The organism is Xanthomonas sp. NCPPB 4467, assembly GCF_041475665.2.
Lineage (GTDB): Bacteria > Pseudomonadota > Gammaproteobacteria > Xanthomonadales > Xanthomonadaceae > Xanthomonas > Xanthomonas dyei.
Genome location: NZ_CM191260.1, coordinates 3,840,043 through 3,897,713, shown reverse-complemented (window position 1 = coordinate 3,897,713; position 57,671 = coordinate 3,840,043). Strand labels below are relative to the sequence as shown.

The window sequence follows — 57,671 nt, the reverse complement described above, 5'->3', positions numbered from 1 at the left end:
GTTCTTCACGTTGTCCGGGGTGATCTGCGCGCCGGGGGTGTAGTGATTGGACAGGTTGGAACCGGCATACGCGGTCCAGTTGCTGGCGTCGTGATTGGCAGCGACATTGCCGTCCGGGCTGGGTACGTTGCCGCGGCTGAAGGCGGTGGCAGTGTCGGCCGGTTGCTTCGATGCATCCGCCAGTTCCACATCACGCGGCACAAACAGCGGCCACAGGATCAGGGCGGCGCCAAGGATCGGCAGCACGCCGGTCACCACGGCATAGCCAGCACCGGACAACGGCTGCATGCGCCGACGCGCCACGCCCCAGAACGGCAGCAGTACCAGGCCCAGCACCGACATCCAGGCCAGACGCGGGACCAGGCCCCAGCCATCCAGACCCACTTCCCACAGCGCCCACGCGATGGTGGCGGCCAGCGTGGCGCCAAACAGCCATAGGCCGGCACGTTTGCCCAGCGCCAGCAACACGCCGGCCAGCAGCAGCGCGATGCCCGCGAGCAGGTAGTACCAGGAACCGCCGACAGCGACCAGGCGGCCGCCTTCGTAGGCGAGCACCGCACCGAGTACGGCGATCACCACCGCATAGGCCACCAGCAACCAGGTGCCTAGCCCACGTTTTGAGGATTGATCAGTCATTTTGAGATATCAGGAAGGACTTGGGCGGCATGCACCGGCGACAAGTCGTGGAGGGAGAGAGGTCACCCGTTGGCAAAGGCTGCCGGCGACCTTGGATATGAACGCGCAGCCCCTCCCAGGGTCCTCAGCGCTACTCATGTGAATATTTTAGACCTCTGAGCGCCGCCTGTCCGTGACGGAATAGGAACCACCGTTCCAACCTGCAGTTCGGATGCACTGAATTTGCGTGGAGTTGAGCAGTGCAGCGAAGGACGCTGACATTTCGGCGGATGCGCGGTGACACCTGACGAGCGATCCACGCAAGACTCGCTGTCGCTGTGCCTTTCTGCTTTGCTATTGCTTTGGCTTCGCTTGTCTTTTTGCGTTGGCCTCACCCAGTCGCCTTAAAGCAAGCCGAGCATCGCAGTCATGCGTGGCCGAAGAGGCGCCCTTGTCTGAGCGAATCGAGTTTGAGCGCCGTGCCGCGCATGGGGAGGAGTACAGCGCACCGGTGCGGCCGTATCGCAGCGGAGTGCGTCGGGCGACAGCGGTTGAGGCCGGGCTTTGGGAATCGACAATCGGGATTTGCAAACCACTGCGGTCACTCCAGCACCACGGTGAATCCAGAGCACAGAGCCGAATCAAGAGCACAGTGCTCAATCCAGAGTACGTCGCTCGCTCCAAAGCACAGCGCTCAAGCCGGGGCTGCGACAGTCCATCGAGCACAATGTCGGATTGCTCGCGTGACTGCCGTACCCTCATCCGCCCTTCGGGCACCTTCTCCCGGAGGGAGAAGGGAATGTATCCAGCCTCTCGCAAGAAGAATGTCTCCAGCCTCTGGCGGGAAGAAGGCAATGCACGCAGCGAGTCTGCGTACATTGCCCCGCACCGAGGAAAGCTTAGGCGTCTGCGAGCGCCTGCAGATACCGTTGGCGCCAGTGGTTGATGTTGTTCTTGCGCAGATGATCCATCATCGCTCGCCACCGCTCGATACGTGTTGCCAACGGCATGCTTGCTGCCGTCGCAATGGCATCTGCCACACCGTCCAGATCGTGCGGATTGACCAGCAGCGCTTCCTTCATTTCGTCTGCCGCGCCGGCCAGCAACGACAGCACCAGGACACCGGGATTCTCAGGGTCCTGCGCGGCCACAAATTCTTTGGCGACCAGATTCATGCCATCGCGCAATGGCGTTACCAGGCCCACCGATGCGGCCCGATAGAAACCAGTCAACGTCGCATGGCTGAAGTTCTGGTTGACGTAGCGCAGCGGCGTCCAGTCCGGCCCTGCATGTCCACCATTGATGTGGCCGGCGATCTGTTCCAGCTGCCCGCGCAATTGACGGTATTCGGTGACATCGCCGCGCGATACCGGTGCGATCTGCAGATAGGTCAGGCTGCCGGATTGATCCGGATAGCGTTCCAGATAGCGCTCGAAGCCCTGGAAGCGTTCCGGCAGGCCTTTGGAATAATCCAGCCGGTCCACGCCGATCGCCAACTGCCGCCCGCGCAGACTCTCGCGCAGATCGCGCACGGCTTGCTTGCTGACGGACGCCTTTGCCTGATTGGCAATCAGATCGGTGTCGATGCCGATGGGGAACGACGAGGCCGTGAAACGTCGCCCACCCGGGCCTTCGACCAGATCGCCGTCAAGAACGCGGCCGCCGCCGAACAGGCGCACATACGCCTTGAAACGTTCGGCATCGCGCTGGGTCTGGAAGCCCACCAGATCGTAGGCATAAAAGGTGCTGAACAAGCGTGCGTGATCAGGCATCGCCTGCATCAAATCGGCCGATGGCATCGGCACATGCAGGAAGAAGCCCATCTTGCAGCCCACCCCCAGCTCGCGCAGCATCGCGCCCAGCGGGATCATGTGGTAATCGTGAATCCACAAGGTGTCGCTGTCTTTCAGTAGCGGCGCGAGTTTTTCCGCGAACAGGCGATTGACGCGCAGATAGCCTTCGCGCTTGGCGCGGTCGTAATCGACCAGGTCCAGCCGGAAGTGCAGCAACGGCCACAACGTGCGATTGGCAAAGCCGTTGTAGTACGAATCGATGTCGCGCTTGTTGAGGTCCATGGTGACGAAGGTGATGTCGCCTTCGGTCTGCTCGTGCATGCCGCCGCTATCGCCACGCACGGTCTTGCCGCTCCAGCCGAACCACATGCCGCCGCGCTCCTTGAGCGCGGCCAACAACCCGACTGCAAGGCCGCCCGCGCGGTTTTCGCCGGGCACTGCAACACGATTGGATACCACCACCAAACGACTCATGACGCCTCCTGCCAGCTCCGCGACAAGCGCATCGCTGCGATGATCAAACCGACATGCGAATAGGTCTGAGGGAAGTTGCCCCAGGCTTCGCCGCCTTCGAACGATAGGTCTTCCGAGAGCAAGCCCAGGTGATTGCGGCGCGCGAGAATGCGCTCGAACAATTCACGTGCCTCGTCCTTGCGGCCGATGGCGGCCAGCGCATCGATGTACCAGAACGTGCAGATGGTGAAGCTGGTTTCCGGCTCGCCGAAGTCGTCGGGCGCGATGTAGCGATACAGCGCATCGCCATGCTTGAGCACGCGGCCGACCGCTTCGACCGTGCGCACGAAGCGGCTGTCGTCGGCATCCACGATGCCGATGTCGGCCAGCAGCAACAGCGACGCATCCAGGCGGTGGCCGCCGAGCGTGTCGGTGAAATGGCCGCTTTCTTCGCTCCAGGCTTCGTCCAGCACGCGCGTACGGATGATGTCGGCGCGCTCGTTCCAATAGGCGCTGCGCTCGGGCAGTGCCAGCCGCTCGGCGATCTTGGCCAGCCGGTCGCAGGCGGCCCAGCACATCGCGGCGGTGTAGGTGTGCACTTCGGTGCGGCCGCGGAATTCCCACAGGCCGGCGTCGGGCACGTTGTGCAGCGCGAATGCGCGCTCGCCCAGTGGTTCCAACCGGCGGAAGGTGTCGGCGTCGCCCTGATCCTTCAGCCGCAGGTCGAAGAACAATTGCGTCGAGGCCAGCACCACGCTGCCATAGACATCGTGCTGTTGCTGGATCCACGCCAGGTTGCCGCGCCGCACCGGGCCCATGCCACGGTAGCCGTCCATCGTGTCGACTTCGTGTTCTTCCAGCTGCGATTCGAAGCCGATGCCGTACAGCGGCTGTAGCGTCCCGTCGCTGGTGGCGATGTTGAAGATGTAGCCGATGAACTGCTCCATCGTGCGCGTGGCGCCCAGCCGATTGAGCGCGCGCACCACGAACGCGGCGTCGCGCAGCCAGCAGTACCGGTAATCCCAGTTGCGCGGCGTATTCGGCGCTTCCGGAATCGAGGTGGTCATCGCGGCAATGATCGCGCCGCTGTCTTCGTACTGGCACAGCTTGAGCGTGATCGCGCTGCGGATCACCGCCTCCTGCCAGTCCAGCGGAATGGACAGATAGCGCACCCATTCGCGCCAATATTCTTCGGTGCGTTCCTGCGCTTCCTGCACGTAACCGGTGAGCGAGCGGGTCAGCGATTCGTCCACGCCCAGCACCAGACTCACCGGGTGGCTGAGCACGAACGGCAAGCCGTCGCGCACGAAGCGTACCGGCACGTCGGTGGTCAGGCGTAGGGTGAATTCCGGCAACACCCAGCGGATATGATTGCTGCCCCAGGTGGTATCGGGCGTGCGGCCACCCCAGTCGGCGAGCGGACGTGCGCGCACGACGATGCGCGGGTTGCCAGCGAGCGGGCGAATCTGCCGGATGATGCTCACCGGCCGATAAAAACGGCCGTTATTGCGCCAGCGCGGTGCGAAGTCGATGACTTCCACTTCGCCGCCGTGGCTGTCGCGCAAGACGGTGCGCAGCACGGCTGTGTTGGGCAGGTAATGCTGCTCGCTGCTGACGAAGTCTTCCAGCTCCACGGCAAAGTCGCCGCCTTCGGTCTTGGGCGAGAGCAGGCTGCAAAAGGCCGGGTCGCCATCGAAGGCGGGCAGGCAGCTCCACACCACGCGTGCCTGTCGATCGACCAATGCGCCAAAACTGCAATTGCCGATGACGCCCAGATCCAGGTTTGGCTCGGTCATGAGGTGCAAACGATCCTGTAAGTAACGAGAGGAGGTGCGCCTACGGTGACGCGTTGCGCGCGTTGTGTTGTAGCCACGCATGCACAGCGGCAGTGCCGTCGACGCGAAAACGCGCACTGGTCTGCGCGCGATCGCCGACCAGAATGCTCCAGCCGCCTAAGCGATTGGCCGCATCGAAGCCGAATTCGTCGGTGAGGTCGTCGCCGACAAACACCGGCGTGCGGCCTGCAAATGCGGCGGTCTGCATCAGTTGTTCGACGGCCAGGCCCTTGTTGCTGCCTTCGGGGACGAATTCGACCACGTGGTCGCCCGGTTGCAGGCGATAACCGGAGAGCTGGGCGATTTCGTCCTGTGCGAAGGCCAACACATCCGGGCCGGCGTCCGGTTGCGCGCGCCAATGCAGCGCAACGCTGACGCCTTTGTCTTCGACCAGCACGCCTGCGTGTTTGTGCGTCAGCGCCGCAGCGCGTTGATGCAGGTCATGCAGGAATGCAGAAGTGTCCTGCGGCATGGCGGCACGTGCGGCAACATCGCTACGCAGCTCATGCCCATGCAGGCCGGCGGCCGGCAGCAGCAATGGTGCGAACAAGGCATCGAGCTGTGCGAGCGGACGCCCGCTGACCAGGGCGATGGCACCGTTGAGGCGCTCGCTCAGCTGGACGACTGCTTCGCGTACCTCGGGCAATAGCCGTACGGCCTCGGGGCTGTCGGCAAAGTCGATCAGGGTGCCGTCCACGTCCAGAAACAATGCGCAGGCATCGTCCAGCAATGGCGGCGACGGAAGGGGGGAATGCGCGTCTGCCATTACGCTAGTGTGCGCAAACCGGTGTGAGATTCAGGTTATGGAACGGCAGTGGGTGTTGGTAGACACGTGCAACTGCCTATCCTTCTCCCCTCGGGAGAAGGTGGCGCGTAGCGCCGGCTGCGGCGACGTGCGAAGCCTCGTGCAGTTGGAAGGACACGGAGGCTTCGCTCCGTACCCTCATCCCAACCCCTCTCCCGCAGGAGAGGGGCTAGAACACGCTCCCAGGGGGAAAGTGGGTTTGCAGCCTGCGCTGTTGATCAGGTTGATCAGAAGGTATATCGCACCCGCCCATACCAGTACGCGCCATTGCTGCCGATCGGCGAAAGCACGTCGTAGGGCAGGTTGCCGAAGTAGGCGATATCGTCGATGGAGCGGTCCGAGTAGTTGTCCAGGATGTTCTGCCCGCCGATGGCCAGCGTCCACTGCGTGCCCAGGTGGTATTCGGCTTCCAGATCCAGCTGCCATTCGGCGCCATAGGTCTGACGTGGCACCAAGCCGCCGCCGAAGTCGAACACCCGGGTGGCGCTGCCATAGCGGTTCACGCGCGTCTGCAGGTTCCAGTGTTGGTTGCTCCAGTTGGCGGCCAGTGCGGCACGCGTGCGCGGTGCCGCATCGGTGAGCGTGTTGCTTTCTTCCACGCCGAACAGCACATAGTCCGGGTTCAAGGCCAGCAATTGCCCGGGTGTTGCGATGATGTTTTCCAGCTCGGTCTTGGCATAGCTGTAGGTGCCGGTCAGCAACAGATCGCCGCCGAACGCGTACTGGCGCCAGTTGGCGACCAGCTCGGCGCCGCGGGTACGGGTGTCGGCGGCGTTGAGGAAATAGCTGGCGCTCTGCACGCCGGTGACACCGAAGTTCTGCTGCACGAAGCTGGTCAAGGCGTCGCCGGTGATGTCTTCGGACAAGGCGATGCGGTCGTCGATATCGATCTGGAAAAAATCCAGCGACAGGTCGAAGTGGTCGCCCAACTTGCTGGTGAAGCCCAGGCTGTAGTTGACCGACTTTTCCGGCTTCAGATCGGTGGCGCCGAGTGCGCGGGCGATCGGGTTGTTGACCGACAGCAGGCGGCCCTGGGTCAGCCGGCCGGCGGCGTCGTAACCGGTGGAGGTGGCTTCGTAACCGATCTGGCTGAGCGATGGGGCGCGCACGTTGTTGGAGATGGCGCCACGCAGCGCGAATGCAGGGGCGAACGCATAGCGCGCGGCTAATTTGCCGGTCCACTGGCTGCCGAAATCCTGGTAATGCTCGTAGCGACCGGCCAGGTCGGTGGAGAATTTTTCACCGAACTGGCTGGAGACGTTGGCATAGGCGCTGGCGACATTGCGCGACAGATCGGCTTCGTCCTGCGGGGTGAGCCCGCCGCCGGCCTGCGAGCCGGTGGGGCGATCGGTGAACGGGCCGGCGGCGTAGCTGGCCGGGTCGCCGGCATGGGTGCGGTATTGCTCGCGGCGGAATTCGGCGCCGGTGCCGAAGGTATGGGTGGCGCCGGCAATGTCGAACACGCGGGTCAGGTCGAAATTTCCCACGGTCTGCGCAAACGCAAAGTCGCCGGTCTTGAACGCGGTGGTGCTGCCCGGGCCGAGCGAGGCGTTGAGCGAGTTGCGCAGGCGGTAGGTGAAGTCGTTGCGGCCGTAGTTGACGCTGGCGTCGTAATCCCAGTTGCCCCACTGCCCACGTGCACCGGCAACAAGTTGCAGATCGCGATTTTCGCCTTCGGAAATCGGCCGGTAGCCGTTGGGGTAGATCTCGCGCCAGTTGGCGCTGCTGTCGGGGTACCGGAAGTAATTGGCGCCTTCGGTGTCGCGCTGGTTGTAGGTGCCGAAGGCATAGAACTCGCCGCTGGCGCTGAAGGGAATCTTGGTGTTGAGCCAGGCGTTCAGGCCCTTGGTGGCGCCGTCGCCGAGCACGTAATTGCGCCGGCCGGCCAGGGCCAGGTTGGCCGGGGTCTGCTCTTCGAACGGCGGGATCTGATCGAAGCCGGCGCGGTTGGTGGCTTCGCGATTCTTCAGTTCCAGGCCGACCTTGAAAAAGCCGCCGTCATCGCCCAGCAGGCTGCCGACCTTGGCGCTGGCGTAGCTGGTCTGGCCGTCGGTGACGCGGCGATCGATCGGCGCCACATCGGTGTTGTAGGCGCCGAAGCTGGCTTCCAGCTCGCCGCGCTCGGGGTTGTCGTCCAGGATCACGTTGATGACACCGGCAATGGCATCGGAGCCGTATTGCGCGCCGGCACCGTCGCGCAGCACTTCGATGCGCTTGATGGCGTTGATCGGGATGGAGTTGAAATCCACCGGCGTGGTGCCCTTGCCGATCTTGCTGTCGGTATTGACCAGTGCCGAGGTGTGGCGGCGCTTGCCGTTGACCAGCACCAGCACCTGGTCGGGCGAGAGCCCGCGCAGCTGCGCGGCGCGGATGTGGTCGGCGCCGCCGGAGTTGGACTGGCGCGGGAAGTTGAAAGACGGCAGCAGCGCCTGCAGCGCGCTGCCCAACTCGCCATTGACCACGCCGGCCTTGCGGATGTCTTCGGCGGTGAGCACGTCCACCGGCACCGTCGATTCCAGCACGGTGCGATCGCTGGCGCGGGTGCCGGTGACGATCACGGTGTCCAGGGTGGTGGCCCCAGCATCGGCCTGCTGGGCCTGCGCGTTGGCGCTCAGTGCCGCGGCCACAGCCAGGCCGATCATCGAAAGGGTGGGGCGGGTCATGCTCTCTCCTGCAACTGCAAACGCGCAGCGGCGCCGGCGTCCGGCCGGGCTGGTGCGCAAGGGGGCGGACTGTTCCACATTCATCCGGATAGAGAGATTATCGTGTTGTTCACGCCTGCGCGAGATGGCGCGGTACGCGCCCCTGCATGAGCTGATACCGCAGCCGCATCAGCGGTGGCGCTACTGACTCGACGTTCGCAATAGTGACGCTCGTACACTTGCAGTATTCGCCTGCCGTTTGCAAGAGTCGACTGCGGTGCGCTACGTGCCCATCGCTGTGCTTAGTCACCCCGATACCTAGTCCCCCCCTGAAACCGTTGGAGAGATCGATGAAGTTGCTGCCGTCCGTGTTGATCGCCGCCGTGCTGGCGTTGTCTGGTTGTGTCACGACGCCGGGCAGGACGCCTGCCGCGGCGACTACCACCGCCAGTATGCAGGGCGATGCGCAACGCCCCGGCGATGCGCATGGGTGGATGCGCAGCGAGCTCTATTTTGGCGTGGGCGAGGAGACCGGCCCGGCCGATCGCCCGCAGACCCGCACCATCGACGAGACGCAGTGGCGCGCGTTTCTGGACAAGGAAGTGACCCCACGCTTCCCGGATGGGCTGACGGTGTTGGATGCCTATGGCCAGTGGCTGTTCCGCGGCGCCAAGGAGCCGAACAGGCTCGGCACCAAGGTGCTGGTGATCCTGCATGAAGACACCCCGCAGCGACGCCGCGACATCGAAGCGATCCGGCTGGCCTGGAAGCAGGCCACCGGGCATCAGTCGGTGTTGTGGTCGCGACAGGCGGTGGATGTGTCGTTCTGAGCGCGCCTGGCCGTTGTTACGTGTGGACATCGTGCAGTGCTCTGTCTGGCACTGCGTGAGTCCTCGGATACCATGGATCGACCCGCGACGCCTCGCTTCAGGGCTCATGCGCCAGCGGAGTCTGCCGGACCTTGGGCGGCTGGCGAGCCTGCAGCGTCCTGACCTCCTGCAGCGCCGTTTCTACCGCCTCCGGCGTGGCAAGCAGACGATACTGAAGGACGAAGTCGCGCGTTGCACCCGCTTCGATGGTAGGGACCAAGCCCAGGCCACGTTGCAGGCTGCGGTTGTAGGAAAAACTGGTGCCCGGCTCCAGGCCCGTGACGTAGCCCGTGGCGAGGCTGTCGGTGTTCTTCCATAGCGAGAACACTGGCAACTGGGTGATGTTGAAGTCCAGCTCGATGCCGCGCCGAGCGCCGGCGTCATGAAGCACCGCTAGGCTCTGCCCCTTGCCATCGTCGAGGGGGTAGATGTTGTAGACCGTTTCGCCATATCCGGCGGTCGGGCCGCGGAAGATCTGCCAATCGTTCAGTTCTTGCTGGGCACGCGCGTTGAAAGGTGAGATCTCGCGTACGGGTATCGCAACGCGCGCACCTTGTTCCAGCAGCGGCGTACCGATATTGCTGTGGTAGAGCGCCTGATACTCCATGGGCTGGTCGCCCTGATTGGTCAGCCGATCGTGCAGCGTGAACGCGGTGGCGCCGGGTTCGGTGATCAGCGCCGTGTCGATACGAAAGTTGACCTTCTTGAAGGCGACCTCGCTGAGCGTGCCTGTCAGCGTGATCCGGTGCGGTGAGTGATCGTCAATGCTGAGCACCACCGTGCGGGCGGGCAGGGAGGAGGCTCGCCCATGCAGGGTGAGTAGCTCGCCACGGTCGTTGCCAGGGTGGCCGACCCACTCGAAGCCGCAGCGCGCCACGAGCTCATTGAATCCTTCCAACCAGCCCAAGCCGCTGCGGCTTTCCAGATTGAGGAAGGCAGGATTCACGACCTCGGTCACCGGAGAATCCCAACCCAGACGGACACTGCCTGCCTGGGCGCGCAGCACGTTCATGCCGCGGGTAGGCACGACGGTCAGCTGCATGCTGCCGGTATCGATCTCGATGAGGGCGCTGCCCTCCTGGCGGCCCCCCCTAAGTCGATGCAGCCGCACCTTGAAGGCCGGGCCGTCGCGCATGTTCAGCTGTGTACTATCGATGCTCCAGTCGCCATCCGGTGTGTCCGGAGAGATGAGGGTGAACTCCACGGCATTGGCGGGAAGCGCGAGGGCGGCAACAACGCAGGCGCCAAGCAGGCGGACAATCAGCATGTACATTCTCGATGCAGGGCGGAAAAAATGAAGCGAGCACGCGATATTTGAAAGTTATCGCCGTAGCGACCGCGCCTACTGCGCAGAAAGTGCATTTCTACGCTGATGGATCAATTCCTTCGGGTGTGGCGGCATGCGCATCACTGTTTGCGGCGCCGCCACTGCCAGCTTGCGGGGGCCGATGCAGTCGACACGTCGAGGCACTTCGCTTCGGCGTAATCCATCGCGACGCTGTCGCGGGTACGGAGCAGCGGCTACCATCGCTTGTCCCCACGTCTGCAGATCGCTATGTCCGCTCCCTCTTCGCGTCCTGCGGCCTCGCCGCGCTGGTTCGTCGCCGGCGACCTCAATGGCTTCTTCGGCCTGGTGGTCGACAATCTGTCCATCCTCGGCTTCATCGCGATGGCGCTGGTGGGCATCTTCCAGTTTCCCGCCGAGGTGGTGTTCGGACGCATGTTCCCGGGCACCGCGTTCGGCGTGCTGGTGGGCAACCTGCTCTACACCTTGATGGCGCGACGGCTGGCCGCACGCACCGGGCGCGACGACGTCACCGCGATGCCACTGGGCCTGGACGCGCCGACCAGCATCGGCATGGCCTTGCTGGTGCTGGGCCCGGCGTTTGCCGGCTTCAAGGCGCAAGGACTGGACCCGCAGGCGGCTGCACTCGCCACCTGGAAACTGGGCATGGCCGCGCTGGTGGTGATGGGGTTGCTCAAGCTGGTGCTGTCGTTCGTTGGCGAGGCGGTGACGCGTGCGCTGCCGCGCGCAGCCTTGCTCGGGTCGATTGCCGGCATCGCTTTGGTGCTGATGGGCCTGTTGCCGTTGCTGGAGACGCTGCGTTCGCCGGTGGCCGGCTTCGTCACCCTGGGACTGCTGCTGTACGTGCTGCTGGCCAAGGGCCGCCTGCCGACCAAACTGCCGGGCGTGCTGGTGGCGTTCGTGATCGGCACGGCGCTGTATTACGGGCTGGGACTGGCGGGCCTGGGTGCGCCGGGCTTTGCGGTGCCTGCGTGGACCGCGCCGCAGATCGTGCTGCCGCTACCGAATCTGGGCTTTATCGAAGGACTGCCGGCCACGGTGGCGTATCTGCCGTTGCTGTTGCCGTTTGGCCTGTTGATGGTGGTGGGCGGCATCAATGTGAGCGAAAGCGCGCGCGCGGCCGGCGACGACTACCGTACCCGTGACATCCTGCTGGTGGAGGCGCTGGCCACATTGGTGGCCGGCGTGTGCGGCGGCGTGGCGCAGACCACGCCGTATATCGGGCAGCCGGCGTATAAAAACATGGGCGCGCGTACCGGCTATACGTTGCTGACGGGATTGTTCGTCGGCATCGGCGGCATGTTGGGCGTGATCAGCGGGCTGGTGCAATGGCTGCCGCTGGCGGTACTGGCACCGATCATCGTGTACGTGTCCATCGACATCACCACACAGGCGTTTCAGGCCACGCCCAGGCACCACGCCGGCGCGATGGTGCTGGGGTTTCTGCCGTCGGTGGCGTACCTGCTGACCATCAAGGCGCCGGGCTGGATCGCGCCGGAGCAACTGGTTGCGTTGACCACCAAGGTGGATGGCCATGGCCTGCCGGAACTGGCGGTGATCTTCGCGCTGGGTAATGGGTTCATCATCACCGCGATGCTGTGGATCGCCGCAGTGGCGGCCATGATCGATGGCCGGCTGCGCCGCGGTGCGGTGTTCTTGCTGGTCGCTGCGGGCTTGACGCTGTTCGGCCTCATCCATTCGGTGGACCCGCGCGGCGGCATCTATTTGCCGTGGTCGCTGCAAGGCCTGGCACGGGTGATCAGCTGGCAATTCGTCGGCGCCTATGTCGCGCTGGCGGTGACCTTGCTGTTGTTGTCGCTGCTGCCGGCACGCAAGGAGGCAGTGCAATGAACCATCGCGCGTGCGTGGTGCGACTGCTGCTTGGCGGCGCTCTGGTGCTGAGCGCCGGCGGTGCATGGGCGGCGTCGTTCGACTGCAAACAGGCCAGTACGCCGGTAGAAAATCGCATCTGCGCAGTGCCCGCACTCGGTCTGCTGGACGATCAACTGGACGAAAGCTACCAGGCGCTGGTGCAAACGACGCCGCGTGCTGCGGTGGCCGGCGTGCGCGAGCAACAACGCGCCTGGCTGCGGCAGCGCAACGCCTGCGCGCAGGACGCCAAGCCGGACGACTGTTTGCAGCGCAGCCTCGGCGCCAGGGCCGATGTGCTGGCCAACGCGCTCACCACGCAGCAACAGGCGCTGGACCGCATCATCGCCAGCATCCCCGGCAAGCCTGCCGAGGCCGCGCGGCAGTTGCAGGCCTACGACGCACCGCTGGCATCGGCGTGGCTGGCCTATCTGCATCAGTTCGTGCCCGCCGCCGGTGTGGATGCCGCCTTGGCGAACGCGCGGTTCGAGAGTGCGCGCAAGGCACTGCGCAAGATCGATGACTTTGCGGCGTCTCTGCTCGACGATGTGGCTGCCGGCCCGGTCTCGCAGGACCCGAAGAAGGTGTTGTTGCTGCTGCGCATGTGGATCGAGCAAGACGGCAGCGGTAATCGGCCCTACGTGCATTGCTTCATTTTCGCGGCGGTGGGTGAGCCGGCGTACGAGGCATTCGGCCCGCTGTATGGCTCTACGCGCGACTCGTTCGCCCCGGTGTGCGAGCCACCGGGTGGCCTGTTTGCGCTGGCCAGCTGGAAGCAGCTGGACGATGGGTTCGATTCCTTGATCGAAGCCTTGAGCAAGGACGCCGGCACCATCCGCTATGCCAGCTACGCCGAGTGGCAGGTGATTGCGCTGCGCGCCTCGGTGTCGCCGCTGTTGTACCTGCAGCCGGCCTTGCGCAAGCGCTATGGCGATGATCCGGACCAGGCCATCGCGGCCTGGCACGGCGATGACAGCGAGTGGCCGGCCGCAGACCGCAAGGCGGCGCGCGCCTTGTTGCCCAAGGTCCGCGCGGACACCGCGGCGTGGCTGGTGCGCGAAAAGCAGCTGCCCGCAAAGCAGGCCGATCAGGCTGCCGCCGCGATCGTGGCGGCCTGGGTGAATGCGCGCTTGGACTTCGCCAATTGAACGCGGTGTGCCGTGTAAAGCGCTTCGTTTTTGGCGTCAGCGTTTCGTAGTTGGTAGTTCGCGCCGGACCCCGCGTCGAGGGCTGCTGCGTGGCGCGCAGACTGAGGGTGTGTGGCGCGCGCCTGACAACGCATCGCCTGGCAATGCACGCGCGCGATTGATGAATGCGCGGCGGCCTGACATCGATGGAACCACCGCACCATCTCATGGTCACACCCTGGTGTTGTCGATGTCAGGAGTTCCATGATGCAAACCAAGTCCTCGCGCTGGCCGTGGCTGTTGGCGGTACCGTTCATTGCTGGCGCGGCCTGGTGGCTGTTCCGCGGGCCATCTGACCCATCCAGCGCGTTGCCCGCGCCAATCAGCCAGACCGCGAGCGCGGTGGCTGCCGCTGTCGCGCCGTCGCCGCCGGCACCCGCCGAGCCGCGTCATCCGGTGCAGACGCCATCGGCCGACGCGGCGGATGCGGCGATTCCTGCATTGGCGCAGAGCGACGCTGCTGCATGGCAGGCGCTGTTGGACCTGGTGCAGCAGGACGACGCGCTGTCGATCGTGCTGCGCGCGCACCTGATCGAACGCGTGGTGGTGATGGTCGACAACCTCACCCAGCCCAGCATCAGCCGTCGCGTCTCGGTGCTGCAGCCGGTGCCGGGCGAACTGCAGGTGTCCAGCGCAGCCGATCGCAGCGTGATCGACCAGGCCAACGCCGCGCGCTATGCGCCGTATGTCGCCGCGTTGACCAGCGTGGATGCGCAGGCGCTGGTGCGGAGTTATGTGCGCTTCTACCCATTGTTTCAGCAGGCCTACGCGAACCTGGGCGCGCCGGACCGTTACTTCAACGACCGCGTGATCGATGTGATCGATCATCTGCTGCGCACGCCGGAGCCACGCCAACCGATTGCCGTGGTGCGCGATGCGCATGGCCGCTATCTCTTTGCGGATCCGGCGCTGGAATCTGCATCGGTCGGGCAGAAGGCACTGTTGCGGCTGGGGCCGACCCAGGCTGCCGCGGTGAAGGCGCAGTTGCAGGCCATTCGCGCGGCGTTGTTGCAGGGACGTTGAGGTTGGCGGTTCGGCTGCGTCCAAATCAAAGGTCGCATTTGTGCGGCCTTGCATGTGCGATCTCTGGGGACGCGTAACCGTGCCCAATAACACGGGCGAGCTACCACAGCACCGAACGCGCAGCAAAAGCGACTTGCGCGCGTCAGCCGTGCATTGACCGACATTGAAGCTGACCGGCACACACGCGCTGCGTGATGCCGGTGGCATCGCCTATGCCGCATCCAGCTCCGGATAGTGGCGGAAGATGCCGTTGGTGTTGAACGCCACGCGGCGTTCGGATGCGAGATACGCGGCAATGCGCGGGCGCTCGGCCACGCGTTGCTGCAGGGCCTTCAGCCCCGGCAACGTCTTCGACAACGTCGCCATGCGCCTGGGGAACATGTACTCCAGGCCGCTGACCAGCTGAAACAGCGATAGATCCACGTACGAATGGGTGCCAAGCACATGCGTGCCGCCTGCCTGTTGCAGCACTTGCTCGAAGTAGCCAAGGAACTTTGGTAGCCGGTTGTCGCGCAGATCCTTGGCGCGTTTGGCTGCTTCGGTTTGTTGATCTTCGTAGTACAGCCCGACGCCGATCGGGTGATGGGTGTCGTGCACTTCGGCCACCAGGTCGGCGATGGTCATCTGCAACTGCAATGCCTGCAGGCGCTGCGCCTCTGACTCGGGGACCAGCTGCAATTGCGGGCCAATGGCATGCAGGATGGCTGCCACCTGCGACACCACCACCTCGCCCGCACGCAGAAAAGGCGGTGCGAACGGTTGTGCACCAGTGTGCTGGCCTTCCAGGAAGTCGGTCATGACCTCGTCGCCGTCGATGCGCGCGACGTCGGTGTAGCTGGCGCCGGCATCTTCCAATGCCAGGCGGACGAACTCACCGCGGCCTTGCAGGCCGGTCCAGTAATAGAGCTGATAGTGCATGCGCTGCTCCGGTGTCGGATGGCGCTGCAGCGTAGGGAGCGGGCGGCTAGGCGGGCGTGATCGGGGTGTCGGTAGCGTGTGACCCGGCGCTGCATGGCGGCTGCGCCAGCAGCCAGGCCAGCTTGCGCGCTCGGGGTTGGCGTTTGAGTGCGCACTCCGCACGCGAAGCGCTGGCGCGGTCGGGATACGGGTGGCTGGCGAGGATCTGCAGTGGCGGATTGGCCCGCGTGTAGCGCGCACCTGTGCCCCGCACATGCGCCTGGAAGCGCCGTTCCAGATCGTTGGTGATCCCGGCGTAATAGCTGCCGTTGCGACATTGCAGCAAGTAGAGATACCAGGGTTTGGGCGCATCCATCTGCGCATTATCGCCATGGATGCCGCGCTTGTGCAGCGCGCTGTCGCAAGGTCGCATCGCCGGCCCGTGCAGGCGAGACGGCGCGTGAGTGAATAACCACCTGAACATTGGTTATTTGACGCTCATGGCGCTGGCAAACAGCATGCCGTATCGCCATTCGCGGTCGAGGCGGCTTCGCGCTCAACGCGTCATCGCACAGCGTGCAACGCGGCCGAGTCGCCGCAATGCGACTTGCCCCATAGCGCTCTCCAGCCCATACGAAGGACCTGCATGCTTGTGCAACACCGAACCCCTGCGAGGATCGTACCTGCGTCGAGGGTGTGGGGAACACCTCAGTTGCTGGCGTGGAGTCTTGCAGTGGCGTGCACACCGGCGCTGGCAAACGCGTCGAGCGAAGCAGCAGGGCCGGAGAGCGCGGCACAGACGCTGGGCGCGGTGACGGTGACCGCCACGCGCCGCGAAACGACCTTGCAGCAGGTGCCGGTGGCGGTGTCGGTGGTGCAGGGCCAGACCCTGGAGCGCGAGAACCGCAACAGCGTGGCCGACCTGCCGGCGCTGGTACCCAGCCTGACCTTTCGCAGCGGCGCATCCAACAAGGACACCTCGTTGTTCCTGCGTGGCGTGGGCACCATTTCCACCTCGCCGGGCGTGGAGCCCAGCGTGGCCACGGTGATCGATGGCGTGGTGCTGGGCCGCCCGGGGCAGGCCACCCTGGACCTGCTCGATGTCGAACGTATCGAAGTACTGCGTGGGCCGCAGGGCACCTTGTTCGGCAAGAACGCCTCGGCCGGCGTGCTCAATATCGTCAGCAAGCCGGCGCCGGAGGTGTTTGGCGGCTATGTGGATTATTCCCACTTCGGCGGCGGCGACGAAGACCGCGTGCATGCCAGCATCGGCGGTGCGCTGGTGCCGGAGGTGCTCAAGGCCAGCGTGTCGGCGGTGTGGGCCGAATACGGCGGCAACGTGCGCAATGTGGCCGACGGGCAGACCGTCAATGGCTACCGGCGCGCCGGCGCACGCGTGCGGCTGGACCTCACGCCAAGCCCGGACTTCAGCGCGACCTTGCTCGCCGATTACCTGAAATCGCAGAGCGATGCGCCCAGCGGCGTCGTCGTTGCCAGCACACGCGCTGACTTTGCCGCTGCGCTTGCGCCGGTGCGGGGCAGTGCCGACAACCGGCAGATCAACAGCGATTACCCCACTTTTCTGGACGACATCAACAAGGGCGCGTCGCTGCAACTGGACCGGCATATCGGCGAGGTGGTGCTGACCTCGATCAGCGCATGGCGGCAATGGGATAACACGCAGTTTCAGGATGGCGACCGCACTGCTCAGCGCAGTGCGGCATTTCCGTCATCGCACGATCGTGGCGAGCTGGGCTACACGCAGTATTCGCAGGAGTTGCGCGTGCAGACCCCGCGCGACCGTGCAGTGGAAGCGGTGGCCGGGCTGTACTACCTGCACGCGCGCAACGACGAAACCTATCGCCGCACGGTGACGACGCCCACCGCCAGCAACGTGGGTGTGGCCGATTACGGCACGCGTGCAGAAACGTATGCGGCGTTCGGCGAGGCCACCTGGCATTGGCGCCCGGATCTGCGTGCCTTGCTGGGCGCGCGCGTCACCCGCGACACGCTCGAGTATCAGCATCAGCGCGTGTCCAGCGCTGCAGCGCCAGTCACCGGGATTCAGCCATCCACGGCCAGCGCCGGCAGCACCTCCGAACATGGCGTGTCCGGGCGCGCCGGCCTGCAATACGAAATTAACGAGCAGACCACCGGTTACCTCACCTATTCGCGTGGCTACAAGGGCCCGGCCTACAACGTGTTCTTCAACATGCAGCCGCGCGACACGCCGGCGCTGAAGCCGGAGACGTCCAACGCCTGGGAGTTGGGGTTGAAGACGCGCGCGCTGGACGACCGGCTCAGTGCGAATGTGGCGTTGTTTCACACCGACTATGCCGATTACCAGGCCAACTTCTTCGATACCGTGGCCGGGCAGGTGGTGACGCGGTTGATCAATGCCGGGCAGGTGCGCACGCAAGGCCTGGAGCTGGATCTGGACTACCGGCCCACCGAGCGGCTCAGCCTGGCTGCATCGCTGGCGTATACGCAGGCGCGTATCCAACGCTTTGCGTGCCCGGCGGCAGCGGCGGCCAACTGCAATGTCGACGGCAAGCCGCTGCCGTTTTCGCCGGACTGGAAGGGCAATCTGCGTGCCGGTTACCGCATGCCGCTGCGTGGCGGCCTGGCCGTGGAGTTCAACGGCGATGTGAGCTGGCAGGACAGTGTGCAGTACGACCTCAGCCAGACCGCGCAAACCCTGCAGGGCCCGTATGCGATCTGGAACGCCAGCATCGCGCTGGCCGACGACGCGCATGGCTGGCGTGTGGCGGTGCTGGGCCGCAACCTGAGCGATCGCGCGTATGCACCGTTGTTGGCCAATGCCACCGGCAATGTCTACCGCCTGGTACCGCGCGACGATCGACGCTACGTCGGCGTGCAAGTGCACAAGGATTTTTGAGGATGCAATCGATGGGTTTACGCAGTGAGATCAAGCACACGCAGTGCGTCCTGCTGGGTGGTCGGCGATGAGCGCGCCACGGCAGCTGTCGCTGGGTGCCTTCCTGATGGCGACTGGCCACCACGTCGCGGCATGGCGGCACCCGCAGGCGAGTGCGCAGACGCTGGATTTTGCGCAGTACCGCGAGATGGTGCGCATCGCCGAGGCCGCCAAGTTCGATGCGGTGTTCGTCGCAGACAGCCTGGCCGCAGCCGGCGGGCCGATCGCGCCGCGGATGGCGCGTTCCAGCCTGTTCGAGCCGCTGACGCTGCTCAGCGCACTGGCCACGGTCAGCGAGCGCATCGGCCTGATCGCCACCATGACTACCAGCTACAACGAGCCGTATCATGTGGCGCGCAAGTTCGCCTCGCTGGACCATCTGTCCGGCGGACGGGCCGGGTGGAATCTGGTCACCTCCGACGCTGCCGACGAGGCGCTCAACTTCAATCGCGATGCGCATTACGTGCACGCCGAGCGCTATGCGCGGGCGCGCGAATTTCAGCAGGTGGTCGCCGGCCTGTGGGACAGCTGGGACGATGACGCCTTTATCGCCGACAAGGCGGCCGGCCTGCATCACGACCCGGCGCGTGCGCATGTGCTCGATCATCGCGGCACGCACTTTCAGGTGCGCGGGCCGCTCAACATTGCGCGCGCGCCGCAGGGGCATCCGGTGCTGGTGCAGGCCGGTTCGTCCGAACCCGGGCGCGCGCTGGCGGCAGAAACCGCCGAGGTGGTGTTCACCGCGCAATCGTCGCTGGCCAAGGCACAGGCGTTCTATGCGGATATCAAAGGGCGGCTGGAACAGTTTGGCCGCACGCGCGATGCATTGAAGGTGCTGCCGGGCGTGTTCATCGTGGTGGGACAAAGCCAGGCCGAAGCGCAGGAAAAATTCGAGCAATTCCAGGAGCTGGTGGAGCCTGAGGTCGGCATCGCGCTGCTGTCGCGCATGCTGGGCAACTTCGATCTGTCCGGCTATCCGCCGGACGGCCCGTTGCCGCAATTGCCGCTCACCGAAACTGGCCAGCGCAGCCGCCAGCAGTTGTTCACCGAACTGGCCGGGCAGGACCAGTTGAGCATTGCCCAGCTCGGCCGGCGCATTGCGGGTGGGCGCGGGCATTACAGCCTGATCGGCACGCCCGCGCAGATTGCCGACGAGTTGCAGGCGTGGTTCGAGCAAGGCGCCGCCGATGGCTTCAATGTGCTGGTGCCGCACCTGCCTGGTGGCCTGGCCGATGTGGCCACGCACGTGGTACCGGAGCTGCAACGGCGTGGTCTGTTTCGGCGTGACTATGCAGGGCGCACCTTGCGCGATCATCTGGGGCTGGCACGCCCCGTCAATCGCTTCAGCGCACGCTGATCTACCGGACATTCTGATGACCTATCTCGCACATCCCGATCGTTACGACCGCATCGCCTACCGCCGTGTCGGCCGTAGCGGCCTTGTCTTGCCCGCATTGTCGCTGGGGCTGTGGCACAACTTCGGCGACAGCACGCCGATCGACACCCAGCGCGCCTTGCTGCGCACCGCCTTCGATCTGGGCATCACCCATTTCGATCTGGCCAACAACTATGGCCCGCCGTATGGCAGCGCGGAGCGCAACTTCGGCCGTTTGCTGCGCGAGGATTTCAAGCCGTATCGCGATGAATTGATCATTTCCACCAAGGCCGGCTGGGACATGTGGCCCGGCCCCTACGGGCAGGGCGGCAGTTCGCGCAAGTATCTGTTGTCCAGCCTGGACCAGAGCCTGCAAAGGCTGGGCGTGGACTATGTGGACATCTTCTATTCGCACCGTTTCGATGCGGACACGCCGTTGGAAGAAACCGCCGGCGCATTGGCCAGCGCCGTGCAACAAGGCAAGGCGCTGTACGTGGGCGTGTCGTCGTATTCGGCGGCGCGCACGCGCGAGATCGCCGCATTGCTGCGCGAGTGGAAGGTGCCGTTGCTGATCCATCAACCGGCCTACAACCTGTTCAACCGGTGGCTTGAGCACGAGCTGCTGGATGCCACCGCAGACATCGGGGCCGGGGTGATCGCATTCACGCCGCTGGCACAGGGCCTGCTCACCGGCAAGTATCTCGATGGCGTGCCGGCCGATGCGCGCGTCAATCGCCCCGGTGGGCAATCGCTGCGGCCGGAGCATCTGTCCGAGGACAACCTGCAACGCGCGCGTGGATTGAATGCGATTGCGCAGCGTCGCGGACAAAGCCTTGCGCAGCTGGCACTGGCCTGGGTGCTGCGCGATGCGCGGGTGAGTTCGGCGTTGTTGGGTGCCAGCCGGCCGGAGCAGTTGGTCGAAAACGTCGCGGCATTGCGCAACCTGAGTTTCAGCGCAGACGAGTTGGCCGAGATCGATCGCTTCGCGGTCGAGGGCGGCATCAACCTGTGGGAAAAACCGTCAACCGATTGGCAATGAGGAGATCGTCGATGCGCATGCGTGTGGCTTGGGCGGTGATGCTGTTGGTAAGTGTCGCGTGGTTGCCGCGCGCGTCTGCGGCCGACCCTGCACAGCTGCGTATCGGCTATCAAAAAGCGGTGTCGAGCCTGGTGCTGGCCAAACAGCACCGTCTGCTGGAGCATCGCTTCCCGCGCACCAACATTACCTGGGTGGAATTTCCAGCGGGGCCGCAATTGCTGGAAGCCTTGAACGTGGGTAGCGTCGATCTGGGCGGGGCCGGCGATATTCCGCCGTTGTTCGCGCAGGCGGCCGGTGCCGATCTGTTGTACGTGGGCTGGGTGCCGCCGACGCCGAAGGCCGAAACCATTCTGGTGCCGGCCAAGAGCGCGCTGCGCCGCGTGGCCGACCTCAAGGGCAAGCGGGTGGCGTTTCAAAAAGGATCCAGCGCGCATAATTTGCTGCTGCGGTTGTTGGCCAAGTCCGGCCTGAGCCTGCGCGACATCACCCCGCTGTATCTGTCGCCGGCCAATGCGCGTGCGGCGTTTGCGGCCGGGCAGGTGGATGCCTGGGCGATCTGGGACCCGTGGTATTCGGCGTTGACGCTGGATGGCAGTGCGCGCCTGCTCGCCAATGGCGAAGGGCTGGGGTTGACCGGCGGGTTCTTTCTGTCGTCGCGCCGCTATGCCACGGCATGGGGCCCGTTCGTGCAGCAGGTGATGGGCACGCTCAATCAGGCCGACGGCCTGCTGGAACGCGACCGCGCCGGCAGTATCAAGGTGCTGGCGCAGGTGAGTGGACTGTCGCCTGCGGTGGTGGAGCGCACCTTGGCGCATCGTCCGCCGGCCAGCGTGCAACCGCTCGGCGCCGAGGTCATCAAGGCGCAGCAGGCCACTGCCGACCTGTTCTATGCGCAGCGCTTATTGCCCAAGCGCGTGCTGGTGGCGCCGGCGGTGTGGCGCGCGCCGGCCACGGTTGCCGCGCAAGCGGCAGGCAAGTGATGCGCACGGCTGCGTCGTCGCTGCGCACCGGCAACACGAGAGCGATGCCATGAGCGCGCGTGCGTTGCGCTGGGGCAACCGGCTGCTGCCGTGGGTGTTGCCATTGACGGTGCTGGCCGCATGGCAGGGCGCCGCATCGGTTGGCTGGCTGCCGCAGCGCATCCTGCCGGCGCCGGACGCAGTGCTGCGTGCGGCGGCCACGCTCGTGCAAAGCGGCGAGCTGTGGCAGCACCTGGCAATCAGCAGTTGGCGCGCCGCCGTGGGCCTGGCCATCGGCGGCAGCCTTGGCCTGGCGCTGGGCCTTTTGACCGGTGTGTCGCGCGTGGCCGAGCGCCTGCTCGACAGCAGCCTGCAGATGCTGCGCAACGTGCCGCATCTGGCGCTGATTCCGCTGGTGATCCTGTGGTTTGGCATCGATGAGGGCGCCAAGTTGTTTCTGGTGGCGCTGGGCACCTTCTTCCCGATCTATCTCAATACCTATCACGGCATCCGCAGTGTGGACCCGGCGTTGATCGAGATGGCACGCAACTACGGCTTGCGTGGGCCGCAATTGTTTATCGATGTGTTGCTGCCCGGCGCGCTGCCGTCGATTCTGGTGGGGCTGCGCTTTGCATTGGGGCTGATGTGGCTGACCTTGATCGTGGCCGAAACCATCTCCGCCAGCTCCGGCATTGGCTACCTGGCAACCAATGCGCGCGAGTTCCTGCAGACCGACATCGTGGTGGTGGCGATCGTGCTGTATGCGCTGCTCGGCAAGCTGGCCGATCTTGCCGCGCGCGGGCTCGAAGCCTGGTGGCTGGGCTGGCACCCGGCGCAACAACGGCGCGCGCAGGTGCCGCGATGACGGTGGCAGGCAACGGGTTGCCGCTGAGCCTGCGCGGTATCGGCAAGCGCTATGGCGGCAGCGCTGTGTTGCGCGGCATCGATCTGGAGATTGCAGCCGGCAGTTGTGTGGCGGTGGTCGGCCGTAGTGGTTGCGGCAAGAGCACGCTGCTGCGCGTGATCGCCGGTCTGGAGAGCGCCGATGCCGGTCGCGTGGACAGTGGCGATGCACCTTTGGCGCGTCGGCGCGATGCGGTGCGGCTGATGTTTCAGGATGCGCGGCTGCTGCCCTGGAAGCGGGTGATCGACAACGTGGCGCTGGGCTTGGGCCGTGCCGGGCGCGCACAGGCACAGGCGGCACTGGACGCGGTGGGGCTGGGCACGCGCGGCGGCGACTGGCCGGCGGCGTTGTCCGGTGGGCAGCGGCAACGCGTGGCGCTGGCGCGCGCATTGGTGCATCGGCCGCGGCTGTTGCTGCTGGACGAGCCGCTGGGCGCGCTGGATGCGTTGACACGGATCGAGATGCAGCAGCTGATCGTGCAGCTGTGGCGGCAGTACGGGTTCACCCTGGTGCTGGTGACCCATGATGTGGCCGAAGCCAGCGCGCTGGCCGACCGCATCGTGGTGATCGAGCAGGGCCGGGTCGGCCTGGATGTGGCCGTGCCGGTGGCGCACCCGCGCGCGCCTGGCACCCCCGCGCTTGCCGCGATCCAGGCGCAGGTGCTGTCGCGTCTGCTGGGCGCTGTGCAGGCAGGTGCGGCGGCAACTCCCGCGCAGGGCGATGCGGGGCAGGGCATCGCGGGTGGTGGCAGCGTTTTGCATGCGGCAGTGCCGTTGCGACGGATCGTGTAGCAATCGTCCGTTGGTCGGCCCCGTGGCCGATGCCAGACCGCGCTGCCCGCAGCTCGCAACGACACTCCGGGCCGCATGAGGCGGTCTCGGGGGCCTTGGTCTCGGTTCGTTCCGTGCCGATCAAACCTTGAAACCCCGCTCGGCAGCCGCATCTGCACGGTATCGCCGGCGTTGCCGGCCACCCGTTCAGAGGATTTCCCATGCGGATGGACAAGCTCACCTCGCGGTTCCAGCAGGCACTGGCCGACGCACAGTCGCTGGCCGTGGGCCGCGACCACAACATCATCGAGCCGGTGCACGTGCTGGCCGCGCTGCTCGACCAGAGCGGTGGCAGTACGCGCCCGCTGCTGTCGCAGGCCGGGGTCAACGTGCCGTCGCTGCGCGAGCGTCTTGGCGAGGCGCTGGATACCTTGCCCAAGGTGTCCGGACAGGAAGGCAACCTGTCGATCGGCAACGATCTCAATCGCCTGCTCAACCAGACCGACAAGCTCGCTCAGCAACATGCCGATGCGTTCATCGCCAGCGAGTGGTTCGTGCTGGCCGCCGCCGACGATGCCAGCCCGCTGGGCGTGGCACTGCGCGCGGCCGGCGGCGACAAGAAGAAGATCGAAGCGGCCATCGACAAGCTGCGCGGCGGCGAAACCGTGCAATCGGAAAATGCCGAAGAGCAGCGCCAGGCGCTGGAGAAATACACCATCGATCTCACCGCGCGTGCGGAGAGCGGCAAGCTGGATCCGGTGATCGGCCGCGACGAAGAAATCCGCCGCACCATCCAGGTGTTGCAGCGCCGGACCAAGAACAACCCGGTGCTGATCGGCGAACCCGGCGTGGGCAAGACTGCGATTGTAGAAGGCCTGGCCCAGCGCATCATCAACGGCGAAGTGCCCGAAGGCCTGCGCGGCAAGCGGGTGCTGTCGCTGGACATGGGCGCGCTGATTGCCGGTGCCAAGTTCCGCGGCGAATTCGAAGAGCGCTTGAAGGCGGTGCTCAGCGACCTGTCGAAGAACGAAGGTCAGATCATCCTGTTTATCGATGAGTTGCACACCATGGTGGGCGCGGGCAAGGCCGACGGTGCGATGGACGCCGGCAACATGCTCAAGCCGGCGCTGGCGCGCGGCGAGCTGCATTGCATCGGCGCCACCACGCTGGACGAGTACCGCAAGTACATCGAAAAAGATGCCGCGCTGGAGCGTCGCTTCCAGAAAGTCTTCGTGGGCGAGCCGACGGTGGAAGACACCATCGCCATCCTGCGTGGCTTGAAGGAACGCTACGCCGTGCACCACGGTGTAGAGATCACCGACCCGGCGATCGTGGCGGCGGCCACCTTGTCCAACCGCTACATCACCGACCGCCAGTTGCCGGACAAGGCCATCGACCTGATGGACGAGGCCGCATCGCGTATCCGCATGGAGATCGACTCCAAGCCGGAAGAACTCGACCGCCTGGAGCGCCGGCTGATCCAGCTCAAGATCCAGCGCGAGATGTTGAAGAAGGAAAAAGACGACGCCTCGCGTCAGCGCCTGGCCGATCTGGAAACCGATATCGACAAGCTCGAACGCGAGTTCTACGACCTCAACGAGCTGTGGAAGTCGGAAAAAGCCGCGCTGCAGGGCACCACCAAGGTCAAGGAGCAGATCGAGCACGCCAAGCTGGAGCTGGAAGCGGCGCAGCGTCGCCAGGACTACGCCAAGATGAGCGAGATCCAGTACGGCGTGTTGCCGCAGCTGGAAAAGCAGATGCTGCTGGCTAACGAAGTGGAGCATCACGACTTCAAGCTGGTGCAGGACCGCGTGACCGCCGAAGAAATTGCCGAAGTGGTGTCGCGTTGGACCGGCATTCCGGTCAACAAGATGCTCGAAGGCGAGCGCGACAAATTGCTGCGCATGGAAGACGAACTGCATCACCGCGTGGTTGGTCAGAACGAGGCGATCAAGGTGGTGTCCGATGCGGTGCGTCGCTCGCGTGCCGGCCTGTCCGACCCCAATCGTCCGAGCGGCTCGTTCCTGTTCCTGGGGCCGACCGGCGTGGGCAAGACCGAGTTGTGCAAGGCGTTGGCGGACTTCCTGTTCGACAGCACCGAAGCGATGATCCGCATCGACATGAGCGAGTTCATGGAGAAACATTCGGTGTCGCGCCTGATCGGTGCGCCTCCGGGCTACGTGGGCTATGAAGAAGGCGGTTATCTCACCGAAGCGGTGCGTCGCCGCCCGTATTCGCTGATCCTGCTCGACGAGGTCGAAAAAGCGCATGCCGATGTCTTCAATATCCTGTTGCAGGTGCTCGACGATGGCCGTCTGACCGATGGTCAGGGCCGCACCGTGGACTTCCGCAACACGGTGATCGTGATGACCTCCAACCTGGGGTCGCATCAGATCCAGGAGCTCTCCGGCGACGGCAGTGCCGAGGCCTATACGCAGATGAAGGCCGCGGTGATGGGCGTGGTGCAGGCGCATTTCCGCCCGGAGTTCATTAACCGGCTGGACGACATCGTGGTGTTCCATCCGCTGGACAAGGCGCAGATCAAGTCGATCGCGCGCATCCAGTTGCAGGGCCTGGAAAAGCGCCTGGCCGAACGCGGACTCAAGCTGGATCTGGACGATGCCGCGCTGGATCTGCTCGGCAACGTCGGCTTCGACCCGGTGTATGGCGCGCGACCGCTCAAGCGCGCGATCCAGTCGCAGGTGGAAAATCCGCTGGCCCAGCAGATCCTCTCCGGGCATTACATCAGCGGCGACACCGTGCGCGTGCGTGTCGAGGGCGGGCGTCTGGCGTTTACGAAGGGCTGATGAGGTTGGGCGATGGGTGCGTGTTCACCCCGCCAATTGCACCGGCGCTGATGGTTGACGCAAGAGCGGGCACTGCGCAGGCAGTGCCCGCTCTTGCGTTGATCGGTTATTTCTGCGGCTCAGCTTGATCTGCGGGAAACATCGTTAATCAGCCATCGCGCTTGCCTCAACCGCTGGTAGGCCTGCAAGCGCCCTCAGCGACTGAAGCGTTCGCACGAAACCTGCGGGTGTTGTGCGTGTTGGTTGGTGGGTGCGCGGTGTCGCATCCGGTGTCGGGACACGCCGTGAATCCATCCATGGAGGCTCGGTTGCGGCATTCATGCCGCCACACGGTCCCGCTCCCGGACACCCTACCGCGCTTCCGCTGTTCGCCGTCGACGATCGGCAAGCAGGGCCGGGCTCATCAGGTTGCGTCATGTGGATAGCGCAGGCGTTGCACGGCTGTGCTTACAACCGGGCGGCATGAGTTCATCACTGCGCGTTTGCAAACAAACGTGCGGTCCCGGCTATGGTCGGCATTCTTTCAGAGAGCGAGCCGCACCATGACCGACCCGCAGTGGAAGCCCGAAACCATCGCCGTGCATGGTGGGTATCGCCCCGATCCGACCACGCGGGCGGTGGCGGTGCCGATCTACCAGACCGTTGCCTACGCCTTCGACAACACCCAGCACGGCGCGGATCTGTTCGATCTGAAAGTGCCGGGCAACATCTACAGTCGCATCACGAACCCAACCAACGATGTGCTGGAACAGCGCGTCGCGGCGCTGGAAGGCGGCATCGGTGCACTGGCGCTGGCGTCGGGGCAGGCGGCGGTGACCTACGCCATCCAGACCATCGCCGAGGTGGGCGACAACATCGTGTCGTCCAGTGCGTTGTATGGCGGTACCTACAATCTGTTCGCGCATACGCTGCCGCAGTTCGGCATCAGCACGCGGTTTGCCGACTATCGCGATCCGCAGGCGTTTGCCGGCCTGATCGACGACCGTACCAAGGCGGTGTTCGTCGAGTCGATCGGCAATCCGCGCGGCAACATCACCGATATCGAAGCGGTGGCGGCCGTGGCGCATGCGCATGGCGTACCGCTGATCGTGGACAACACCGTGGCCACACCGTCGTTGCTGCGGCCGATCGACTTCGGCGCGGACATCGTGGTGCATTCGCTGACCAAGTATCTGGGCGGGCATGGCAACAGTATCGGCGGGGCGATCGTGGACAGCGGGCGCTTTCCGTGGGCGGAGCACAAGGCGCGATTTGCGCGTCTCAACGAGCCGGACGTGAGTTACCACGGCGTGGTGTATACCGAGGCGTTGGGCGAGGCCGCTTACATCGGCCGCGCGCGCGTGGTGCCGCTGCGCAATACCGGGGCGGCGTTGTCGCCGTTCAATGCATTTTTGATCCTGCAAGGCATCGAAACCCTGCCGCTGCGCATGGAGCGCATCAATGCCAACACATTGGCGATTGCGACATATCTGCAGCAACACGCGCGGGTGGCCTGGGTCAATTACGCTGCGTTGCCGGATCACCCCGAGCATGCGCTGGCGCAGAAGTATCTGGGCGGGCACGGCTCAGGCGTGCTGACCTTCGGCCTGCCCGGGGGGCGTGCGGCGGGTGCGCGGTTTCTGGATGCGCTGCAGTTGTTCACGCGGCTGGTCAACATCGGCGATGCCAAATCGCTGGCGACGCATCCGGCATCCACCACGCACCGCCAGCTCGGTCCAGCCGAACTGGAACATGCCGGCGTCAGCGAAGACACCGTGCGCCTGTCGATCGGCATCGAACATATCGACGATCTGCTGGCGGATCTGGAGCAGGCGCTACAGGGAGCGTGAGGTTTTAGCGCAGCCAACACGCCGACTGTGCTCACCGCCAGGCGAGCGCGGCCGGTACTCGGTGCGGCATGGACCACGCGTCCACTCCGGTTCTTCCGCGCCGTCCACACCCACCTGACGACTGCTCGCTACGTTTTGTTGGCCACTCTTGGAACAACGCTCCCGTCGGATACCAAGGCACGGCGGGAGCGCCACCGGTGCGCGTGTCTTGGTGCGCTCGTACTGCTAGCGCGGAGCGGGGTGGGGTTGGGTATGGCAAAGCACGATGCCCGCCGGTACTGGCTTCGGTGAGCGCGGCAGCGCGGCTGGGGATCGGCTCTTCGGCTCGGTCAGACATCCTGTCTGACTCGCCGCCGCGGCACATCCTTGTGCCGCTCTCCGCCAAATCCCCAGCCGCGCTGCCGCCTCGTGACCTCGCTTCCATGACCCGGACATCTTGAACACGCCAATGACGCTTGGCTTGAAGCCTTTCTCCCGCCCGGAACGGCTCGCCCCTCTCCCGTCGGGGCGAGGAGGCACAGCTTGCGCGCGATGGGCGCGGGTGGCCTTGGAGCGCACGCGCCGCAAGCGCAAGCGTGGGCTGGGGCGCGGAGCGGGTGTGGGGGGGCGATCTCAATGACGGGGGCGAAGCCCACGCATATGTGCGAGATCAAGCTCGATGGCGGACATGCAAGCAACCCAGCATGCTGCTTCTATCCATGGCATGAGGCTGCGCTCTGTCCCCTCATCCAGCGCTGCGCGCCACCTTCTTCCGATGAGAGAAGCAATCAGTAGTCACCACCCCGGCGCGTGGCGACGCGCTGCGCTTGGTCGGTCGCACCAGAGCGCTGAGGCGCCAGCCAATCCTGCTACCATGCGCGCCCCTGAGGTGACTGCCGGCTGGCCGGTGGTTTAAACGGGAATCCGGTGCGCGCATCGCCTTGGGCGAGTCGTAATTCCGGAGCTGCCCCCGCAACGGTGGGCGAGACAAGGGTCTGCACGTCACGCCACTGTGCTTTGCATGGGAAGGCGCAGACCCGGGAAGCATCCGCTTCCGCTCGCAAGCCCGGAGACCGGCCTGAGGGATTGACCCGGCACGCGGTGGGCGTGGCCTTGCGCGTCCGATGCTGCTGCGTCGGACGGCTGGCCCGTTGCTGCGTGTCGCCCCATTGCCCCCGCGCGGGTCGGCGCGGTTTCAGGAGCAGCAGTAGATGTCCCTTTCTTCCGTTTTGCCATCTCGCGCCGTGTTGGCCGCGGGATTGTCGCTGTGCGTGATCAATCTGGCCCAGGCCGAAGCCGCCATCGATCTCGACGAAGTGGTGGTCACCGCCTCGCGGACCGCGCAGACCCAGGACCAGACGCTGGCGCCGGTCACGGTGATCGACCGCGCGCAGATCGAGCGCCGCCAGATCAATTCGCTGCAGGACCTGCTGCGTGGCGAAGCCGGGGTGTCGCTGGCCAATAACGGTGGTCCGGGTAAGGCGACCTCGTTGTTCCTGCGCGGCACCGAATCGGATCATCTGGTGGTGCTGATCGACGGCGTGCGCATCGGCTCGGCCACCGCCGGCGGCGCGGCATTGCAGGACCTGCCGATCGAGCAGATCGAGCGCATCGAGATCGTGCGCGGGCCGTTTTCCAGCCTGTATGGCTCCGAAGCGCTGGGCGGCGTGATCCAGATCTTTACCCGTCGCCCGCAAGGCCGCTTCGTGCCGACGCTGAGCGTGGCGGCCGGCAGCGACAATGCGCGCCGTTATGGCGCCGGTGTCGCCGGACGCAGCCAGGGCGATCTGAGCGAAGCCGGCGGCTGGTATTCGCTCAACGCCGTGCATGACCAAACCGATGGCATCAATGCGTATCTGGACACCCGCTCCAGTGCCTACGATCCGGACCGCGATGGCTATCGCAACGATTCGCTGAGCGCGCAGGGCGGCTGGCGCTTCAATCGGCAGTGGGATGCGGACGTGCACGCCCTGCGTGCGCAGAGCCGCAACGAATACGACGGCTCAGCCTTTGGCGGCAATCTGTCCAAGGGCGTGCAGCAGGCCGTGGGCGGGCGCGTGCGCTATGCGCCCAGCGATGCGCTGACCTTCACCGCCAGCCTGGGCAGCAGCGCCGATTTCAGCGATACCTATTACGCCGGTGCGTACCTGTCGACCTACGACACGCGCCGCAAGCAGGGCTCGCTGCAGGCCGACGTCAACACCGGGCCGGGCTTGCTCACGGTCGGTTTCGACTGGCAGCGCGACGCCATCGCCAGCAGCGACACCTACGATGCCGACAGCCGCATCGACCGCGCCGCGTTTGCGCAGTGGCAGCAGAGCTTCGGCAGCCAGTCTTTGCAGGCCAGCCTGCGTCGCAACGACAACAGCCAGTTCGGTGGCAAGACCACCGGCAGCCTGTTGTGGGGCTGGGACTTCTCTGAGCATTTGCGCCTGACCGCCAGCTACGGCACCGCGTTCAAGGCGCCCACCTTCAACGAGTTGTATTACCCGGATTACGGCAACCCGCTGCTGGGGCCGGAGACCTCCAAGAGCGCCGAGCTGGGGCTGCGCGGTAGCTACGACTGGGGCACCTGGACGCTCAATGCCTTCCAGACCCGCATCGACGATCTGATCGCCTACGACGCGGCGCTGGTGGATGCCACTCACCCGTTCGGGCAGCCGAACAACATCGACCAGGCGCGCATTCGCGGTATGGAAGCCGGCTACGATACCGAGCTGGCCGGCTGGACCGTGCGCAGCGCGCTGACCTGGCTGCAGCCGCAGGCCGATGGCGAGGTCAATCACGGCAACTGGTTGCCGCGGCGTGCGCGGCAGAGCGGGCGCATCGATGCCGACCGCAGCTTCGGTGCCTTCAGCGTGGGCGCCAGCCTGTTCGGTTCCGGCAAGCGTTACGACGATCTGGCCAACACCGAGCGGCTGGCCGGCTATGGCCTGCTGGATCTGCGTGTGAGCTATGCGATCGATGCGGACTGGAAGGTGCAGTTCACCGCAAACAATGTCTTCGACCGCCAGTACGAGACCGCACGCTGGTATGCGCAGCCGGGGCGCAATTATCTGCTCACCTTCCGCTACCAGGCGGCGCAGTAACGCACGGGCAGCCGCTGACATGTGCGATGGTGGGATGCATGCGGCCCGTGCCGATTGGACGCATGCATCGCGCAGTTGCTCGTATTGGCGACAGTGCGTCGCGCCGAGGCACCAATGAGGAAACGGCTGCAGTGATGTCGCCGCCAGTGACACAGCAGCATCAGCAGTCATGCGCCACTCGTACACTGCAGCAGTTACCGGTTGCCTGTCTCTACCGCTAGCGCAGCTGCGTCTGTCTTCAAAGGAACACCGATGACCCCTCTCTCCCGTCCCGCCGAACGCGCTGTCCTCATCAGCTTGATGCTGGTGATGACCGCCACCCGCTTCCATCACGTCAGCGACTGGCTGCATCTGCCGGATGCGTCGATGGCGGTGTTCTTTTTGGGCGGTCTGGCAGTGCGACGGCATGCGTTTTTTGTCGCGCTGCTGGTGTTGTCGGTGGCGATCGATTGGGCTGCGGTCACGGTGGCCGGTGTCAGCGACTTCTGCATTACCGCCGCCTACGCGGCGCTACCGCTGGCGTACGGGGTGCTGTGGTATGCCGGCCGTGCGTATCACGCGCGCCTTCGCCCGGATGCAAGGTCGATGTGTATTGCGTGGGGGCTGGGCACCTTGTCCGCAGTGGTGTCGTTCCTGATTTCCAACGGCGCGTTCTACTGGTGGGGCGGGCGCTATGCCGAGCCGCATTGGGCGCAGTATCTGCAGCGCGCAGCACAGTGGGGCCCGTTGTTCGTGCGTACCACCGCGCTGTATCTGGCAGTTGCGCTTGTCGGTGCGTGGTGTGTGTTGCGCTGGCGTGCCGCGCGCACTGCGGCGCCGTTATCGGCCCCGCTGGAGCGGTCATGACGGTTGCACGGCAAACGCGCACGCCGGCACGCGCGCCACTGCAAGGCACCGCCGCATGGATGTGCGGTAGCGCGCTGGTGCTGTTGATGGTGTGCACGCGCGGCGAGCATTTCGCCAGCGTGGATGCATTGCCCAGCGCATCGTGGGCGGTGTTCTTTTTGGCCGGTGCCTTGCTGCGCCCGCGGTGGATGCTGCCGCTGCTGTTCGGGGTGGCGTCTGCGCTGGATCTGATCGGCCTGGTCTCCGGCAGCATCAGCGATTGGTGTCTGTCGCCGGCCTATTGGGCGCTGGCGTTGGCGTATGCGGCATTGTGGTTGGGTGGGCGCGTGTATGCCTTGCAGCTGCACCGCGATGTGTGGCGCGATGCGGCCCGCCTGCTGTGCGCAGTGCTGCTCAGCGGCAGCCTGGCGTATCTGCTCTCCAAGGGCGGCTTCTACTTTTTGTCCGGCCGTTATCCGCAGGCCACGCTGGGCGGGTTTCTCGCGCGCGTGCCTGACTATTACCCGCACGCACTCGGCACGCTGGCAGGCTATGTCGGCTTCGCTTTCGCGCTGCTGGCTGTACTGCGTGGCATCGCCACACGTCACCCGATTGGAGCAAGCGCATGAGCACCCCCGAACACGACGACGCGCATTACCGCGAACGCGCGCAGCGCAAGAAGGAGCTGGTGGACAGACGCATCGCACGCGCGGTCATCGACCGTGGCGTGTTGCTGGTCAATACCGGCAACGGCAAGGGCAAGAGTTCATCCGGCTTCGGCATGCTGGCGCGTTCGCTCGGGCATGGCCTGTACTGCGGCGTGGTGCAATTCATCAAGGGCACGTTTTCCACCGGCGAAGAAGCGTTTTTCCGCCGCTTTCCGGATCTGCTCGACTACCACGTGATGGGCGAAGGCTTTACCTGGGAAACCCAGGACCGTGCACTCGATATCGCCGCTGCGCAGGCCGCCTGGCATCTGGCGCGCGGCATGCTGGCCGACCCGCGCTACGACTTCGTGCTGCTGGACGAACTCAATATCGCCCTGGTCAAGGACTACATCGCGCTGGACGAGGTGCTTGCAGCCGTGGCCGCGCGTCCGCCGGGACAGCATGTGGTGATCACCGGGCGCGGTGCGCCGGCCGGGTTGATCGAGGTCGCCGACACCGTCACCGAGATGCGCCTGATCAAGCATGCCTTCAACGCCGGCATCAAGGCGCAGCTCGGCATCGAGTTGTAGGCATGACCACGCGCGTGCAATTGCCTGCAGCGGCATCGGCGTATGTCCTGTCATGACGCCGGGCCGCCCACCATGGCGCTGGTGATTGCCACGGCCGCCGTGCTGCTGGATCTGCTGCTGGGCGAGCCGCGGCGCGCGCATCCGCTGGTGCTGTTCGGCCACTGGGCGCAGCGCGTGGAAGCACGCCTGTACCGCGATCGTCGCGGTGCAGGCGTGCTGGCCTGGTGCGCGACGGTGGTGCCATGGACGCTCTTTGCAGCCGCGTTGCAAGCGCTGCTATGGTGGTGGTCGGCGTGGGCGGCAACTGTCTTTGCCGCCGTCATGCTCTACCTGGCGCTGGGATTGCGCAGCCTGGGCGAACATGCGCAGCCAGTGATCGACGCATTGCAGGCCGACGACCTGGCAGCGGCGCGCATTGCCGTGGGCCGCATCGTCAGCCGCGACACCGCCGCGCTTGATGCCACGCAGGTTGCCGCCGCAGCGACCGAGTCGGTGCTGGAAAACGGCAGCGATGCGGTATTCGCCGCGCTGTTCTGGGGTGTGCTGCTCGGCGCGCCTGGCGCGGTGCTGTATCGGCTGTCCAATACGCTGGATGCGATGTGGGGCTATCGCACGCCGCGCTACGCCAACTTCGGCTGCGCTGCGGCGCGCATCGACGATGTGCTCAATTGGCTGCCGGCGCGTCTCACCGCCCTGACCTACGCGCTGCTCGGCCGCAGCCGCGCCGGCATGCGCTGCGCCTGGCAGCAGGGGCGCGGCTGGAAGAGCCCCAATGCCGGCCCGGTGATGGCGGCCGGTGCCGGCGCGCTGCAGGTGCAATTGGGTGGGCCAGCGCCGTACCACGGCCACTGGCAGACACGGCCGCGTCTGGGCGAGGGCCTGCCGGCCAGCGCCGGCAGTGTGCGCCGCGCGCTGCTACTGGTGCGTGCCGGCGTGCTGCTGTGGTTGTTGCTCGGTGCACTGGCGTTGGCGCTGGTGACGCAATGACCGGCCGCACACCTGTCGCGCGCATGCGCCGCGCCGATCATCGGCCACCTGTCTGCAGTCCCGCACCATCATCTGGAGCCGCTCATGCTTGAACACGGAGGCCGCTTGCGCCGCGCCGCGCAGACCTACGGCATTGCGCTGTCGCACTGGCTGGATCTGTCCACCGGGGTGAGCCCGTTCGTCTGGTCCGTGCCTGCCATCCCGGAGCAGGTGTGGCACCGTTTGCCGGAAGACGACGATGGCCTGGTCGGCAGTGCCGTGGCCTACTACGACGCGCCGCACGTGTTGCCGGTTGCCGGTTCGCAGGCGGCGATTCAGGCCCTGCCGCTGTTGCGCAGCCGCAGCCGGGTGGGTGTGCTGGCACCTGGGTATGCCGAGCATGCACATGCGTGGCGACGCGCCGGCCACACCGTCGTGCCACTGCCGGCGGGGCCGTTGTTGCAGACGGCGGAGACCTTCGACGTGGTGGTGCTGATCCATCCCAATAACCCAGGCGCAGAGACCTTCGATCGCGAAGTGCTGTTGCAGCTGCATGCGCGTCTGGTGGCACGCGGCGGTTGGTTGGTGATCGACGAAGCCTTCATGGATGCCACGCCGCACGACAGCGTATGCGCGCAGACCCCGCAGCCGGGCTTGATCGTGCTGCGCTCGGTCGGCAAGTTCTTCGGCATGGCCGGTGCGCGGGCCGGGTTCGTGTGTGCGCAGCCGCAGCTGCTGGACGCACTGCGCGAGCAGTTGGGGCCGTGGACGGTGAGCGGCCCCACCCGCTGGGCGCTGCAGCAGGCATTGGCAGATACCCAGTGGCATGCGCACGCCCAGAAACGCCTGCACGCGGCATCGCAACGGCTTGCGCAGTTGTTGCGCAACCACGCGATCGCACCCACCGCAGGCACTGCGTTTTTCCAATGGTGTCGGCGCGACGATGCGGCGGTGTTGCATGCGGCGCTGGCGCAACGCGGCATCCTCACCCGCCTGTTCGATACCCCGGCCAGCCTGCGCTTTGGCTTGCCACCCGATGCGGCCGCCGAAGCACGCCTGGATGCGGCACTGGGCGAGGTCTTGGCGTGAGCGCACGCGTGTTGATGGTGCAGGGCTGCACCTCCGATGCCGGCAAGAGCACGCTGGTGTCCGCGCTATGCCGCTGGCTGCATCGCCAGGGCGTGGCGGTGGCACCGTTCAAGCCGCAGAACATGGCGCTCAACTCGGCGGTCACCGTCGATGGTGGCGAGATCGGCCGCGCGCAAGCGGTGCAGGCGCACGCCTGCGGGCTGGAGCCGCACACCGATTTCAACCCGGTGTTGCTCAAACCCAATAGCGACACCGGCGCGCAGGTGATCGTGCATGGGCACCCGGTCGCCACGCTGGATGCGGTGGGCTACCACGCCTACAAGGCCACCGCGCGTGCCGCGGTGTTGGCCTCGCACGCACGGTTGGTCGAGCGTTTCGAGGTGGTGCTGGTGGAGGGCGCCGGCAGCCCGGCGGAGATCAATCTGCGCGCCAACGATATCGCCAACATGGGCTATGCCGAGGCGGTGGATTGCGCAGTGATCCTGATTGCCGACATCGACCGTGGCGGCGTGTTCGCGCATCTGGTCGGCACCTTGGCCTTGTTGTCGCAGAGCGAGCGCGCACGCGTTGCCGGGTTTGTCATCAACCGCTTTCGTGGCGATCTGGCGCTGTTGCAACCGGGCCTGGACTGGCTGGAACGCGAAACCGGCAAGCCGGTGCTCGGCGTGTTGCCGTATCTGCATGGCCTGCAGCTGGAGGCCGAAGATGCGCTGCCGCGGCAGGCGCTGCACAAGCCGCGCGCGCAGCTGCGCGTGGTGGTGCCGGTGCTGCCGCGGATCAGCAACCACACCGATTTCGATGCCTTGCTGGCGCATCCGCAGGTGGAGGTGCAACTGCTCGGTCCGGGCCAGACGCCACCGGCCTGCGACCTGATCGTGCTGCCGGGCAGCAAGGCGACGCGCCAGGATCTGCAGTGGCTGCGCGCGCATGGCTGGGATACCGCCATCGCACGCCACCTGCGTTATGGCGGCAAGCTGCTTGGGATCTGCGGCGGCCTGCAGATGCTGGGCGAGCAGATCCACGACCCCGATGGCATCGAAGGCCCGGCCGGCAGCAGTGCCGGGCTGGGCTGGCTGGCACTGGACACGCAGTTGCACCGGCACAAGCAATTGCATCGCGTACACGGGCGGTTGGCGCTGGGCGATGCGGCTGCCAGCGGCTACGAAATCCACTGCGGTCTCAGCACCGGTGCTGCGTTGGCGCGGCCGCTGGTGCAGCTGGACGATGGTCGCAGCGATGGCGCCATTTCCGACGACGGCCAGGTGCTGGGCACCTATCTGCACGGCATCTTCGATCACCCGCAGGCACTGGCCGCGTTACTCGCATGGGCCGGCCTGGCGCAGGCAACGCCGCTGGATCTGGCGGCGTTGCGCGAGGCCACGCTCGACCGTCTTGCCGATGCGGTGCACACGCATCTGGACACCGCCGCGCTGACGCGGCTCACCAGCAAGGAGCCGGCATGCGGCAATTGATTCTGGGTGGCGCGCGCTCGGGCAAGAGCGCACTGGCCGAACGCCTCGCCGCCAGCGCGGCCGGGCACGTGTGCTACGTGGCCACCGCACAGGCGTTCGATGACGAAATGCAGCAACGCATCGCCCATCACCGCAGTCAGCGCCCGCCGCACTGGCAGTGCGTGGAAGAACCCATCGCGTTGGCCGCCACGCTGCAGGCGCTGGCCGCGCCCGATCGCTGCGTATTGGTCGATTGCCTGACGCTGTGGCTGAGCAACCTGCTGGGCCACCCGGAGGCGGGCGCGTTTGCGCGCGAACGCGACGCACTGCTCGCAACGCTGCCGCAGTTGCCCGGGCAGATCGTGCTGGTCAGCAACGAGGTCGGGCAGGGCATCGTGCCGCTGGGCGAACTTACGCGTCGGTTTGTCGACGAGGCCGGCCGGCTGCATCAGGCATTGGCGCTACAGTGCGAACGTGTGGTGTTTGTCGTGGCAGGTTTGCCGATGGTGTTGAAGGGAGAACAGCTGTGAGTAGCGACTGGATCTTTGCCGCGTGCGCGGTGCCGGATGCGCGTGTGCGCGAGGCTGCGCTGGCACGGCAGGAACAACTGACCAAACCGCCCGGCGCCCTGGGACGGCTGGAGCAACTGGCCGTGCAGCTGGCGGCCTGGCAACGCAACGCGCAGCCGACCGTGCAGCGCGTGTGGATTGCGGTGTACGCCGCCGACCATGGCGTTGCCGCCGAGGGCGTGTCGGCATTTCCGCAGGCGGTTACCGGAGAGATGGTGCGCAATTTTGCGCGCGGCGGTGCGGCTATCGCAGTGTTGGCGCGCGAACTCGGTGCGCGGCTGGAAGTGGTGAATCTGGGCGTGGTCAACGACCCCGGTGAGTTGCCGCGCGTACGTCGCGCCTGGATCGCACCCTCCAGCGCCAATATCTGCGAGCAGCCGGCGATGACCCCCGGCCAGTTGCGCGACGCGCTCGCCGCCGGTGCGGAGAGCATCGCGCAGGCCAAGAGTTGCGACACGCAGTTGTTTGTCGGCGGCGAAATGGGCATCGGCAACACCACCGCCGCTGCCGCGTTGGGCTGCGCGCTGTTGTCGCAGTTTCCGCAGGCGATGGCCGGCGCCGGCACCGGCCTGGACGCCGAAGGCATCGCGCACAAGGCAACGGTGATCAGCCGTGCATTGGCCTTGCACGCCGACGCCGCCACGCCGATGGAACGGTTGCGCCGGCTCGGCGGGTTCGAGATCGCCGCCCTGGTCGGCGCGTATATCGCCGCCGCGCAGGCCGGCATTCCGGTACTGGTGGATGGCTTCATCACCACCGCTGCGGCGCTGGTGGCCACCCGCCTGAATCCCGGCGTGCGCGAATGGCTGTTGTTCGGACACCGCTCGCAGGAGCGCGGCCACGCCGCGTTGCTACGCGCCCTGGATGCCGAGCCGCTGCTGCAACTGGACCTGCGCCTGGGCGAAGCCAGCGGCGCAGCGGTGGCGATTCCACTGCTGCGCAGTGCCTGCGCCTTGCACAACGGCATGGCCACCTTTGCCGAAGCCGGGGTGTCCGACGCATGAGCACGCAGATCACCTTGTTGCGGCATGGCGACACCGGGCAGCGCAGCTATCGCGGCCAGCTCGACGACCCGCTCACCGAGCTGGGTTGGCAGCAATTGCGCGCGGCCACCGCGCAGGGCGAATGGGAGATGGTGGTGTCGTCCACCTTGCAGCGCTGCGCAGCCTTCGCTACCGAACTGGCCGGTGCGCGCGGCTTGCCGCTGCAGCTGTACGCACGGCTGCGGGAGTATCACTTTGGCCGCTGGCAAGGCGTGCCGGTGGCCGAGATTGACGCGACGAAGGCGAAGCGCTGGGCCGCTTCTGGGCCGACCCGCTGCGCTACCCGCCGCCGCAGGCAGAACCGTTCGAGGCGTTCTGCGCGCGGCTCGCCGCGGCGCTGGATGCGGTGGTCGACACCTACCCGGCGCGCCGCGTGCTGGTGGTCACCCATGGCGGTGCTATCCGTGCAGTGCAGTGTATGGTGGCCGGCAACGGGTTCGGCCGCATGACCGAGCTGGCGGTGCCGCACGCCTCGCTGCATCCGCTGGCTTGGCCACCGGCCAACGGCGTTGCCGCAGCGTTGCCATCGCTGCCGGCAGCAGCACCGCAGTCTGCACACGACGCCGGATGATCGATGGGCTGCTCGCGGCGATCGGCTTCCTGACCCGCATTCCGGTGCCCGGTGCGGTGTTCGCCCGGCCGGGCGTGCAGGCACGTTCGTTGCCGTGGTACCCGGCGGTCGGCCTGCTGCTCGGTGCGCTGCTGTGTGGCCTGGCATGGTGTCTGCGCGATGTCGCGCCATTGCTGGGCGCGGCAGTGCTGTTGAGCGCATGGACCTGGCTGACCGGCGCCCTGCACCTGGACGGACTGGCCGACATGACCGACGCCTGGGTCGGCGGCATGGGCGACCGCCCACGCACGCTGGCGATCATGAAAGACCCCACCAGCGGACCGATGGCGGTGACCGCGCTGGTGCTGGTGTTGCTGCTTAAATGCGCCGCATTGGCCACGCTGCTGCCGCATGCACCGGGTGCGCTGTGGCTGGCGCCCTTGCTGGCTCGCGCCGTGGTGGTGGCGGCCTTTTTGACCACTCCATATGTGCGCGCTGGCGGCATCGGCAGCGCGCTGGTCGCCGCACCACCCACAAGCTTGTGGCTGGCGTTGATACTGGCGGTCGTGGCCTGCATGGCTGCCGGTATGGCGATTGCGGCTCTGTGCCTCGGCACTGCCGCCGTGGTCTTCGTTCTATGGCGCCGCGCCTGCATGCAGCGCCTGGACGGCATGACGGGCGATACCTGCGGCGCGCTGGTGGAACTGACCGAAACCGCGGTGCTGGTGACGCTGGCGGTGTGGCTGGGTTGAGCCCCCACGCTGTGCAACGGGGTGCAACATTCCGCAAGATCGGGACCGCGCCGGCAGGCGATGCTGATGCCGTCGCCAGGGAGCCAACGCCATGCATGCAGCAGACTCAGCAGTTACCAATTGGCAACGTGGTGTGGAGTGCGTCATCGCGCATCTGCAGGCCAGCATTCGCAGCGGCGCCGCATTGCCGGATTTGGCCGAATTGGCAGGCATCGCGCACCAGTCGCCGTATCACGTCCATCGGGTCTATCGCGCCCTGACCGATGAGACCGTGGGCCACACGGTGGCACGCTTGCGGTTGAGTCAAGCCCTGCATTTATTGGGCAGCGATGACGCGTCAGTGACCGAGGTCGCGCTCGCGGTCGGTTACCAGACACCGCAGGCGCTGGCGCGTGCCTGTCGCAGCGCACCGCAGGCCAGTCCCGCCATCTTGCGCTCGGCGCCCGCATTGCGGGCCAGCAAGCTGCAGCAGTTATCGACGCCGGCAACGTTGGCAAACAGCTCGTCAGCACCGCTGCAGGTTAGCGTGCAGACGCTGGAGCCATTCGAATTGGTTGTGCTAGGCAAGCGCGGCTCGTTCGACGATCTGGATCGCGGCTTCGGCCGCATTGCCGGCTGGGCCGAGCGGGTGGGGGTAATCGAGCAGCTGCACGCATTGATCGGCATCCCGTTGAGCGACCACCGCGACGTATCCCCAGCGCAGCACGTGTTCGAGTGCGGAATCGCCTTCGCCACCCATATTGCACCGCCTGCACCGCTGCAGCTGCGTGTGCTGGGCGAAGGTGCGCATGCCGTGCTGCGGCATACCGGTAGCTATGCCGGAATGGAACAGGCACTCGACGGCCTGCTCGCGGATTGGCTACCCGGTAGCGGCTACGCGCTGCGCGATGCCCCGCTGCACTACCTCTATCTAGACGATCCCGAGACAGTGGCAGAGACGGAGCTACGCGCGGATGTGCGTGTGCCAGTTGTCGAGGTCTCTCGGACGAGCTGAAAAGCTGGTAGAGCAGACAGACACCGTAAAGTTAGTGCTGCGTTGAGCTTGCCGATTCATTCCAATGTCAGTAACGACATATCGATTTGGAGCCACCCACAAAACTGCCGCTTCGCTACCAAACAATTACAGCAAGTATTCGGAATCGGCGCTTATCACTCGGCCCAGAGCTCAGCAGTCCATCCCTATCTGGCGATTGCGCGCGACGATTCGTTAGCCGCTTTCCGTTGGCTTATCCCTGTTTGCCTGCCGAAGGAGAAATCTGATCCGCTCTACGTCCCGCTCCAAGAATTTCTGTTGCCCGGGTGGAACGAAGTGGTACTTGATCAGGCTTTCGTAGCCGGATGCATTGCTGCACATGCCGCTGCTGCAGGCAGCATCCATGCGGTACGACCCATAGCCACACGCAGCTCCGGCACGGCAGGCAGCCAGTTCCCACGCATGTTCTGCATAGTCTCCACCCACCTGCGATGCATAAGATCCCAGGTCAACGGATGTTTTTGCCAGACTCAGCATGTCGCCAATGGCAAAGATGGCCTCGGGATCCCGGCTCTCAAAGGCTTTGGCGACAAGTGCGCGGTAGGTTTCTTCGTTCGGCTGGTGTTCGACGGTAGTTGCGACTTTTATCTGGGCAATCACATCCCCCCGCCGCGCAGCCTCGGCATACCAAAGTTGGTACGCCTCACTCGGGATAGGCTTGCCCCCATCGATCGAGTCGCAATAGTGAGAAACGCGTTCTGCCACCTCGGCATAGCGCTTTGCGTGTTGCATGTCCTGCTTGGCAAAGAGCGCCATCAATCCCCTGAAATTCTGCGGTGATTGGCTGTACATCATGCACCGCTCATACATTTCTGCGAGCTTTCGTTGCGCCACAGGGTCGCCCGACTCTGCTTTGCGCTTTGTCTCATGGAAGTCAAGATCGATCTGGGTGCTGGTGGCCGATGCCCACATGGACGGAGCGGCAGCCTTGCGTGCACTATCTGTCGCGGCATGCTGTGGATCGGCTGTCCTGTTGCCAGCAGTATGTGCAGCACCTGCAGGCTGTCGCTTCGCCGCTTCGGAGTGCACGCGTAGATAGAAGAACAAGACAGCGATCAAGGCCAGCAGTACCAACGAAATCGATGCGATTCTTTTCACAGGTGGACCGAAGGTAGTGGGCTGATACGGTTCAAGACCGGCAAGCGCATACGTTCGTGAACGACACTTGCATCTGCTCGGCGTTGCGCGAAGTCATACACATCTGTGCCAATGGCGCGATCAGAGCATCGTCACACATCATGCCGACAGCTTCCGGCTCAGTTCCCCAATCACGTCACAGACGTGGCTGCATGGCTTCGACACTAGTCATCATAGCCGACGAATGTGTGCCGCAAATGGATAGGTAGGGCTCTCACGCTCTACAGAAAAGCCGTGAGACTTGTGGAGCGAAGGACGATTAGTGTTCAACGTTGAATCGGCAAAAACACCTTGTGCGGCGGCGGATGCATCAGGAACTGCTGGTGCGAAATATTCCATGCGTAGGCACCGGCCAGCGGGAATGCCAGGCAGTCGCCCGGCGCCAGTGCGGCGACGGGTTGGTTGCGCGCCAGGACGTCCTTGGGCGTGCAGAGCTGGCCGACCAAGGTCACCGGGGTGTCGCTGATGACCGGCGGCTGCGTCCCGCGCAGCACGCGGAAGGGGTGGTCGTGGGCCTGTGCGGCCGGTGTGCGGAAGTGATGGGTGCCGCCGCGTGCGATCGCAAACCAATCGCCGTGGCTGCGCTTGAGGTCCAAGACCTCCATCAGGTACCAACCGCAGTTGGCGCTGACGTAGCGTCCGGGTTCCAGGCGCAGACGCAGCGCGCTGCCGTGTTCGTGCAGCAACGCGGGCAGCCCGGCACAGAAACCGGCCCAGTCGAACGAGGACTCCGGCGCCAGATAATCCACGCCGAAGCCGCCGCCCGCATTGACCCGTAACGGCCCGAGCGCATAGGTCTGACGCCATTGCTGGACGGTGCGCAAGTACGCAGCAACCAGATGCAGTTGCGCGCCGGCATCGCGTTGATGCGACATCAGATGGAAATGAAAGCCCTCCAGTCGCAGCGACGGGCTGACACTTAGTAGCTGCATGGCAGCGTCCAGATCCTGCGGGTCCAGGCCGAATGGCGAGGGCTGCCCGCCCATCATCAACCGCGTGCTCTGTGCGCCGGGCACGGCGATGTTCATGCGCAGAAACACCGGGACGCAGCGGCCAGCGTGTGCCGCAATCGCTGCCAGCCGTTGCAGCTCGCCGATACTTTCCACGTGCACGGTGCAGTCGGGCAGGGCAGCGGCCTGGGCCAGCTCGCTGTCGAGTTTCCCCGGCCCGCCGAACAGCAGCGCTGCCTGCGGTTGCTGCGCATGCAGCCAGGCCAGTTCGCCGCCGGATGCGGCTTCAAAGCCATCCACATGCGGCGCCAGCGTCTGCAGAATCTGCGGCTCTGCATTGGCTTTTGCCGCATAGAACAGCTCGCATTGCGCCGGCAGCTGCGCGCGCATCCAGGCCGCATGCGCGTGCAGCGCGGCCAGATCGTATAGGTACGCGCAGAGCGGGCCATCGCTGCTCGCCCGTAGCTGCGGCAGCGCATGGATCACTGCGGCGGTATCGATGTGCAGGCTCATGCGGCCACCTGCCGTGCGGTGGCGATGTGTGCAATCGGGTTGGGTAATGGGGTGTAGTCGGACTGACGATCGGCCCGTTGCAGCAGGCGCGTGCCGAGATTGTTCTTGCCCGGCAGCGGGGCGCCGTCGATCAGGCCCTGCAGCGCGGGTTGCGCGCCGTAGCGTTGTTGCCAGCGTGCGGCGAGCTCGCCCACGCACTGCCACAGCCGCACTTCCAGCACGCCGTCGCCTTCGGTCAGATGGAAGATGGCTTCCGCCAGATTGTTCACCAGCGCGCAATAGGCAACGCGGTTCCAGCCTTGCTCCGGCCTGTAGTACAGCGATTGCCGCGCACGTTCGCCCACACCCTGCAGGCGACTTTCCGGCCAATGGTGGGCCAGCAGCTTGGTGCCTTCCAGGTCGCGAATCCACACGCGCGTCGGCCAGCCGTCGGCAAAGCCGATCACGGTGTTCTGCAGATGCGGTTCCAGCGCGATGCCATGCTGGAACAGCGCGCTCCACACGCCATCCAGCAACAGGCCTGCATAAGCGCGAAACCACAGCAGCGTGGCGGTGTGGCGGTCCATCTGTGCGCTGCTCAGCGCCTGCAAGCGCTGGGCACACACGCTGTTGCCCTGCGCATTGCAGGTAAACAGGGCGGCGGCTACCTGCGGCTGCCAACGTGCGCGTTGCGCAGCAGGAATGGTCTTGCGATACAGGATGCCGAAACTTTCGGACAACGCACGTGCGGCTTGCGGGTCGGCATCGTGCAGGGCGCGGTCGATCTGCGCGACATCCAGCGATGTGGCCGCAGGCTCCAGCATCACGTCGAAGCCCGGGACCTGCGCGGCCAGTGCCTGCCAGCTGGGCGCCAGTAGGTCGGTCAGCGCGACCGCACTTTCCAGCTCGTACCACGCATTCTTGCGGACGCAATTGGTCAGCCGCACATGCACAGAGCACTTGAGAAAGTAATCCAGCTGCGGGTGATACAGCGTCCGCACCGACGAGGTGGGCCGTAGTGCATCGCCGCGCAGGCCGACCGGCGTGATCCATCCGCGCGCTTGCAAGGTGCGCAGCAGCGGGTCGTCGAGCAGGCGTTGCGCCTCCCACGGATGGCAGGGGTAGAGATCATCGCTGCCGGACAGCTGCCTTAGGCTGGCGCGCACGTCCTTGCCTTGCACGCGCAGCAGGCGTGGGTCGATGCGGAACCAGAACAATTGAAATGCCGCACGCGCTTCCGGTGCGCAGGCCAGTACGTGCTCGAGCACAACGCCTTCGCGGCTTTTGGGTGTGGGATGCAGCGCGTGGCCCCACAGCATCGATTGCTCGGCATCGATCATCACATCGCCGGTAGGTGCGGTGCGGTGTGCCTGGCGCAACATCGCCGCGGTGATCGCCACGCTGTTGGCGCTTTGCGCAAGCAGCTCCGGATTGACCGCCTGCGTGCTGCCCAGCGATTGCAGCAGGCAGCGCGCCAACGCGTGCGCGTCGAGCGGGTGCCAGGGTTGGCCGGCACTTTTGAGAAACGGCGTGGACGCGAAGCGGCAGCGGCCCAAACGGTCTGCGTAGGCAATGCGCACGCACACCGCGCCGCTATCGCCCAGGTCGATGCGCAGCCAACGTTGCTCGGCCATGCGCGGCCCAGGGCGATCCAGCCCGCGGTAATCGAAATCGGCTGCGCGTTGCGGGATGGCGAACTCGCGCAGGTAGCAGTTCAACCAGCAACTGCAGGCCTGTGCATCGGCCATGCTGTCGTACCAGGGGTCATGCATCGTGTGCAGCGACATCGGCAGTTCTCCTCGAAGGAAAGCGCACCGCAACGGTGAGCGCAGCGCCAGCCGCAGCCACGGCGGCGGCCAGGAAAGGAAGTGCGGGGCCGGCGGCCTGGGCCAGCGCACCGGCCGCAGCGCCAGCGGCCACGCCGGCCCACTTGCCGCAGGCATCGAAACGGCCGAACAGGCGGCCGGCGCCCTGGCCGCTGGCGACCAGCGCCAGGCTGCGATTGAGCCCGCGCAGGCCGAACAACATGCCAACGCCGAACAGCAGCCGCGCCACCGCCAGCGCGACGGCGTCGTGCAACAGCGCCTGCCACAGGCAGGCCAGCGCAAACAGCAGCAGCCCCGGGATCAGCCACGCCTCGCCATCTCCGCGCCGCCACCACGGCAACACCACCAGATAGACCAGATGCGGCAGGCTGTAGAGCAGGCCGGCAAGCGCGTCGTGACCGGCACCGCGTGCAAGCGCGTAGGAAATGAAATACGGAAACGTCACCACCATCGCGAAGCAGAACAGAAACTGCGCGAGCAACAAGGCCGGCCACGACGATGCTGCAGCCGACCGTTGCGCTGCATGTTCGGTAGCTGACGACGACGTCGCTGCAGCGCGTGGACGCGCGGTGAGCTGGTCCGCCGGCAATCGCCAGGTCAATGCAAAGGCAAGCAATGGCAGTAACGCGAGCGCGCGGTAGAGCGACTGTGCCGGACCCAAGGCAAGCGCCAGTCCCAGCAACGCCGGTGCGCTGACCATCGCCAGCCGCGCCGAATACTGCGTCCAGTCCAGTGCGCGCGCCAAGGGGCCGGCCTGCGGTTGGCTGGCCAGATACGCATTGGCTGCCGCCAGCGAGCCGCCGCAGGTGCCTTGCACGATCAGGCCGACCACCAGCCAGGTCAGCGAGGGTGCGAAGCCGGCAATCGCAAAGCCCAATGCCAGCCCCAGTTGCGCGCGCAGCAACGAGCGTTTGCGTCCGTAGCGGTCCGCCAGCCGCCCCCAGGTGCTCGCCGTCAACGCACTGCACAAGGTGGGCAACACATACAGCACGCCGCTCCAGCCAACCGCCGCGGTGGGCGCCAGCTCGGCCAAGACTTGCGGCAAAAACAGCGGCATGCCCAGGGCGGTGAAGGCCGCCAGATAGTGGGCCGCCAGCACCGGGGCGAGGATGCGTTTCATCGCTGACCACCGGCATGGCGACACGGCTGCGGCTGTGTGTGCGCAAACGCGTTGCCGAACGGATTGGGCGCGCTGTCGCCGTAGAACTTGTTGATATCGGTCGCACCGGTGAGCTGCTTGCTGAGCAGGCTGCCGGCGCTGAGCAGGTACTTCACCGGCAGCCGTGGTGCGGCCAGCAGGCGCCGCACGGGCGCGGTGTCGATGCCATCGGCATCCAGCGTTGCCAGCGTCTGCGCAACCTGGTCCTGCAGTTGCGCAGCCAGCGGCGCGCGCAAGGCCGGCTGCCAGTCGGCCAGACCGTCGAGGACCGCCTGCAGATCCAGTTGCAGCACGATGGTGCAGAACATCTGCGCCAGCGCGTGTGTCTCGTCCACCGCGATCCGTGCGTCCTGCAGCGCGCCCAGGGTGTCGATGTCCGGCAGCTGCGCACGCAATTGCGGCATGGCGATCCGCGCGGCGTCGTTGTCCTTCATCAACAGGCGCGTGGGCTGGCCATGCGCATAGACCAGCACGCTGTTCTGTTGATTGGCTTCCAGCGCTATGCCGTAGCGCAGCCACAGCCGCAGATGCACCGCGAGCAACAGTTCGGTGTATTCGCGCCACCAGGCCTGCACATCGCCGTGCGCGAACCGGTCGGCCAGATGCAGTGCCAGCGGCCGGCCATCGGGCATCTGCGCGCACAGCGCGGCCACCGGGACCAGCGTGGTGGCGTCCAGCGGCGGATAGCGCCGCACCAGATAGGCCAGATGCCGGGTGTCGCCGACATGCCCGCCATGCGACTCGTCCACGAACACGCAACGTCCCTGCAATGCGGGGTCGTGCGCATCGATGCGGCGTAGCGCGCGCTCCAGCCAGTGCCCGTCGTACAGCGTGGAAGGTTTGATCAGGCGCAGATTCAATGCGCCCAGCGTGCGCATCGGGATCGGCAGCTTGAGATGCAGATGCGGATGCTGCAGCGGCACCAGCGTGCGCACCGACAGGGTGGGGCGCACTTCCAGCCAGGCCTGCGGTGCGCGCAACGTCCCGGGTGGAAGCGCGAAGCCCGGCTGTTCCAGACGCGCCCAGACCAGCGGATGCACCGGCCAGGCGATGTGCGTCGCGGCGAGCGCGGGCGGCAGGCCCAGGGTAGCGAAGTCCGGCCATAACGCCTCTGGCGGTGCGCTGGTGCAACTGGCCAGTGCGCGCGGAATCGCCAGCCAGCGCAGCGCGAAGGTGGGCGCAAACTCCGGTGCGTAGTGGCGCAGTTCGTCTGCGTCCAGGCCCGCCTTGGCGCGTGCGGTGGGGTAGAACGGATGATCGCGGTAGCTTGCCAGCTGGTCGCAGCGGTACGCGCGTTCGGCGGCATCGTCATGCTGCAGCGCCTGGGCCAATGCGGGCGCCTGCGCGACATAGGCCTGTTGTGCAAGACCACGGTGCGCGGCGGCGCACTCTGCTTCGTCGGCATAGGCGCGATGCAGCTCCTGAGTCTGCACATCCAGCTCGGCGCTCATGCGTTGCAGCCATGCGCGTGCGCCCTGTTCGACATACGCAGCGTCGGAGCCCTGCACGATCCAGCGATCGCCGCAGGCGCTGATGTCCTGCAGCACGCCGTGGCGATGGATCGGCAACCACAGCGTGCCGTTGGGCAGATGCGCGATGCGCCACCAGCCGTCCACCGGGCTGGGGTCGGCCCACGCGGCCAATACGCGCGCGTCGGGCATGGCTGGCGTGCCACGGCTGACGATCGCGCGCAGGTCCTCGCGCAGGCAGGCATCGATGATGCGGGTGGCGATGTAGCGCTGGTCGGCGGTGCTGCTCATGCGCGCACCTGCGCGTTGTCGATGCGCCAATGCAGGCACGCTTCGGCATGCACCACGGCCTGTTGCAGCGCCTGTGCATCGCTGGCCACGGCGCTCAACACGCCCAGGTAATCCTTGTTGGAATGGCTCAGCTGGATGCGCTCGCCCGGTGCACGCATGCGCCGGTACTGCACGTCGCTGTGCGCATCGTGATGACGGCGGTCTTCGCTGGCGGTGACCAGCTCGCCGTCACGTTCGGCCACGTAATAGCGCAGCAAGGCATGCGCGCGGTCGCTGCGCAGCTGCGGCAATGGCTGGCCCAGATGCGGCGCTAGCGCGGCGTTGAACCATTGCCCGCCAAACATGCCGTCGAGCAGAAATTCGCGGCGGTCGCCGATGCTGCGGTAGTTGATCTCCACCAGCACCGGACCATCGTCGGTGAGGATGAATTCGCTATGGCATAGCCCAAATCCGACGCCGAAGGCGCGCAGCTGCTGCAGTGCCTGCGCAATCACCGGGGTCTGTACATGCGCATCCCACTCCGCCTCGCATTCGACGAAATGCGGCGGTGGCGACAGCCGCACCTTGAAACCGCCGATGGCGTGCAGCGTGTGCCCATCGCCCAGCGTTTCCAGGGTGAACAGCGGTCCGTGCAACATGCCTTCCAGCAACACGGTGCGCTGCGGGTGGCGCCGCCACAGATCGTCCAGATAGCTTTGCAATTGCGCAGCATCGGCGCAGTGGCGCACATCCAGGCTGGCCACGCCTTCGCGCGGCTTGGCCACCACCGGCCAGGGGATATCCGTTGGCACTGCGGCGCCCGACGTCAGCGTGCAGAACCACGGGCAGGGCAGGCCGCGTGCACGCAGGCGTTGCCGCATCGCCGCCTTGTTCTTGGCGGCGTAACACACCTGCCAGTCTTTGCCCGGCAGCCCAAAGCCGGCGGCCACCAGCGCGGTGCTGGTCTGCAGATGATCGCTGTTGCTGAAGACCGCGCGCGGCGCAATGCCGGCATCATGCAGGACGTCCAGCACGCCCAGCGGATTGAAGACATCGCATTCGATCACCCGCTGCGGCGCCTGCGCAGGGTGGTCGCGGAAATAGGCCAGGTGGTCGAGGCGGTGGTCGGTCAGCAACCACACCGGAACGCCTTGCGCGTGCGCGGCCGGCAAAAAGCCGTCGGTGATGGCCGGGTGGCAGACATGGGTGAGGATCACCAACGGTGCAGCAGATGTTGCAGTCATGGCAGTTCTCGTTCGACAGGGCGGTGGGAAAACCGGTACTGAAACGGGCTGCCTGGCGCCATGATCGGCGTTGGGTGGCCTGCGATGCATCGATCGCAATGCCGCGTGCTGCGGCGCTGATGCGTGCTTCGTGCACGCCGTATTCCGGCGGCGGCCACAGCGGGGTCGCCGTTGCCGTCGTAGGCGACCGATGCCCCTGTACATCGGTCGTATGGTGCTGCTGCTCCGTGCAGCGTGACGCTGATAAAACGGAGCAACCCTCGATCAGGTGCGCGTGGCGGCGACGAACAACTGCGCGAGTAGCGCTTGCTGGTTGCTACCGCCTACCGCGCGCACCGCGGTTAGAACGTGTACTCCAGACCTGCAGTGAACGTGCGTGCGGGTGCGGCCTGACGGCCCCATGGGCTGGTGTCCACGCCGCGGAACCAGTACTGCCGGTCGAACAGATTGTTGATCGCCAGCGACGCGCTGAATTTTTGTCCATCGCGTTCGAACAAGGTATGGCTCACCTGCGCGTTCCAGACCATGTAGGCGGGCAACTGGCCCACCGAGGCGATGGCGTTCTCCTGCACGGTGTTGGCCGCATCGCTGAAGGCCTTGCTGAAGTAGTAGCCGGAGAGCGCGACAGTGGTATGACCGAGCGCGTAGTTGCCGCCCAGGGTGATCTGATTGCGCGAGGTGTAGGGCACGCGAAGCCCGCGGAACGCCCCCGATTCCTGGCTGGCATCCAGGTACGCGTAGCCTGCGTTGAGGGTAAGCGCACGCAGTTGTTCCGGGCTCCATTGCAGTTCCACCTCGCCACCTTGATGACGGGTCTTGCCCAGATTGCGGAACACGCGGGTGGTGTTGTCCAGCTGGATCTGCTGATCGAAATCGATCAGGTAGCCGCCGACCTGGATGCGGGTACGCTCGTTGGGTTGATAGCGTGTGCCGGCTTCGTAATTCCATGCCAGCTCGGCATCGAGATTGTTGCCGAAGATGATCTGGGTGACCTGTGGCGCACGCATCGAGCGCTGTCCGTCCGCATAGAAGAACCACTGTTCGTTGGCCTGGAAGCCGACCGTCAGGCCGGGCAGCACGTCGCGGGTCTGGTTGAGCGTGCTCACCCCGGTGGTGCGGTTGAAATAGCGCGAATCCAGGCGCTCGTGGCGCAATCCGGGCGTGATGGTGATGCGCTCGTCCGGCAGGGTGATCTCATTGCTGACATAGGCAGCCAACGCACGGTCTTCGAACTGCCAATCGCGCACGCTGGTGAACAGGCCATCGCGCAAGCGTAGGTTGCCAACCAGGAAATCGATGTCCTCGCGTACCGCACGCACGCCGGCGGTCCACTGCTGACGCACGCCGCCGGCCTCGCCCATGCTCCAGTTCAGCCGTGGCTCGCTGCCCACCACGCGGAAGTCGCGCGGTGCGGTCTGGCGCAGTTGCGGCGGCAGGTCCGAGCGCCAGGTTTCGGTGGCGGCCTGACGCATGCCGACGATGAAGTTACGGCTGCTGCGCGCGCTGAAATTGGTCCAGGACAACCGAACATCCTGCAGCGGCCCCCAATCGCCCAACAATTGTTCATAGCTCAACGATGCACGCGTGGTGCGCCCGTTGAAGCTATCCAGCGGGCGCGTGGACTGGCGCGGGTCGCGCCGATAATCGTCCGGGCTGAGCGCACCGGCCAGATCCATGTCCACCAGATACCGCTGCACGCTGGCCTTGATCAACTTGGTGTCGTCCAGCCACCACTCCGCACGCACGCGCAGATTGCTGATGTCGGTATCGCTATGCGCACGCCAGTATTCGCCCCAGGTGCGATTGGCATCGATCTGCATGCCGAAGTTGTCGGTGAGATAGCCGCCGCTGCTCAGCGCGCTGTCCTGCAGAAACTGGCCCTGGCCGCCGGCAGTGACCTTGTGCGCCAGGGTGGTGCTCCACTCGCTGGGAATCTCCTTGCTGACCAGATTGATCACCCCGCCCACGTTATTGGGCCCGTATTGCACGGCCGCGCCGCCGCGCACGATGTCGATGCGATCGATCTGATTCAGACCCACCGGAAACAACGACAAGCTGGTCTGCCCGTACGGCGCCAGCGCCAGCGGGATGCCGTCTTCGAGCACCTGCACGCGGCCGCTGCGGCTTTCGTACAGGCCGCGCAACATGATCTGCGGCAGTGCGCCGGTGCCGGTTTCGTCGAAGATCTTGATGCCCGGCACACGTTGCAGTGCATCGTCGAGCGAACGATTGCCGCCAGTGCGCAGCTGCTCGCGGTCGATCACCTGGCGGCTGCCCGCGTAACGTTGCACGTCGTCCGGTCTGGAACGGCCCAGCAGGCTGCCCTGCACCTGGATCGCATCCAGTGCGCGGATCGGTGTCTGGCCATCGACGACAGTGGCTTCATTGGCAGCCGACGCATCAGTGGCAAGCGCCAGCTGCGGCAGACCGCAGCAGGCCGCAGCGATGGCGAGGCTCAGGGTGTGCAAACGGATCGGCGACATCTACGGCGTGCTCCTGCAGGCGGGTAGGGAGGCGGGCGCGTCGAACGTGGCCAGATGGCCGCGCAGCGCGCGTTGAATCAGGGCGCGATCTTCGCCGGCGAGCAGCCAGCGCAGATCCGGTTGTTGCAGCCAGTGCGCGCGTTGTGCATCGGTGCGTGGATTGGGGCAGAACGGCACATCGGCGGCGCGGCAGTGCGCATGCAGCTGCAGCAGCAACTCCCAGACCTGCGGATGCGTGGGCTGCGGGCCCAGGCCCAGGTCCAGTGCAAGATCGAGCGCGCCTTCCATCACCAGGGCCACGCCGGGCACAGCGAGCATCTCCGGAAGCGCGGCAACGCCGGCAGCGCTCTCGATCATCGGCACGATGCGGATATCGCGGTTGGCCTTGGCAATATACGTGGGCAGATCGACGTTGCCGAAGCCGGTGACGCGGCCGCCGGTGATCCCGCGCCGGCCCAGCGGCGGGAACCGCGCCGCGGCGGCGGCGCGCGCCATCTGCTGCGCCGATTCGGCACGCGGCACCACGATGCCGCGCGCGCCGGCATCGAGCACCCGGCCGATCAGTTTGTCGTCCACCTCCGGCACCCGCACCCACGCCTCGCAGCCAGACAGCTCACAGGCGCGGATCGCGTGTTCCAGCTCGTCCGGCGCGCGCAGCACGTGCTCCAGGTCCAGCACCACAAACCCATAGCCAATGCGGCCCAGCAGCTCGCACAGCTGCACGCTGGGCAATGCATTCAGAACGCCAACCGCATACGCCATGGAAGAGGCTGCCAAGGAAACGGGCGCTCATCCTGCTCTTGATGGGAATGATTATCAAGTGTGTTGGGTGGTTACTTTTCGTGACTAGGACACTTGCGCCCGTTGCCATTGTCCCTAGCCCCACGATGCAGAGAGGCTGAAGATCAGCGCTTCTGGCGCCGGTTGAACCCAGGCAGATGCGCTCTATTCGTTGGGTAGTGTGGCATCGCCATACACGAGTGGCAGCATGATTTAACTGTAGCAATCGGTTTGAGTGTTGCGAGTTCTGAGCCTATCGCCATGGTTTGCGTTTTCCGGCCAAACGTCACGTGGATGAATGCATTCCGTGTGTTGGAGGTATAACGCATGTGTAATTGATGCCGAAAAGACCTCAGGAAAGACGTAATAGTTAGTGAATCTTGCGTGCTCCATGGAAGCGGCGTAGGCTCCCGTGAAAGGATGCTGATTGGCGAAAAACACCATGTGTCGCAACTTCGGCTTATTGCTTTGCGTATCCCTCGCCATGACATTGGGCGCTTGCGGTTTAAAGGAGACGAGCATGCAGTCACAGGATAAGCAGGTGAGTGACGCCGAAGGGGATCCTGTCTACCGTAAGAATCCACATCCCAAGCAGGCCTATCGGATTACGATGACTATCGATGATGCGCCGGGGTCGTTTGAGCAGGTGTTAGGTAAAGCGTTCTATGATATGACGAACCGCGATCAGTGCGCGCCTTTCGATGAGTCGTTAGGTATGTCTACAAAGCCAAAAGAGCATGCACTACCCATTTTTTTTCAGAAAATCAATAGCACGGCCTACGCTGCGATAGTTTATGCGGATGGCATGGTTGATGCTGACTACTACGGCAAGGGTGTCTGCCATTGGGAATTTGGAGGTCTCGGCGTTTCCCTAAAAGCAACAGGCAGTAAGGTGGAAACGGCCTTCTCGCCTAGTCTGGAAAAAGAGTATTTTTATAAAGATAAGTCCAAAAAGATATTTTTTTGGTCAGGCGGATATCCCAGGAGTAAGCAGGAAGGTTACGTCGACTTTGGTGAAGGGGTTGCTGAAAAATATGCAGAGCCAAATAGAAGTGACTTGTTTCTCATAACTCTCAACGCAGAGAGGGTTGCCCCGTGAGTCTCAGTACTCAGCAGTATGCCGCGCTGACGCGCGATGCATATGACAAGCCTGAAGATACTGGAGAGCGAAGCGCTGTTGTAGATATTGGCGGTTTGCCTGTCCGACGTCTGCAATACGTGGACAAGCCGTCAGGGTACCAAGGCTTGATCTACGAGAGGGTCGATACCGGTGAAATGGTAGTTGTCCACCGAGGAAGCGAATTCGATCGCCAGCCCATCCTGGACGGCGCACTCGCCGACGGTGGAATGGTCGCGACTCGTCACAATGCGCAGATAGCAGATGCCATCGCTTTTACTCAGGGCGCCTTGAACCGTGCAGAACAAAAGCATCTCAGTACCGGCCAGCCCGCGCCCGATGTGACGGTTGCAGGCCACTCGCTCGGCGGCAATTTGGCGCAGGTCACCGCGCATCACTTCGGCCTCAAGGGCCAGACCTTCGACGCATACGGTGCGGTCAGTCTGGATCGGCGGATTCCGGAAGGTGGCAACGAGGTTATCAATCACGTGATGGCCGGCGATGCGGTCAGTGCTGCCAGCCGGCACTACGGGCGGGTCGAGATCTATGCCACGCCGAATGAAATCGCTACGCTGAAAAAGTCCGATTACGCCAACGACAACAGTGTGCTGGACGCGCGCGATCCCTTGTCTGCTGCAGTCAGGTTGGGCGAGTCGCACCGCATGCACAACTTTCTTCCGGTCGATGGCGCAGGCAAGCCAGATCGCTCCGTGCTGGAAGACCCGACAACACAGCAGCTGGCACGGCAATACGCGCCGATGATCGCAAAGTATCGCGATGATGTAGAAGCGCTGCGCTCAGGGTTGACGTTGTATTCGCGAGGCGTGCCGGGGCTTGCCCGCGATGGAGTTGACCACCTGCGCGGTCCGGTGGAGCCGGGTGTTGGGCGCCTGGAAATGGAGGCGCCGAGCTGGCAGCAGCAGATGCAGGAGTTTCAGCGCGACCGCGAGCGTAGCCATGCACCGCAGGCATGGCAGGTTCCGCTGAGGGAAGACGTGCAAGTTGATCGAGCGGTAGCACCGCAGCGTAGCGGTGCTCCATCGGTGCGAGAAGATCCAGGCGCGTTCTTGGACCGCATGTTGGCCGCTGCGCAAAGCGGTGATCGCGACCAGTTCCGGCAGATGACCCAGGTATTGGCCAGCGAGCCGCCCGGCCGTGCGCTACGCGCCGAAGCCGTCGAGGCGGTGAATCAGCAGGAACAGCAGGCCGCGCAGCAAGCGATGCAGGCGCAGCGGCAGCAGGCAGAGGCACAACAGCAGCAAACAATGCGCGTCGGCGCGCGCAGCCTGTAGTCGTCATCAGGAGAGAGGCAGGACGCACGATGAACGCACAAGATCCGCTGGCGCTGGTTAGCAAGGCAGCCTCGCTCATGGAGCAGTTCGAGCGCCGATGCATCGAACTGGAACAGCAGCAGAACCGCCTCGCGCAACAGCTGGAGCACGTTGCGCAGTCGCTGCCTGGCGTGATGACCCGGTCGGCGGAACAGACGCTGCAGCGCGTGCCCGACACCTTGATTCGCAGCATGCAGCAAGGAATGGAGCAACCCGTCGCCGGTTTCGAGAAGCGGCTGCAGCAGGCTGGCAGCTTGATCGGTGAAGGCGCGCAGTCCTTGTCCGATCAACTCAGACGCATCGAGCGCGGGCAGCGCGTGTTGTTGTTGAAGGGTGCGGCCGTCGTTATCGGGAGCCTGCTGCTATTACTGGCTGGTGGCGGATGGTTGCTGACCCAGTATCGCGATGAGATTCGTGACAATCAGTTGCGTGCCGAATTACTGCGCGCCTACAACGCAGCCGATGTCACCCTATGCGACGGCAGGCTCTGCGCCAATGTCGAGACCAAGGGCGCAGCCTATGGTGACCGACGGCAATATCGGCCAGTAAGGCCGCGCTGAGATCCTGCGTGACTCACCAGTTCGCCGGCACCACCACTCATCCTGCAAATTCGTCGGACGCAGCGAGTGCCAGCCTGTCCGACATCCACTCCTGCAGTAGGCCGGTGCAGCGGCTGGAGTTTCGCCCCGGGGTAGCTGCCGCCTGTATCTAGCGCAACGTTAAGACTGCTGAGTTAACCGGTGCGCATTGCACCTGTGGACTGCGGCGCGATGTCTACGTTCGCCCAATGGCTGTATCTACGGTGTCGTCGGCTTTGCCGGCAGGCGGCGCTTACGACGCCGGCACGTTCAACGCCCGGTACGGCGGCGTGGACATCACCATCTCGGCCAGCGAGTAGGCCAGTTCGCGTTCGGCCAGTACGGCGCCATCGGCGCCGTGTTCGAGCAGATGCTTGACCTCGGCATCGCTATGCGCACGTGCCAGCAAGGTCAGCGACGGGTTGATCGCGCGTAACTTGGCCAGCGCCTCGCCGGCTTCCAGCGGTTGCGGGATTGCCAGGATCGCGATTTTTGCGTTCTCCGGACGTGCCTCGGCCAGCACCAGGTCGGCCGCTGCGCTGCCACGGATGCCGGGGATGCCGGCCGCATGCGCCTTGGCCACGTGGTCGCCGTTGTCGTCGATCACCAGCACCGGCACGCCACGGCTGCGCAGCAGCTGCGCCAGCGCGCTGCCCACGCGGCCGTAGCCGATGACGATCGCATGCCCGTCGGCCGGCAAGGGCGGGCCGGGCGGCAGTTCCGGTTCCACCTTGGCCGGTGCATCCTGGGCCTGCTTGGCCTGCCAACGGTCCAGCCATGAGAACAGGAAGGGGTTGGCCACGATCGACAACAACGCGCCGGCCAGGATCAGATCGCGCCCGGTCTCCGGCAGGATTGCCAGCTGTACGCCCAGCCCGGCCAGGATGAAAGAGAATTCGCCGATCTGCGCCAGACTGGTGGAAATGGTCAGCGCCGTGCCGGTGGGGTGGCCGAACGCACGCACGATCACAAACGCCGCCAGCGACTTGCCCAACGTGATGGTCAGGAAGGTGGCCAGCACCTGCCACGGGTGCGCGACCAGGATCATCGGGTCGAACAACATGCCCACCGACACGAAGAACAGCACCGCAAACGCGTCGCGCAACGGCAGCGAATCGCTGGCGGCCTTATGGCTGAGCTCGGATTCCTTGAGCAGCATGCCGGCAAAGAACGCGCCCAGCGCAAACGACACGCCAAACAAGGTCGCCGACACGAACGCCACCCCCAGCGCGATACCGAGCACGGCCAGGGTGAACAGCTCGCGCGAGCCGGTCGCAGCCACTTTTTCCAGCGACCACGGAATCACTCGCCGGCCGACCACCAGCATCGCCGCGACAAACGCCACCATCTTGAGCAAGGTCAGGCCGAGTGCGGCCAGCAGCGAGCTGGACGCGCCGTCGTGCGCGGCTGGCGTACCGGTCCCGAGCGCATCCGCCAGCGCCGGCAGCAACACCAGGGCCAGTACCATCACCAGATCTTCGACGATCAGCCAGCCCACCGCGATGCGGCCGCGCTGGGTGTCCAGCAAGCGGCGTTCTTCCAGGGCGCGCAGCAGCACCACGGTACTGGCCACCGACAACGCCAGGCCGAACACCAGGCCATGAATCAACGGCCAGCCCATGCTCCAGGCCAGCGCCCAGCCGAGCAGTGTGGCCACCACGATCTGCGCCAGCGCACCGGGCACCGCGATCCACTTCACTTCCATCAGGTCTTCGAGCGAGAAATGCAGGCCCACCCCGAACATCAGCAACATCACGCCCAGCTCGGACAGCTGGTTGGCCATGGTCTGATCGGCCACGAATCCCGGTGTAAACGGCCCAACGCACACGCCAGCCAACAAATAGCCGACCAGCGGCGAGAGCTTCATCTTCTGCGCGAGCGTGCCCAGGATGAAGGCGACCGCGAGGCCGACGGCGATGATGTCGATGAGGCTGGTGTCGTGGTGCATTCCAATCCGTTGTGAGAGTGTCCGAAGTGATGAAACGGCGTGGCCAGCCAAACGAACTGCGCCGGGCAGCGCCTGCGGGCATCGCGAATGAAGTGCTGGAATCCGGCGCGGGGGACCAGGGCCGCAGAGCGGTCCGGTTGGCCGGACGCCCATAGTACACAGCGCATGATTAATGCGATGCGACACGTAGCGCCTGCGGCCACGAGGATCGATCCGTTGGCGACGATGATGCGGGTCGCTCGAACCGATGCCGGCACTGCCAACCGACAGACCGATGCGGCCGCGGCGTCGCCCGACAGTGCAGCCATCGACAGCGGCCCCCATCGATAGCGCACTGCAACGGTGCCGCAGCGCGCACTGGCGTTGTGACGACACGCCGCGTAACCATG

Annotated in this window: 44 protein-coding genes, 1 other RNA gene, 1 pseudogene and 1 riboswitch (1 of these 47 running past the window's edge); of the genes and pseudogenes, 29 read left to right on the top strand and 17 right to left on the bottom strand. The window is 65.3% G+C overall.

Annotated features, from left to right (window positions below; translation table 11 throughout):
* The 5 genes from ACCQ06_RS17020 to ACCQ06_RS17000 form a co-directional block, all read right to left on the bottom strand.
* On the bottom strand, positions 1 to 597 hold the start of the coding sequence (locus tag ACCQ06_RS17020; RefSeq protein WP_316692644.1) for a membrane-bound PQQ-dependent dehydrogenase, glucose/quinate/shikimate family. It extends 1,842 nt beyond the left edge of the window; the window shows 597 of its 2,439 coding nt (coding positions 1–597); the start codon lies at positions 595 to 597; its stop codon lies off the left edge, out of view.
* A gap of 917 nt (positions 598 to 1,514) precedes the next feature.
* Complete coding sequence (gene otsA, locus ACCQ06_RS17015) at positions 1,515 to 2,882, bottom strand: alpha,alpha-trehalose-phosphate synthase (UDP-forming) (protein WP_228325300.1); 1,368 nt, start codon at positions 2,880 to 2,882, stop codon at positions 1,515 to 1,517.
* Positions 2,879 to 4,657 carry a glycoside hydrolase family 15 protein gene (locus tag ACCQ06_RS17010; RefSeq protein ID WP_316687837.1) on the bottom strand — a complete coding sequence of 593 codons (1,779 nt, stop codon included), beginning with the start codon at positions 4,655 to 4,657 and terminating at the stop codon, positions 2,879 to 2,881. Before ACCQ06_RS17010 ends, otsA begins: the two co-directional genes overlap by 4 nt.
* Positions 4,658 to 4,697: 40 nt before the next feature.
* Positions 4,698 to 5,462 (bottom strand): trehalose-phosphatase, encoded by a 765-nt coding sequence (gene otsB / locus ACCQ06_RS17005; protein WP_316687835.1) that lies wholly within the window; start codon positions 5,460 to 5,462, stop codon positions 4,698 to 4,700.
* 266 nt (positions 5,463 to 5,728) lie between these two features.
* Complete coding sequence (locus ACCQ06_RS17000) at positions 5,729 to 8,164, bottom strand: TonB-dependent receptor plug domain-containing protein (RefSeq protein WP_316687832.1); 2,436 nt, start codon at positions 8,162 to 8,164, stop codon at positions 5,729 to 5,731.
* A gap of 329 nt (positions 8,165 to 8,493) precedes the next feature.
* Here ACCQ06_RS17000 and ACCQ06_RS16995 point away from each other — a divergent pair, with 329 nt between their 5' ends.
* Complete coding sequence (locus ACCQ06_RS16995) at positions 8,494 to 8,973, top strand: DUF3574 domain-containing protein (RefSeq protein ID WP_228325296.1); 480 nt, start codon at positions 8,494 to 8,496, stop codon at positions 8,971 to 8,973.
* Between the two features lie 97 nt (positions 8,974 to 9,070).
* On the opposite strand, the gene ACCQ06_RS16990 is transcribed toward ACCQ06_RS16995, so the two are convergent.
* Entirely contained in the window at positions 9,071 to 10,147 is a 1,077-nt protein-coding gene (locus ACCQ06_RS16990; RefSeq protein WP_316692643.1) for an aldose 1-epimerase family protein, read from the bottom strand.
* A gap of 420 nt (positions 10,148 to 10,567) precedes the next feature.
* Between ACCQ06_RS16990 and ACCQ06_RS16985 the strand changes: the two genes are divergently transcribed.
* The 3 genes from ACCQ06_RS16985 to ACCQ06_RS16975 all read left to right on the top strand — a co-directional run bounded on the left by ACCQ06_RS16985 (position 10,568) and on the right by ACCQ06_RS16975 (position 14,397).
* Positions 10,568 to 12,169: a SulP family inorganic anion transporter gene (locus ACCQ06_RS16985; RefSeq protein ID WP_316687828.1), complete on the top strand. Its 1,602-nt coding sequence runs from the start codon at positions 10,568 to 10,570 to the stop codon at positions 12,167 to 12,169.
* Complete coding sequence (locus ACCQ06_RS16980) at positions 12,166 to 13,335, top strand: lysozyme inhibitor LprI family protein (protein ID WP_316687826.1); 1,170 nt, start codon at positions 12,166 to 12,168, stop codon at positions 13,333 to 13,335. Before ACCQ06_RS16985 ends, ACCQ06_RS16980 begins: the two co-directional genes overlap by 4 nt.
* A gap of 246 nt (positions 13,336 to 13,581) precedes the next feature.
* Complete coding sequence (locus tag ACCQ06_RS16975; protein WP_104616349.1) at positions 13,582 to 14,397, top strand: DUF3014 domain-containing protein; 816 nt, start codon at positions 13,582 to 13,584, stop codon at positions 14,395 to 14,397.
* Positions 14,398 to 14,607: 210 nt separating this feature from the next.
* Here the strand turns inward: ACCQ06_RS16975 and ACCQ06_RS16970 are convergent, their stop codons facing one another.
* Both ACCQ06_RS16970 and ACCQ06_RS16965 read right to left on the bottom strand, forming a co-directional pair.
* Entirely contained in the window at positions 14,608 to 15,315 is a 708-nt protein-coding gene (locus tag ACCQ06_RS16970; RefSeq protein WP_316687824.1) for a glutathione S-transferase, read from the bottom strand.
* A 46-nt stretch (positions 15,316 to 15,361) separates the two neighbouring features.
* Entirely contained in the window at positions 15,362 to 15,691 is a 330-nt protein-coding gene (locus ACCQ06_RS16965) for a GIY-YIG nuclease family protein (RefSeq protein ID WP_211287711.1), read from the bottom strand.
* A gap of 249 nt (positions 15,692 to 15,940) precedes the next feature.
* Between ACCQ06_RS16965 and ACCQ06_RS16960 the strand changes: the two genes are divergently transcribed.
* From ACCQ06_RS16960 to ACCQ06_RS16855, 22 genes and pseudogenes are all read left to right on the top strand, one after another.
* Positions 15,941 to 18,193, top strand: a complete 2,253-nt coding sequence (locus ACCQ06_RS16960) for a TonB-dependent receptor (RefSeq protein ID WP_228325290.1) — start codon at positions 15,941 to 15,943, stop codon at positions 18,191 to 18,193.
* A 67-nt stretch (positions 18,194 to 18,260) separates the two neighbouring features.
* The gene (locus ACCQ06_RS16955; RefSeq protein ID WP_316687820.1) at positions 18,261 to 19,589 is read left to right on the top strand and encodes an LLM class flavin-dependent oxidoreductase; all 1,329 of its coding nucleotides are present in this window, start codon (positions 18,261 to 18,263) and stop codon (positions 19,587 to 19,589) included.
* 16 nt (positions 19,590 to 19,605) lie between these two features.
* The gene (mgrA, locus tag ACCQ06_RS16950; RefSeq protein WP_228325288.1) at positions 19,606 to 20,646 is read left to right on the top strand and encodes an L-glyceraldehyde 3-phosphate reductase; all 1,041 of its coding nucleotides are present in this window, start codon (positions 19,606 to 19,608) and stop codon (positions 20,644 to 20,646) included.
* Positions 20,647 to 20,657: 11 nt separating this feature from the next.
* The gene (locus ACCQ06_RS16945; RefSeq protein WP_228325287.1) at positions 20,658 to 21,626 is read left to right on the top strand and encodes an aliphatic sulfonate ABC transporter substrate-binding protein; all 969 of its coding nucleotides are present in this window, start codon (positions 20,658 to 20,660) and stop codon (positions 21,624 to 21,626) included.
* A gap of 49 nt (positions 21,627 to 21,675) precedes the next feature.
* Positions 21,676 to 22,470, top strand: coding sequence for an aliphatic sulfonate ABC transporter permease SsuC (gene ssuC, locus ACCQ06_RS16940; protein ID WP_228325286.1), 795 nt, complete (start codon positions 21,676 to 21,678; stop codon positions 22,468 to 22,470).
* On the top strand, positions 22,467 to 23,300 hold the full coding sequence (locus ACCQ06_RS16935; RefSeq protein ID WP_316687817.1) for an ATP-binding cassette domain-containing protein: 834 nt from the start codon (positions 22,467 to 22,469) through the stop codon (positions 23,298 to 23,300). Before ssuC ends, ACCQ06_RS16935 begins: the two co-directional genes overlap by 4 nt.
* A 200-nt stretch (positions 23,301 to 23,500) precedes the next feature.
* Positions 23,501 to 26,086, top strand: coding sequence for an ATP-dependent chaperone ClpB (clpB, locus tag ACCQ06_RS16930; protein WP_316687814.1), 2,586 nt, complete (start codon positions 23,501 to 23,503; stop codon positions 26,084 to 26,086).
* Positions 26,087 to 26,628: 542 nt separating this feature from the next.
* Complete coding sequence (locus tag ACCQ06_RS16925) at positions 26,629 to 27,915, top strand: O-acetylhomoserine aminocarboxypropyltransferase/cysteine synthase family protein (protein WP_316687813.1); 1,287 nt, start codon at positions 26,629 to 26,631, stop codon at positions 27,913 to 27,915.
* 68 nt (positions 27,916 to 27,983) lie between these two features.
* A non-coding RNA gene (locus tag ACCQ06_RS16920) (sX9 sRNA) lies at positions 27,984 to 28,059 on the top strand.
* Positions 28,060 to 28,764: 705 nt separating this feature from the next.
* Positions 28,765 to 28,990: riboswitch (cobalamin riboswitch) on the top strand.
* A gap of 115 nt (positions 28,991 to 29,105) precedes the next feature.
* The gene (gene btuB, locus ACCQ06_RS16915; RefSeq protein ID WP_228323895.1) at positions 29,106 to 30,983 is read left to right on the top strand and encodes a TonB-dependent vitamin B12 receptor; all 1,878 of its coding nucleotides are present in this window, start codon (positions 29,106 to 29,108) and stop codon (positions 30,981 to 30,983) included.
* Between the two features lie 252 nt (positions 30,984 to 31,235).
* Complete coding sequence (locus ACCQ06_RS16910) at positions 31,236 to 31,829, top strand: hypothetical protein (RefSeq protein WP_228323896.1); 594 nt, start codon at positions 31,236 to 31,238, stop codon at positions 31,827 to 31,829.
* Positions 31,826 to 32,437 (top strand): hypothetical protein, encoded by a 612-nt coding sequence (locus ACCQ06_RS16905; RefSeq protein ID WP_228323897.1) that lies wholly within the window; start codon positions 31,826 to 31,828, stop codon positions 32,435 to 32,437. Before ACCQ06_RS16910 ends, ACCQ06_RS16905 begins: the two co-directional genes overlap by 4 nt.
* Positions 32,434 to 33,045 carry a cob(I)yrinic acid a,c-diamide adenosyltransferase gene (cobO, locus tag ACCQ06_RS16900; RefSeq protein WP_228323898.1) on the top strand — a complete coding sequence of 204 codons (612 nt, stop codon included), beginning with the start codon at positions 32,434 to 32,436 and terminating at the stop codon, positions 33,043 to 33,045. Before ACCQ06_RS16905 ends, cobO begins: the two co-directional genes overlap by 4 nt.
* A gap of 72 nt (positions 33,046 to 33,117) precedes the next feature.
* Positions 33,118 to 34,032, top strand: a complete 915-nt coding sequence (gene cbiB / locus ACCQ06_RS16895) for an adenosylcobinamide-phosphate synthase CbiB (RefSeq protein ID WP_228323979.1) — start codon at positions 33,118 to 33,120, stop codon at positions 34,030 to 34,032.
* 84 nt (positions 34,033 to 34,116) lie between these two features.
* A complete protein-coding gene (gene cobD / locus ACCQ06_RS16890) occupies positions 34,117 to 35,100 on the top strand; it encodes a threonine-phosphate decarboxylase CobD (protein WP_316687810.1) in 984 nt (327 codons plus the stop codon).
* The gene (locus ACCQ06_RS16885) at positions 35,097 to 36,572 is read left to right on the top strand and encodes a cobyric acid synthase (protein WP_316687807.1); all 1,476 of its coding nucleotides are present in this window, start codon (positions 35,097 to 35,099) and stop codon (positions 36,570 to 36,572) included. Before cobD ends, ACCQ06_RS16885 begins: the two co-directional genes overlap by 4 nt.
* Positions 36,560 to 37,081 carry a bifunctional adenosylcobinamide kinase/adenosylcobinamide-phosphate guanylyltransferase gene (gene cobU, locus ACCQ06_RS16880; RefSeq protein WP_228323901.1) on the top strand — a complete coding sequence of 174 codons (522 nt, stop codon included), beginning with the start codon at positions 36,560 to 36,562 and terminating at the stop codon, positions 37,079 to 37,081. Before ACCQ06_RS16885 ends, cobU begins: the two co-directional genes overlap by 13 nt.
* The gene (cobT, locus tag ACCQ06_RS16875; protein WP_228323902.1) at positions 37,078 to 38,124 is read left to right on the top strand and encodes a nicotinate-nucleotide--dimethylbenzimidazole phosphoribosyltransferase; all 1,047 of its coding nucleotides are present in this window, start codon (positions 37,078 to 37,080) and stop codon (positions 38,122 to 38,124) included. Before cobU ends, cobT begins: the two co-directional genes overlap by 4 nt.
* Positions 38,121 to 38,602, top strand: a pseudogene (locus tag ACCQ06_RS16870) (histidine phosphatase family protein); the annotation flags it as partial. The gene cobT and the pseudogene ACCQ06_RS16870, both read left to right, overlap by 4 nt.
* Positions 38,603 to 38,608: 6 nt before the next feature.
* On the top strand, positions 38,609 to 38,734 hold the full coding sequence (locus tag ACCQ06_RS16865) for a hypothetical protein (protein WP_372365909.1): 126 nt from the start codon (positions 38,609 to 38,611) through the stop codon (positions 38,732 to 38,734).
* The gene (locus ACCQ06_RS16860) at positions 38,731 to 39,465 is read left to right on the top strand and encodes an adenosylcobinamide-GDP ribazoletransferase (RefSeq protein WP_316687804.1); all 735 of its coding nucleotides are present in this window, start codon (positions 38,731 to 38,733) and stop codon (positions 39,463 to 39,465) included. Before ACCQ06_RS16865 ends, ACCQ06_RS16860 begins: the two co-directional genes overlap by 4 nt.
* Positions 39,466 to 39,556: 91 nt before the next feature.
* Complete coding sequence (locus tag ACCQ06_RS16855) at positions 39,557 to 40,459, top strand: AraC family transcriptional regulator (RefSeq protein ID WP_316687802.1); 903 nt, start codon at positions 39,557 to 39,559, stop codon at positions 40,457 to 40,459.
* A 213-nt stretch (positions 40,460 to 40,672) separates the two neighbouring features.
* On the opposite strand, the gene ACCQ06_RS16850 is transcribed toward ACCQ06_RS16855, so the two are convergent.
* From ACCQ06_RS16850 to ACCQ06_RS16815, 8 genes are all read right to left on the bottom strand, one after another.
* Positions 40,673 to 41,596: an SEL1-like repeat protein gene (locus ACCQ06_RS16850; RefSeq protein ID WP_316687800.1), complete on the bottom strand. Its 924-nt coding sequence runs from the start codon at positions 41,594 to 41,596 to the stop codon at positions 40,673 to 40,675.
* Positions 41,597 to 41,901: 305 nt separating this feature from the next.
* Complete coding sequence (locus tag ACCQ06_RS16845; protein ID WP_316687798.1) at positions 41,902 to 43,098, bottom strand: type III PLP-dependent enzyme; 1,197 nt, start codon at positions 43,096 to 43,098, stop codon at positions 41,902 to 41,904.
* Positions 43,095 to 44,864: an IucA/IucC family protein gene (locus ACCQ06_RS16840; protein WP_316687795.1), complete on the bottom strand. Its 1,770-nt coding sequence runs from the start codon at positions 44,862 to 44,864 to the stop codon at positions 43,095 to 43,097. Before ACCQ06_RS16840 ends, ACCQ06_RS16845 begins: the two co-directional genes overlap by 4 nt.
* Positions 44,842 to 46,023 (bottom strand): MFS transporter, encoded by a 1,182-nt coding sequence (locus tag ACCQ06_RS16835; protein ID WP_316687793.1) that lies wholly within the window; start codon positions 46,021 to 46,023, stop codon positions 44,842 to 44,844. The genes ACCQ06_RS16840 and ACCQ06_RS16835 overlap by 23 nt, the downstream gene beginning before the upstream one ends.
* Complete coding sequence (locus ACCQ06_RS16830) at positions 46,020 to 47,822, bottom strand: IucA/IucC family protein (protein ID WP_316687791.1); 1,803 nt, start codon at positions 47,820 to 47,822, stop codon at positions 46,020 to 46,022. Before ACCQ06_RS16830 ends, ACCQ06_RS16835 begins: the two co-directional genes overlap by 4 nt.
* On the bottom strand, positions 47,819 to 49,045 hold the full coding sequence (locus ACCQ06_RS16825) for an ATP-grasp domain-containing protein (RefSeq protein ID WP_316687789.1): 1,227 nt from the start codon (positions 49,043 to 49,045) through the stop codon (positions 47,819 to 47,821). The genes ACCQ06_RS16830 and ACCQ06_RS16825 overlap by 4 nt, the downstream gene beginning before the upstream one ends.
* 341 nt (positions 49,046 to 49,386) lie before the next feature.
* Complete coding sequence (locus ACCQ06_RS16820; RefSeq protein ID WP_316687787.1) at positions 49,387 to 51,528, bottom strand: TonB-dependent receptor family protein; 2,142 nt, start codon at positions 51,526 to 51,528, stop codon at positions 49,387 to 49,389.
* Positions 51,529 to 52,290, bottom strand: a complete 762-nt coding sequence (locus ACCQ06_RS16815) for an HpcH/HpaI aldolase family protein (protein ID WP_316687784.1) — start codon at positions 52,288 to 52,290, stop codon at positions 51,529 to 51,531.
* A gap of 538 nt (positions 52,291 to 52,828) precedes the next feature.
* On the opposite strand from ACCQ06_RS16815, the gene ACCQ06_RS16810 reads away from it, so the two are divergent.
* The 3 genes from ACCQ06_RS16810 to ACCQ06_RS16800 are packed head-to-tail and all read left to right on the top strand — an operon-like array spanning position 52,829 to position 55,316.
* On the top strand, positions 52,829 to 53,407 hold the full coding sequence (locus ACCQ06_RS16810; RefSeq protein ID WP_316687782.1) for a hypothetical protein: 579 nt from the start codon (positions 52,829 to 52,831) through the stop codon (positions 53,405 to 53,407).
* A complete protein-coding gene (locus ACCQ06_RS16805; RefSeq protein WP_316687780.1) occupies positions 53,404 to 54,717 on the top strand; it encodes a DUF6792 domain-containing protein in 1,314 nt (437 codons plus the stop codon). The genes ACCQ06_RS16810 and ACCQ06_RS16805 overlap by 4 nt, the downstream gene beginning before the upstream one ends.
* A 29-nt stretch (positions 54,718 to 54,746) precedes the next feature.
* Positions 54,747 to 55,316: a relaxation protein gene (locus tag ACCQ06_RS16800; RefSeq protein ID WP_228323915.1), complete on the top strand. Its 570-nt coding sequence runs from the start codon at positions 54,747 to 54,749 to the stop codon at positions 55,314 to 55,316.
* A 271-nt stretch (positions 55,317 to 55,587) separates the two neighbouring features.
* On the opposite strand, the gene ybaL is transcribed toward ACCQ06_RS16800, so the two are convergent.
* Entirely contained in the window at positions 55,588 to 57,282 is a 1,695-nt protein-coding gene (gene ybaL, locus ACCQ06_RS16795; RefSeq protein WP_104616825.1) for a YbaL family putative K(+) efflux transporter, read from the bottom strand.
* Between the last annotated feature and the right edge of the window lie 389 nt (positions 57,283 to 57,671).

Bases quoted from the DNA above. Each gene is read 5' to 3' on its own strand.
- ACCQ06_RS16825 (WP_316687789.1), bottom strand. From the start codon at position 49,045: ATGACTGCAACATCTGCTGCACCGTTGGTGATCCTCACCCATGTCTGC.
- ACCQ06_RS16830 (WP_316687791.1), bottom strand. From the start codon at position 47,822: ATGAGCAGCACCGCCGACCAGCGCTACATCGCCACCCGCATCATCGAT.
- ACCQ06_RS17000 (WP_316687832.1), bottom strand. From the start codon at position 8,164: ATGACCCGCCCCACCCTTTCGATGATCGGCCTGGCTGTGGCCGCGGCA.
- ACCQ06_RS16935 (WP_316687817.1), top strand. From the start codon at position 22,467: ATGACGGTGGCAGGCAACGGGTTGCCGCTGAGCCTGCGCGGTATCGGC.
- ACCQ06_RS16845 (WP_316687798.1), bottom strand. From the start codon at position 43,098: ATGAGCCTGCACATCGATACCGCCGCAGTGATCCATGCGCTGCCGCAG.
- ACCQ06_RS16925 (WP_316687813.1), top strand. From the start codon at position 26,629: ATGACCGACCCGCAGTGGAAGCCCGAAACCATCGCCGTGCATGGTGGG.
- ACCQ06_RS16855 (WP_316687802.1), top strand. From the start codon at position 39,557: ATGCATGCAGCAGACTCAGCAGTTACCAATTGGCAACGTGGTGTGGAG.
- otsA (WP_228325300.1), bottom strand. From the start codon at position 2,882: ATGAGTCGTTTGGTGGTGGTATCCAATCGTGTTGCAGTGCCCGGCGAA.
- clpB (WP_316687814.1), top strand. From the start codon at position 23,501: ATGCGGATGGACAAGCTCACCTCGCGGTTCCAGCAGGCACTGGCCGAC.
- ACCQ06_RS16810 (WP_316687782.1), top strand. From the start codon at position 52,829: ATGCAGTCACAGGATAAGCAGGTGAGTGACGCCGAAGGGGATCCTGTC.
- ACCQ06_RS16955 (WP_316687820.1), top strand. From the start codon at position 18,261: ATGAGCGCGCCACGGCAGCTGTCGCTGGGTGCCTTCCTGATGGCGACT.
- ACCQ06_RS16990 (WP_316692643.1), bottom strand. From the start codon at position 10,147: ATGCGCGACGGCCCGGCCTTCAAGGTGCGGCTGCATCGACTTAGGGGG.
- ACCQ06_RS17010 (WP_316687837.1), bottom strand. From the start codon at position 4,657: ATGACCGAGCCAAACCTGGATCTGGGCGTCATCGGCAATTGCAGTTTT.
- cobO (WP_228323898.1), top strand. From the start codon at position 32,434: ATGAGCACCCCCGAACACGACGACGCGCATTACCGCGAACGCGCGCAG.
- ssuC (WP_228325286.1), top strand. From the start codon at position 21,676: ATGAGCGCGCGTGCGTTGCGCTGGGGCAACCGGCTGCTGCCGTGGGTG.
- ACCQ06_RS16970 (WP_316687824.1), bottom strand. From the start codon at position 15,315: ATGCACTATCAGCTCTATTACTGGACCGGCCTGCAAGGCCGCGGTGAG.
- ACCQ06_RS16860 (WP_316687804.1), top strand. From the start codon at position 38,731: ATGATCGATGGGCTGCTCGCGGCGATCGGCTTCCTGACCCGCATTCCG.
- ybaL (WP_104616825.1), bottom strand. From the start codon at position 57,282: ATGCACCACGACACCAGCCTCATCGACATCATCGCCGTCGGCCTCGCG.
- btuB (WP_228323895.1), top strand. From the start codon at position 29,106: ATGTCCCTTTCTTCCGTTTTGCCATCTCGCGCCGTGTTGGCCGCGGGA.
- cbiB (WP_228323979.1), top strand. From the start codon at position 33,118: ATGGCGCTGGTGATTGCCACGGCCGCCGTGCTGCTGGATCTGCTGCTG.
- ACCQ06_RS16815 (WP_316687784.1), bottom strand. From the start codon at position 52,290: ATGGCGTATGCGGTTGGCGTTCTGAATGCATTGCCCAGCGTGCAGCTG.
- ACCQ06_RS16840 (WP_316687795.1), bottom strand. From the start codon at position 44,864: ATGTCGCTGCACACGATGCATGACCCCTGGTACGACAGCATGGCCGAT.
- cobD (WP_316687810.1), top strand. From the start codon at position 34,117: ATGCTTGAACACGGAGGCCGCTTGCGCCGCGCCGCGCAGACCTACGGC.
- ACCQ06_RS16835 (WP_316687793.1), bottom strand. From the start codon at position 46,023: ATGAAACGCATCCTCGCCCCGGTGCTGGCGGCCCACTATCTGGCGGCC.
- cobU (WP_228323901.1), top strand. From the start codon at position 36,560: ATGCGGCAATTGATTCTGGGTGGCGCGCGCTCGGGCAAGAGCGCACTG.
- ACCQ06_RS16820 (WP_316687787.1), bottom strand. From the start codon at position 51,528: ATGTCGCCGATCCGTTTGCACACCCTGAGCCTCGCCATCGCTGCGGCC.
- ACCQ06_RS16980 (WP_316687826.1), top strand. From the start codon at position 12,166: ATGAACCATCGCGCGTGCGTGGTGCGACTGCTGCTTGGCGGCGCTCTG.
- ACCQ06_RS16975 (WP_104616349.1), top strand. From the start codon at position 13,582: ATGCAAACCAAGTCCTCGCGCTGGCCGTGGCTGTTGGCGGTACCGTTC.
- ACCQ06_RS16910 (WP_228323896.1), top strand. From the start codon at position 31,236: ATGACCCCTCTCTCCCGTCCCGCCGAACGCGCTGTCCTCATCAGCTTG.
- ACCQ06_RS16865 (WP_372365909.1), top strand. From the start codon at position 38,609: ATGACCGAGCTGGCGGTGCCGCACGCCTCGCTGCATCCGCTGGCTTGG.
- ACCQ06_RS16905 (WP_228323897.1), top strand. From the start codon at position 31,826: ATGACGGTTGCACGGCAAACGCGCACGCCGGCACGCGCGCCACTGCAA.
- ACCQ06_RS16945 (WP_228325287.1), top strand. From the start codon at position 20,658: ATGCGCATGCGTGTGGCTTGGGCGGTGATGCTGTTGGTAAGTGTCGCG.
- ACCQ06_RS16995 (WP_228325296.1), top strand. From the start codon at position 8,494: ATGAAGTTGCTGCCGTCCGTGTTGATCGCCGCCGTGCTGGCGTTGTCT.
- ACCQ06_RS16960 (WP_228325290.1), top strand. From the start codon at position 15,941: ATGCTTGTGCAACACCGAACCCCTGCGAGGATCGTACCTGCGTCGAGG.
- ACCQ06_RS16985 (WP_316687828.1), top strand. From the start codon at position 10,568: ATGTCCGCTCCCTCTTCGCGTCCTGCGGCCTCGCCGCGCTGGTTCGTC.
- mgrA (WP_228325288.1), top strand. From the start codon at position 19,606: ATGACCTATCTCGCACATCCCGATCGTTACGACCGCATCGCCTACCGC.
- otsB (WP_316687835.1), bottom strand. From the start codon at position 5,462: ATGGCAGACGCGCATTCCCCCCTTCCGTCGCCGCCATTGCTGGACGAT.
- ACCQ06_RS16800 (WP_228323915.1), top strand. From the start codon at position 54,747: ATGAACGCACAAGATCCGCTGGCGCTGGTTAGCAAGGCAGCCTCGCTC.